The sequence below is a fragment of the Ensifer sp. Root558 genome (assembly GCF_001427045.1).
GTDB classification, from domain to species: domain Bacteria; phylum Pseudomonadota; class Alphaproteobacteria; order Rhizobiales; family Rhizobiaceae; genus Ensifer; species Ensifer adhaerens.
On record NZ_LMGC01000010.1, the window covers coordinates 57,672 to 111,099 of the forward strand.

The 53,428-nt window shown below is 59.0% G+C and carries 48 protein-coding genes and 4 pseudogenes (1 of these 52 running past the window's edge); 31 read left to right on the plus strand and 21 right to left on the minus strand.

What is annotated here, in order from left to right:
• On the plus strand, window positions 1-330 hold the final stretch of the coding sequence (locus ASD63_RS12620; protein ID WP_060643782.1) for a glycosyltransferase family 4 protein. 774 nt of this gene lie to the left of the window's left edge; the window shows 330 of its 1,104 coding nt (coding positions 775-1,104); its start codon lies off the left edge, out of view; its stop codon occupies window positions 328-330.
• A 38-nt stretch (window positions 331-368) separates the two neighbouring features.
• Here the strand turns inward: ASD63_RS12620 and ASD63_RS12625 are convergent, their stop codons facing one another.
• Window positions 369-2,006, minus strand: coding sequence for a glycosyltransferase family 39 protein (locus tag ASD63_RS12625; protein WP_060529416.1), 1,638 nt, complete (start codon window positions 2,004-2,006; stop codon window positions 369-371).
• A gap of 404 nt (window positions 2,007-2,410) precedes the next feature.
• Between ASD63_RS12625 and rfbF the strand changes: the two genes are divergently transcribed.
• The 13 genes from rfbF (at window position 2,411) to ASD63_RS12690 (ending at window position 17,929) form a co-directional block, all read left to right on the plus strand.
• Window positions 2,411-3,235, plus strand: coding sequence for a glucose-1-phosphate cytidylyltransferase (gene rfbF / locus ASD63_RS12630; protein ID WP_060529417.1), 825 nt, complete (start codon window positions 2,411-2,413; stop codon window positions 3,233-3,235).
• 3 nt (window positions 3,236-3,238) lie between these two features.
• Window positions 3,239-4,396: a CDP-glucose 4,6-dehydratase gene (gene rfbG / locus ASD63_RS12635; RefSeq protein ID WP_082572864.1), complete on the plus strand. Its 1,158-nt coding sequence runs from the start codon at window positions 3,239-3,241 to the stop codon at window positions 4,394-4,396.
• Entirely contained in the window at window positions 4,386-5,636 is a 1,251-nt protein-coding gene (locus ASD63_RS12640; protein WP_060529418.1) for an aminotransferase class I/II-fold pyridoxal phosphate-dependent enzyme, read from the plus strand. Before rfbG ends, ASD63_RS12640 begins: the two co-directional genes overlap by 11 nt.
• A 2-nt stretch (window positions 5,637-5,638) precedes the next feature.
• On the plus strand, window positions 5,639-6,862 hold the full coding sequence (locus ASD63_RS12645; protein WP_060529419.1) for a class I SAM-dependent methyltransferase: 1,224 nt from the start codon (window positions 5,639-5,641) through the stop codon (window positions 6,860-6,862).
• 84 nt (window positions 6,863-6,946) lie between these two features.
• On the plus strand, window positions 6,947-7,945 hold the full coding sequence (locus ASD63_RS12650; RefSeq protein WP_060529420.1) for an NAD(P)-dependent oxidoreductase: 999 nt from the start codon (window positions 6,947-6,949) through the stop codon (window positions 7,943-7,945).
• A complete protein-coding gene (locus ASD63_RS12655) occupies window positions 7,942-8,955 on the plus strand; it encodes a glycosyltransferase family 2 protein (RefSeq protein ID WP_060529421.1) in 1,014 nt (337 codons plus the stop codon). The genes ASD63_RS12650 and ASD63_RS12655 overlap by 4 nt, the downstream gene beginning before the upstream one ends.
• Window positions 8,927-9,349: a GtrA family protein gene (locus tag ASD63_RS12660; RefSeq protein ID WP_060529422.1), complete on the plus strand. Its 423-nt coding sequence runs from the start codon at window positions 8,927-8,929 to the stop codon at window positions 9,347-9,349. The genes ASD63_RS12655 and ASD63_RS12660 overlap by 29 nt, the downstream gene beginning before the upstream one ends.
• A gap of 277 nt (window positions 9,350-9,626) precedes the next feature.
• The gene (gene cysD, locus ASD63_RS12665) at window positions 9,627-10,526 is read left to right on the plus strand and encodes a sulfate adenylyltransferase subunit CysD (protein WP_060529423.1); all 900 of its coding nucleotides are present in this window, start codon (window positions 9,627-9,629) and stop codon (window positions 10,524-10,526) included.
• Window positions 10,526-12,424 (plus strand): sulfate adenylyltransferase subunit CysN, encoded by a 1,899-nt coding sequence (cysN, locus tag ASD63_RS12670; protein WP_060529424.1) that lies wholly within the window; start codon window positions 10,526-10,528, stop codon window positions 12,422-12,424. The genes cysD and cysN overlap by 1 nt, the downstream gene beginning before the upstream one ends.
• A gap of 55 nt (window positions 12,425-12,479) precedes the next feature.
• Complete coding sequence (gene cysQ / locus ASD63_RS12675; protein ID WP_082572865.1) at window positions 12,480-13,319, plus strand: 3'(2'),5'-bisphosphate nucleotidase CysQ; 840 nt, start codon at window positions 12,480-12,482, stop codon at window positions 13,317-13,319.
• A gap of 66 nt (window positions 13,320-13,385) precedes the next feature.
• Window positions 13,386-14,333, plus strand: a complete 948-nt coding sequence (locus tag ASD63_RS12680) for a sulfotransferase (protein ID WP_060529425.1) — start codon at window positions 13,386-13,388, stop codon at window positions 14,331-14,333.
• 149 nt (window positions 14,334-14,482) lie between these two features.
• Window positions 14,483-15,847, plus strand: coding sequence for an O-antigen ligase family protein (locus tag ASD63_RS12685; RefSeq protein WP_060529426.1), 1,365 nt, complete (start codon window positions 14,483-14,485; stop codon window positions 15,845-15,847).
• Window positions 15,848-15,946: 99 nt separating this feature from the next.
• Window positions 15,947-17,929, plus strand: a complete 1,983-nt coding sequence (locus ASD63_RS12690) for a tyrosine-protein kinase domain-containing protein (protein ID WP_060529427.1) — start codon at window positions 15,947-15,949, stop codon at window positions 17,927-17,929.
• 576 nt (window positions 17,930-18,505) lie between these two features.
• Here the strand turns inward: ASD63_RS12690 and ASD63_RS12695 are convergent.
• The 7 genes from ASD63_RS12695 to ASD63_RS12725 all read right to left on the minus strand — a co-directional run bounded on the left by ASD63_RS12695 (window position 18,506) and on the right by ASD63_RS12725 (window position 26,479).
• Window positions 18,506-19,960 (minus strand): hypothetical protein, encoded by a 1,455-nt coding sequence (locus tag ASD63_RS12695; RefSeq protein WP_060529428.1) that lies wholly within the window; start codon window positions 19,958-19,960, stop codon window positions 18,506-18,508.
• 96 nt (window positions 19,961-20,056) lie between these two features.
• Window positions 20,057-20,980 carry a sulfotransferase gene (locus ASD63_RS12700; protein WP_060529429.1) on the minus strand — a complete coding sequence of 308 codons (924 nt, stop codon included), beginning with the start codon at window positions 20,978-20,980 and terminating at the stop codon, window positions 20,057-20,059.
• A gap of 83 nt (window positions 20,981-21,063) precedes the next feature.
• Window positions 21,064-22,278 (minus strand): glycosyltransferase family 4 protein, encoded by a 1,215-nt coding sequence (locus ASD63_RS12705; RefSeq protein ID WP_156623628.1) that lies wholly within the window; start codon window positions 22,276-22,278, stop codon window positions 21,064-21,066.
• Between the two features lie 195 nt (window positions 22,279-22,473).
• On the minus strand, window positions 22,474-23,103 hold the full coding sequence (locus ASD63_RS12710) for a sugar transferase (protein ID WP_200953486.1): 630 nt from the start codon (window positions 23,101-23,103) through the stop codon (window positions 22,474-22,476).
• Window positions 23,104-23,142: 39 nt separating this feature from the next.
• Window positions 23,143-24,351, minus strand: a complete 1,209-nt coding sequence (locus ASD63_RS12715; protein ID WP_060529431.1) for a DegT/DnrJ/EryC1/StrS aminotransferase family protein — start codon at window positions 24,349-24,351, stop codon at window positions 23,143-23,145.
• Between the two features lie 37 nt (window positions 24,352-24,388).
• Entirely contained in the window at window positions 24,389-25,072 is a 684-nt protein-coding gene (locus tag ASD63_RS12720) for a PIG-L deacetylase family protein (RefSeq protein WP_060529432.1), read from the minus strand.
• Window positions 25,073-25,231: 159 nt separating this feature from the next.
• On the minus strand, window positions 25,232-26,479 hold the full coding sequence (locus ASD63_RS12725; RefSeq protein ID WP_082572867.1) for a polysaccharide biosynthesis/export family protein: 1,248 nt from the start codon (window positions 26,477-26,479) through the stop codon (window positions 25,232-25,234).
• A gap of 311 nt (window positions 26,480-26,790) precedes the next feature.
• Between ASD63_RS12725 and ASD63_RS12730 the strand changes: the two genes are divergently transcribed.
• Complete coding sequence (locus ASD63_RS12730) at window positions 26,791-28,131, plus strand: oligosaccharide flippase family protein (protein WP_244495211.1); 1,341 nt, start codon at window positions 26,791-26,793, stop codon at window positions 28,129-28,131.
• Between the two features lie 284 nt (window positions 28,132-28,415).
• On the opposite strand, the gene ASD63_RS36120 is transcribed toward ASD63_RS12730, so the two are convergent.
• The 4 genes from ASD63_RS36120 to ASD63_RS12745 form a co-directional block, all read right to left on the minus strand.
• The gene (locus tag ASD63_RS36120; protein ID WP_244495212.1) at window positions 28,416-28,625 is read right to left on the minus strand and encodes a group II intron maturase-specific domain-containing protein; all 210 of its coding nucleotides are present in this window, start codon (window positions 28,623-28,625) and stop codon (window positions 28,416-28,418) included.
• On the minus strand, window positions 28,588-28,794 hold the full coding sequence (locus tag ASD63_RS36125) for a hypothetical protein (protein ID WP_244495213.1): 207 nt from the start codon (window positions 28,792-28,794) through the stop codon (window positions 28,588-28,590). Before ASD63_RS36125 ends, ASD63_RS36120 begins: the two co-directional genes overlap by 38 nt.
• A 687-nt stretch (window positions 28,795-29,481) precedes the next feature.
• Window positions 29,482-29,694 (minus strand): hypothetical protein, encoded by a 213-nt coding sequence (locus ASD63_RS35455; RefSeq protein WP_060529435.1) that lies wholly within the window; start codon window positions 29,692-29,694, stop codon window positions 29,482-29,484.
• Between the two features lie 616 nt (window positions 29,695-30,310).
• Window positions 30,311-30,760 (minus strand): helix-turn-helix domain-containing protein, encoded by a 450-nt coding sequence (locus ASD63_RS12745; RefSeq protein ID WP_060529436.1) that lies wholly within the window; start codon window positions 30,758-30,760, stop codon window positions 30,311-30,313.
• 95 nt (window positions 30,761-30,855) lie between these two features.
• Here ASD63_RS12745 and ASD63_RS12750 point away from each other — a divergent pair, with 95 nt between their 5' ends.
• The 5 genes and pseudogenes from ASD63_RS12750 to ASD63_RS34155 form a co-directional block, all read left to right on the plus strand.
• The gene (locus tag ASD63_RS12750; protein ID WP_082572869.1) at window positions 30,856-32,121 is read left to right on the plus strand and encodes an MFS transporter; all 1,266 of its coding nucleotides are present in this window, start codon (window positions 30,856-30,858) and stop codon (window positions 32,119-32,121) included.
• 178 nt (window positions 32,122-32,299) lie between these two features.
• Entirely contained in the window at window positions 32,300-36,007 is a 3,708-nt protein-coding gene (locus ASD63_RS12755) for a response regulator (RefSeq protein WP_162253347.1), read from the plus strand.
• Window positions 36,008-36,162: 155 nt separating this feature from the next.
• Entirely contained in the window at window positions 36,163-38,208 is a 2,046-nt protein-coding gene (locus ASD63_RS34145; protein ID WP_162250957.1) for a PAS domain S-box protein, read from the plus strand.
• Complete coding sequence (locus tag ASD63_RS35030; RefSeq protein ID WP_156553069.1) at window positions 38,205-38,348, plus strand: hypothetical protein; 144 nt, start codon at window positions 38,205-38,207, stop codon at window positions 38,346-38,348. The genes ASD63_RS34145 and ASD63_RS35030 overlap by 4 nt, the downstream gene beginning before the upstream one ends.
• Window positions 38,349-39,216: 868 nt before the next feature.
• Window positions 39,217-39,450: pseudogene (locus ASD63_RS34155) on the plus strand (ATP-binding protein); the annotation flags it as partial.
• Here ASD63_RS34155 and ASD63_RS36620 read toward each other — a convergent pair.
• From ASD63_RS36620 to ASD63_RS12775, 3 genes are read right to left on the minus strand one after another with little or no spacing between them, the layout of a single operon-like run.
• Window positions 39,422-39,547: a hypothetical protein gene (locus ASD63_RS36620; RefSeq protein ID WP_257785209.1), complete on the minus strand. Its 126-nt coding sequence runs from the start codon at window positions 39,545-39,547 to the stop codon at window positions 39,422-39,424. The pseudogene ASD63_RS34155 and the gene ASD63_RS36620 sit on opposite strands and share 29 nt — an antisense overlap.
• 21 nt (window positions 39,548-39,568) lie before the next feature.
• Window positions 39,569-40,072, minus strand: coding sequence for a GNAT family N-acetyltransferase (locus ASD63_RS12770; protein ID WP_034798314.1), 504 nt, complete (start codon window positions 40,070-40,072; stop codon window positions 39,569-39,571).
• Window positions 40,073-40,075: 3 nt separating this feature from the next.
• Window positions 40,076-40,375, minus strand: coding sequence for a DUF1778 domain-containing protein (locus tag ASD63_RS12775; protein ID WP_034798315.1), 300 nt, complete (start codon window positions 40,373-40,375; stop codon window positions 40,076-40,078).
• 158 nt (window positions 40,376-40,533) lie between these two features.
• Here ASD63_RS12775 and ASD63_RS34160 point away from each other — a divergent pair.
• Window positions 40,534-40,716: pseudogene (locus ASD63_RS34160) on the plus strand (transposase family protein); the annotation flags it as partial.
• Window positions 40,717-40,781: 65 nt separating this feature from the next.
• Here the strand turns inward: ASD63_RS34160 and ASD63_RS12780 are convergent.
• Window positions 40,782-41,015 carry a DUF6429 family protein gene (locus ASD63_RS12780; RefSeq protein ID WP_034798317.1) on the minus strand — a complete coding sequence of 78 codons (234 nt, stop codon included), beginning with the start codon at window positions 41,013-41,015 and terminating at the stop codon, window positions 40,782-40,784.
• Between the two features lie 232 nt (window positions 41,016-41,247).
• Here ASD63_RS12780 and ASD63_RS12785 point away from each other — a divergent pair, with 232 nt between their 5' ends.
• Entirely contained in the window at window positions 41,248-41,508 is a 261-nt protein-coding gene (locus tag ASD63_RS12785; RefSeq protein ID WP_051659426.1) for a hypothetical protein, read from the plus strand.
• Window positions 41,509-41,553: 45 nt separating this feature from the next.
• Complete coding sequence (locus tag ASD63_RS12790; RefSeq protein ID WP_034798318.1) at window positions 41,554-41,925, plus strand: hypothetical protein; 372 nt, start codon at window positions 41,554-41,556, stop codon at window positions 41,923-41,925.
• 238 nt (window positions 41,926-42,163) lie between these two features.
• Here the strand turns inward: ASD63_RS12790 and ASD63_RS12795 are convergent, their stop codons facing one another.
• From ASD63_RS12795 to ASD63_RS12815, 5 genes and pseudogenes are all read right to left on the minus strand, one after another.
• Entirely contained in the window at window positions 42,164-42,376 is a 213-nt protein-coding gene (locus tag ASD63_RS12795; protein ID WP_034798320.1) for a hypothetical protein, read from the minus strand.
• Window positions 42,373-43,527 (minus strand): DUF2092 domain-containing protein, encoded by a 1,155-nt coding sequence (locus ASD63_RS12800; RefSeq protein ID WP_034798322.1) that lies wholly within the window; start codon window positions 43,525-43,527, stop codon window positions 42,373-42,375. The genes ASD63_RS12795 and ASD63_RS12800 overlap by 4 nt, the downstream gene beginning before the upstream one ends.
• A 304-nt stretch (window positions 43,528-43,831) precedes the next feature.
• Window positions 43,832-44,254 carry a hypothetical protein gene (locus ASD63_RS12805; RefSeq protein WP_034798324.1) on the minus strand — a complete coding sequence of 141 codons (423 nt, stop codon included), beginning with the start codon at window positions 44,252-44,254 and terminating at the stop codon, window positions 43,832-43,834.
• A 219-nt stretch (window positions 44,255-44,473) separates the two neighbouring features.
• A pseudogene (locus ASD63_RS12810) lies at window positions 44,474-45,280 on the minus strand (aspartate-alanine antiporter); the annotation flags it as partial.
• A gap of 445 nt (window positions 45,281-45,725) precedes the next feature.
• Window positions 45,726-47,356 (minus strand): annotated as a pseudogene (locus ASD63_RS12815) (SulP family inorganic anion transporter).
• 519 nt (window positions 47,357-47,875) lie between these two features.
• Between ASD63_RS12815 and ASD63_RS34165 the strand changes: the two are divergent.
• The 8 genes from ASD63_RS34165 to ASD63_RS12855 all read left to right on the plus strand — a co-directional run.
• Window positions 47,876-48,936, plus strand: a protein-coding gene (locus ASD63_RS34165; protein WP_181529624.1) for an IS630 family transposase whose coding sequence is annotated in 2 segments (ribosomal slippage) — window positions 47,876-48,368 and window positions 48,368-48,936 — 1,062 coding nt in all. Because the reading frame shifts where the segments join, the coding sequence is not laid out codon by codon here.
• A 157-nt stretch (window positions 48,937-49,093) separates the two neighbouring features.
• Window positions 49,094-49,624, plus strand: coding sequence for a carbonic anhydrase (locus ASD63_RS12830; RefSeq protein ID WP_051659427.1), 531 nt, complete (start codon window positions 49,094-49,096; stop codon window positions 49,622-49,624).
• Window positions 49,612-50,022, plus strand: a complete 411-nt coding sequence (locus tag ASD63_RS12835; RefSeq protein WP_060529438.1) for a hypothetical protein — start codon at window positions 49,612-49,614, stop codon at window positions 50,020-50,022. Before ASD63_RS12830 ends, ASD63_RS12835 begins: the two co-directional genes overlap by 13 nt.
• A gap of 322 nt (window positions 50,023-50,344) precedes the next feature.
• The gene (locus tag ASD63_RS12840) at window positions 50,345-51,463 is read left to right on the plus strand and encodes an IS110 family transposase (RefSeq protein WP_034805409.1); all 1,119 of its coding nucleotides are present in this window, start codon (window positions 50,345-50,347) and stop codon (window positions 51,461-51,463) included.
• Between the two features lie 313 nt (window positions 51,464-51,776).
• On the plus strand, window positions 51,777-51,919 hold a 143-nt coding region (locus ASD63_RS35875), incomplete at its 3' end, for a transposase (RefSeq protein WP_156624140.1).
• 25 nt (window positions 51,920-51,944) lie between these two features.
• Window positions 51,945-52,169: transposase (locus ASD63_RS35880; protein WP_280138297.1), on the plus strand; the 225-nt coding region annotated here is incomplete at its 3' end.
• A gap of 242 nt (window positions 52,170-52,411) precedes the next feature.
• On the plus strand, window positions 52,412-52,759 hold the full coding sequence (tnpB, locus tag ASD63_RS12850) for an IS66 family insertion sequence element accessory protein TnpB (protein ID WP_060529439.1): 348 nt from the start codon (window positions 52,412-52,414) through the stop codon (window positions 52,757-52,759).
• A gap of 45 nt (window positions 52,760-52,804) precedes the next feature.
• Window positions 52,805-53,428: IS66 family transposase zinc-finger binding domain-containing protein (locus ASD63_RS12855; RefSeq protein WP_200953488.1), on the plus strand; the 624-nt coding region annotated here is incomplete at its 3' end.

Below are 53,428 nucleotides of genomic sequence, written 5' to 3' on the forward strand. Positions count from 1 at the left end.
TCGCGCTTCGAAGGCTTCCCAAATGTGCTGCTGGAGGCGATGTCCGCGGGCCTTGCCAGCATTGCGTTTGATTGTCCCTGGGGGCCGTCGGAAATCATCGACACGCCGGCGGTTGGCATGCTCGTTCCGAAGGAAGACACTCGCCGGCTGGCAGACGCGATAGCCCGCCTGGCGGCCGACGCGATACTCCGGCACCAGATCGGCGCCATGGGCGCACGCGCGGTTGCCGCGCGCTACGCCATCCAGTCGGTCCTTCAGCAATGGGACAATGTCATTGCAGCGCCTGAAGAGACCCAGACGCTTTACCCGGCAGCGCGCGTCTCGACCTGATACGGCACCGCCTTAAGAAGGCGAGGCCGGATCCCCGATCACGATCCGGGCGTCGTTGCTGGCTTCAGATAGAGGGTCGGAACCCCATATCTGTCCTTAAAGCCGAGAGAGGCGGACTGCACGTAGCCGTGGCTTTCCGCAAAGGCACGCATCGGCTTTTCCAGTTCTTCTTCAAAGCCAAGTAGAAACGCTGCCGGCGGGTCTTTCTCGAACAGAGCTTCAATCGTCGATGGCGATGTCATCTTATAGTACTTCGCCAGCTCGGGGCTCGTCATGTCGGCGGTGCGATAGGCAAACGGCCCAGTCGCCAACTCGGCATAGACATCGAGGCCGCCTTCCATCGGATAGATAGGCGCGAGCGTCGCAACCTTGCCGGTGACGCCGGCAGCCTGCATCCTCTCAGCAATCGTCACTCCTGCCTCATGCACGCGCATTGTCGTCCACTGCTGCGGATGGGTCGCGTTGCCGAGGTATTGACCAAGGCGCGGCGCGTTGACCGCAAGGACGACAAGTACGGCCGAGAGCAGGATTGGCCGCACCATGGGGAGCGCGCGCGGCCCGAGTGCCTCGAGCAAGAGACCGAATGCCAGCGGAAGGCAGACGAGCGGTGGTGCAAAATACTGCGGGAACCCGGGCGTTGGAACGAAGCTCAGCACAAAGCTGCAGAAGAGCACGCCCGCAAGCACCAGCAACTCCCCCATGCGCAGCTTTGGTTCGGCTGCCACATTGTCGGGGCGCCGGGCAAGAACGATGAACGCGATGGCGACGAGCGCCGCAAGCGCCACGGCCACGGCCGGCGCAAGCCATATATCCTGCGCCATGACCAGCTTCTGGGCGAGCGACATCGCACCGCCCTCCCCGTCGCCGCTCATCAGCCGCCAATACTGCGGATGCGGACCGGTATGGTAGCGCACCACATGAGCCAGGAAGAGCTGGGGATCCCTGACGAGATAGAAAAGGATCGGCGCCCCGCCGACAAGTCCGCCGACCAAAAGCGGCGTCGCGACCTTTACGATACGATCCTTCAGCGCCAGCGATCGCGGCAAAAGGAATGCGGTCACGGCCACAGCCGGGATGAAGGCGATGGCGCTCAGCTTGAAACACACGGCCAAAGCCAGCAGAAACCCGGCCAGCGCCACCAACAACGAACGGCGCTGTTCATTACGCAGGGCGAAAAGAAAAAGACTGAGGCCGAGAAAGGCCAGCGGCCACGGCAGAAAATTGTTGGTGGCGGTAACGCCCGTCTGCGTCAGGAACAACTCGTTCACCAGCGACAGGATGCCGACACAGACAGTTGCCCAAGCCGAGCGCGTCAACACGTACACCACGCCACCGACAGCAACAGTCAGGAGGACCCAGGCTAGGAAAACACCGAGGCGACCGCTTAAGAGCAGGTCGCTCGACCCGGTCAGCTTGCTGATGCCGTAGAAGTACCACGCGGAGGCCGGCGGATGATTGTAGAAGAAGTCGGCGTAGAGCGCATTTTCGCTCAAGAGCCTGGCCGGCGGGACATAGAGCTGCTCGTCTCGCCGTAAGTCGAAATTCATGATCCGAAGAAACAGAAAATAGAAAACGAACAGGAAGAACAGGGCCACGGCAACTTGATAGAAAATACCGACTGATTTTCCTTCCACCGAGTCCTGCTTTTCGGAAGAAACACTTACTGGATAGGTCATTCAAAAACTCCGAACAAACTTAGACGAAGTATAAAACACAGGCTCGCGACGGGAACGATGCAGTCGCACATGGCTTCAAATGCATCACACAGGATCGTAATGCGCAGCGACGCATGGCCTAGCGGGACAACCCCGACAAGCGTGCAAGGATAAACCTGACACATAAAAAGGCTTGCGGCCAAGCAGAATATAAGGTATTTCTTGTATATTAGTTACTTAACATAACGGAAACCCTGGGACTTATCCAGACATATTCCGTAGCCCGCAGGTAACCTCCTGCCTTTATTGTCGTGCATTTTTATCAGTTATTGAAAACACTCAAGTCGCGCATTGCATCGCGATTGCTCATGAATAAAACCTGAGACGTCAAACACTATCCCAAACATATATTCTTGGAGACCGCTATGAAAGTCGTTCTCTTTGCGGGAGGGCTTGGCTCGCGCCTGGCCGAGGAAACCACGCGTATTCCCAAGCCAATGGTCGAGGTTGGTGGCAAGCCCATCATTCTTCACGTCATGGATATTTACAGCCACTGGGGGCACCGCGACTTCGTCGTTGCCGGCGGCTATAAATGCATGTCTATCAAAAGCTTCTTCCATAACTTCCATCTGTCGACCGCGGACTTTACCGTCGCGCTGGGAAGCGGCTCAATGGTGCTGCACCCCAATCATCCGCTCGACTGGAATGTCTCTGTGGTGGACACGGGCCTGTCGACGATGACCGGAGGGCGGCTCCTTCGACTGCGCGAATGGCTCGACAACGAGCCCTTCATGGTGACCTATTCGGACGGCGTGGGAAACATCGACATCGAGGCGCTACTGGCGTTTCACCGCTCGCACGGGCGCCTTGCAACGGTCACCGCCGTGCAGCCGCCGGCCCGCTTCGGCAACCTCGAGATCGAGGGCGACCAGGTCGTCGAGTTCACCGAGAAGGTGCAGAAGAAGGAAACCTGGATCAACGGCGGCTTCTTCGTCTTTGAACCCGGCGTCCTCGACTACATTCCGAGCCTTTCCGAACCGCTCGAAATGTCGCCGCTGACCAATCTCGCCAGGGACGGTCAACTGTTCGCCTACAAGCATCACGGCTTCTGGCATCCGATGGACACGATCCGCGATCGCGATTACCTGAACGGGCTGTGCGAAAGCGAAGATCCGCCGTGGCTGCACTTTGAACGCGATCACCTGGCCGCGGCGACAGCCGCACCCTCCACCCATCACGTACGGATGTAGGACATGGCTTTGATCACCAGTGAGGTCGACCTTGCCGCGGCGTTCCGTGGTCGAAAGATCCTGATCACGGGACACACCGGTTTCAAGGGAGGCTGGCTCTCGCTCTGGCTAAGGCGACTGGGTGCATCGGTGGTCGGCCTCTCGCTGCCACCGTCGATACCGTCCTTCTACCTGGCGAGCGGCCTCGGCGACGTCATCGACGGCCATGAGGGCGACATCCGGTCTGCCGCCGACGTGGCGGGGGCAATCGACGGACAGGATTTCGATCTCGTCATTCACATGGCCGCGCAGGCCGTGGTGCGAGCCTCCTTTGAGAATCCGGTCGAGACCTATGCGACCAATGTCGTCGGCACCGCCATCGTGCTCGATGCGGCAAGGCGCATGAAATCCCTGAAGGGCGTGATCGTCGTCACCAGCGACAAGTGCTACGAGAACCGCGAATGGGTCTGGGGCTATCGGGAAAACGACCCGATGGGCGGGCGCGATCCCTACAGCTCGTCGAAAGGCTGCGCCGAACTTGTCGCAGCGGCCTATCGATCCTCGTTCTTCAATGACCCCAACGGGCCGCAGCTCGTCAGCGTGCGCGCCGGCAACGTCATCGGCGGCGGCGACTGGGGTGCCGACAGGCTCGTGCCCGATCTGGTCCGGTCGGTGGAAGGCGGCAACCCCGCGCGGCTGCGCAATCCGTCGAGCGTCCGGCCATGGCAGCATGTCTTCGAGCCGCTCCGCGGCTACATGATGCTGGCGGCGCACTTGCTTCAAGGCAGAACGCGCTTTGCCGGCGGCTGGAATTTCGGCCCGGACCAGGAAGCGACCGTCAATGTCGGAACGCTTGCCGACATGGTCGTTGCCCAATGGGGTGACGCGCCACCGAAATACATCGTCGAACCGCAGGTAAACGCGCAGGTGGAATCGACCATCCTGCGCCTCGACAGCACCAAGGCCCGCACGGAACTCGGCTGGAAGCCGGTGCTGCGCCTGCGCGACACCGTGGCCATGACTGTCGCCTGGTACCGCAAGTATCGGGAGGATCCGAGGAACATCCGGTCGTTCTCGGAGCATCAGATCGAGCAATACGCCGCCGCCTGGAAACAGGAAGTCGAACACGAAGCAAGACCATTGCCATTGCGCGACATCGGAGATTGGAAAGATGCGAGTTAATTACGGACAGTCCGTTTACGGTCAGGAAGAGATTGATGCCGTCGTGGCAGTCCTGCGCTCATCGACACAGATGGGCACGGCCGTCAGGACGATGCAGGAACGTGTCGCGATGCTCTTTGCGAAACGGCATGGCATCATGGTGAATTCCGGTTCGTCCGCGAACCATCTCGCCATCGAAATCGCCGACCTTCCGAAGGGATCGGAGGTCATCACGCCCGCATTGACCTTTGCGACGACCGTCGCCCCGATCGTGCGCGCCGGTCTTATCCCGGCTTTCGTCGACGTTGTCGAAGGCACCTACAATATCGATGTCGATGCGATCGAGCGGATGATTACCAGGAAGACGAAGGCGGTGATGATCCCTTCGCTGATCGGGAACCTGCCCGACTGGGATCGCATTCGCGCCATCGCCGACGCGCACAAACTGCTGGTGATCGAAGACAGCGCCGACACCCTCGGCGCGACGATCAGGGATACAAGCACCGGCGCGCGGTCCGATATCAGCACGACCAGCTTCTATGGCTCGCATGTCATCACCGCGGCGGGCAACGGCGGCATGGTTTGCGTCAACGACGACGAACTGGCGCGAAAGGCAATGCTCTATCGCTCCTGGGGCCGCACGTCCTCGCTCTTTGTCGAGTCCGAGACCATCGAGAACCGGTTCAACATCGATCTAGACGGCTTCGACTACGACGCCAAGTTCGTGTTCGAAGTGCTGGGCTTCAACATCGAACCGTCCGAAATGGGCGCGGCGTTCGGGCTTGTCCAGCTCGATCGGCTGCAGCAAAACATCGATGCGCGCGAGCGCAACTTCGCCAAGCAGCGCGCTTTCTTCGAGACCTACGAGGACTGGTTCGTTCTGCCGGAGCAATTGCCGCTTTCGCGAACCGGATGGCTGGCGTTCCCGATGACTGTGCGTGCCGATGCGCCGTTCACCCGCCGGGAGATGCAGATCTTCCTGGAACAGCGCGACATCCAGACCCGACCGGTGTTTACCGGAAACATCCTGCGCCAACCGGCGATGCGGGGGGTTCATAGCAAGGTCGAGCCGCGCGGTTATCCGGTCGCCGACGACGTGATGCGCGGCGGCATTTTGCTTGCCTGCCACCACGGCCTGACACAGGCGCACCTGGACCATATCCACCAGTCGTTCCGCGATTTCGCCACGCAGTTCACGAACTCCGGCGCCAGCAAGCGTCGCCAGCAGCAAGCAGCCTCCTTTGAGCAACCTGGAGCTTGAAAATGACACGCCTTATGAGATGCCGCGCCTGCCTTGCAGCCGACCCGCTGACGTTTCTCTGCATGGGCGATCACCCGCCGGCAAACAGCTTTGTGCGCCCGGAAGATGTGCCCGAGAAACAGCCCATGTATCCGCTAGACTCGCAGGCCTGCCTGACCTGCGGACTGATCCAGGTTTCCGACCAGGTTCCCGACGGATTCTTTGAGCACTATCTCTACGTCCCATCGAGCGCCACATCCATGCATGACCATTTTGCAGGGCTGGCCGGGATCTTGAAGAAGGCCGCCGGCGATGGGCTGATCGTCGACATCGGCTGCAATGACGGCCTCCTGCTTTCGGCGTGCAATAAGGCGGGCGGAAAGACGCTCGGCGTCGACCCGGCGGCAAACCTGGCCGAGATCGCCCGCTCGCGCGGTGTCAACGTCGACGTCGGCTACTTTACCCACAGCGGAACGGCCCGACTGATCAGTGAGTACGGTTCGGCAAAAGCGATCGTCACCACGAACACGTTCAATCATATCGGCGATCTTCATGACTTCATGGCTGGCGTCAAGGGCTGGCTGGCCGACGATGGTGTCTTCGTCATCGAAGTGCCCTGGGCGAAAAATCTTCTCGAAAACAACGAGTTCGACACGATCTATCATGAGCATGTATCCGAATTCAGCCTCCTCTCGCTCGTCAAGCTCGGCGAGTACTTCGATCTCGACGTCGTCGATGTTCATCGTCTCGGCGTGCATGGAGGCTCGATGCGGGTTTTCCTCAAACACGCTGCCACGGCCACGCCCCCGACGGCGATCGTCAGCGAGATGCTTGCGGAAGAGCTCGATGCAGGGATGCTCGAGGCGGATACCTATCTTGCCTTTGCCGAGCGCATCCGAAGGATCGGCGTCGATCTCATCGCCATGCTGGACCAGCTTAAGAAAGACGGCGTCACCGTCGCAGGCTACGGCGCCCCGGCCAAGGGAAACACCTTGCTCAACTATTTCGGCATCGGTCCGGATAGACTCGATTATCTCGTCGACCGCAACACACTGAAGCAGGGCCTATATTCGCCGGGCATGAAGATCCCAATCCGCTCTCCCGAGATATTGAAGGAGAACGCGCCGGACGTGTTGCTGGTGCTCGCCTGGAATTTCTTCGACGAGATCCGGTTGCAGCAGACGGACTTCGCCGCCCATGGCGGCCGGTTCCTCGTGCCGCTGCCCTATCCGACTATAGTCAACTAAACGTTCGCAACCGGTGTGCCCGTGCCGTCGGGCGCGGGCACACCGATCGCTCCAATCCGATCAGGCGCAGATAGGAAAAGGCGCATGTCGAGAGTACTGATCACCGGCGCGGCTGGTTTCATCGGCTCGCATATGGCGCGGGGCTCGCGGGATGCCGGCCACGAAGTTCACGTCGTGGTGCGGCCGGGTTCGGACGACAGCCGACTCGATGGCCTCGAAGCTTCGATCATCCGGCACGACTTCGACCTTCAGTCCGAAGACGCGATGAAGCGCTGCCTCTCGGAGGTGACGCCGGACATGGTCTTCCATCTCGCCGCCAAACCGAGGCGGCGCGAGGAAGCGGAACTCGCCGATGTAAAGGCCGGGACCAGCGAACATCTCAGCGCCCTGTTGAACTTGCTTGGCGCTGCAAGCAGCGTCGCTCGTCCGCCACAGAAGATCATCAGGACCGGATCCATCGCCGAGTATGGTATCGCAGCCACGCCCTATGACGAAGATGTCAGGGAAATGCCGGTCACGGCCTATGGCGCAGAGCTTGCCGCTGCGACCCATCTGGTCGGCGGGCTGCAGCGGCGCCTGCCCTTCCCCGTCATCACCGCCCGTTTGGCACTGGTCTACGGTCCTACGCAATCGACCGAATTCATGGTCCCCCTGTTCATCGAGCGCTGCCTCGCCGGTCAGCCTTGCATCGTTCACCAACCGGACGACCGCCGTGACCTGCTGCATGTTGGCGACGTCGTCGACGCCCTGCTGCGCATTGCCGACGCTCCGATCAGCACGCGTATCGTCAACATTGCAAGCGGCATCGCTCCGACCATGCGCGAGGTCGCAGCGCTGATCGTCGAGCGGACCGGCGCCGATCCCAACCTCATCGAACTCCGGGAGGGAAGGCCGTCGACGGGCAGGCGGGAATTGCGGGCTTCGGTCGCGCGCGCCAAGGACCTCTTCGGCTGGAGCGCGCGCATCCCGCTGCCGCAGGGGATTTCCCGTACCGTCGAATGGCAGAGGCAAGCGGTCGCGCCGCCCAGCGCAAGCAGTGCCGCGACAGCAAAAGACGGCCTAAAGGTGGTGGCCTCGCAATGAACAAGAGACCGAAAATCTCGATCCTGGTGCCTGCCTTCAACGAAGAGGCCAATGTCCGACGCGCTCATGAGGCAATCGTCGACGTGTTCCAAAGGTTGCCGGGATACGACCGCGAGGTGATCTTCACCGACAACCACTCCACCGACCGGACCTTCGATATTCTTTCGGAGATCTCGCGCGAGGACCCGACGGTCAAGGTCATCCGCTTCAGCCGCAACGTTGGCTATCAGAGGTCGCTGCTGGTCGCATATAAGAATGCGACAGGGGATTGCTCTGTTCAGATCGACTGCGATCTCCAGGACCCTCCGGACCTCATTCCGGGCATGGTCGACCTGTGGCTTCAGGGACATCAGGTGGTCTATGGCATCCGCCGGACCTTGAAGGACGGGTGGTTGACGACGCGCATTCGTCGCGCATTCTACTGGTGCATCAATGCGCTCAGCGAAGACGACCTGCCGCTCAATGCCGGCGAATTCCGGCTCGTCGATCGGCGCATTCTCGACGAGTTGCGCAAGGTCGACGATACGTCTCCTTATCTGCGCGGACTGATCAGCGCGATGGGATTTAAGCAGGTCGGCTTCGAATACGACCGCCAGGCCCGTGTTGCCGGCGAGAGCAAGTTTCCCTTCCGTGCCATGCTGTCGCTCGCGGTCGACGGCATACTAAATCATTCGCTGACACCGTTGAGGCTCGCCTCAGTGGCGAGCCTCGTCATGGGCACGGCCACGCTGCTGATGCTTCTCGGCTATCTCATCGGCAAGCTTCTCTTCGGCCAGGATTGGCCGGCGGGCTTTGCGACGACGACGATCCTGCTGCTGATTTCGATCACCCTGAATGCGATCTTCCTCGGCATCATGGGCGAATATGTGGGTCGCATCTTCATGCAGTCGAAACATCGCCCCACACCGATCATCGAGGCCTCGTTGAACGCTGAAATACATCGTCAGCCGCCGACGGCCGTACCGGAATGGAGGCGCGCGAATGTCGCGACCGACAGCCAACGGCAGTGAGAGGGGCCCTCGCGCTCACGCAACGCTGGCACGCTTCGCAGCCGTCGGGGCCGTGACGACGCTGCTCGATCTGGCGTTGTTCAACACCCTCTTTTTCCTGGGTGCACCGCCTTCGCCCTCCAACCTGCTATCCTATTCCTGCGGCATTGCGCTCAGCTACGTCCTTAACCGCACGTTTACCTTCCGTGCTGCCCATAACTACGTGCAGGCGGTAAAATTCGTTGTCGCGACGCTGGCCGGCCTTGCAATCTCGACAGTATTTGTCGCCAGCCTGGCAATGCTCATTCCTGCCCCCATAGCCAAGTTTGTCAGTATCCCCGTCGTCTTCTTGTGGAACTACCTGACGGCGCGGCTGTGGGTATTTCGTCATGCATCGGGGGAAGTCGCACCCTAGCCCGGCATGAACCGATTGTCGTCAAATAAAGCCACGGCGATATTTACTATATACGAAATTTAGAATATAAAGAGTGCTGGTAGTAAACAAGCTTTTCTGCGGTGCAGCGAAAAGATAGTCTGCAAACGAAATATAAATATAATTACAATTTTGCGATTTTTTATTTCACAAATACAATCTTTATAATCTTCCGCATGCATGAACTTGGAAATACTAATAAGGGTAAAATAGTTAAATCGTAGAAGTTTTCGTAAATAAATTTCGGAGTAACAATTTCATGTCGCTAACTCATTTGCAGCGCCTTGAAGCAGAGGCGATTCACATAATCCGTGAAGTCGCGGCGACTTTCAGCAAGCCGGTCATGCTCTATTCGATCGGCAAGGATTCCTCTGTAATGCTGCATCTGGCGATGAAGGCATTCTATCCTGCAAAGCCGCCCTTTCCCTTCCTGCACGTCGATACGACCTGGAAGTTTCGCGAAATGATCGCGTTCCGCGATTGGATTGCAGCGGAGCTCGGCATCGACCTCATCGTTCACATCAATCGCGACGGCGTGGAGCGTGGCATTGGTCCTTTCAGCCATGGCTCAAACGTGCATACGCACGTGATGAAGACGCTGGCACTTCGTCAGGCACTCGACAAGTATGGCTTTGACGCCGCCTTCGGCGGAGCCCGGAGGGACGAAGAGAAAAGCCGCGCGAAAGAGCGCATCTTCTCCTTCCGCAACAGCCAACACGCGTGGGATCCCAAGAACCAGCGGCCGGAAATGTGGAGGAGCTATAACACCCGCATCGGACCGAACGAGTCTATCCGGGTCTTTCCCCTGTCGAACTGGACCGAGCTCGACATCTGGCAATACATCCTCAGGGAAAAGATCCCGATCGTTCCGCTTTATTTTGCGGCGCGGCGCCCGGTTGTCGAACGCGACGGAGCGCTCATCATGGTCGACGACGACCGCATGCCGCTGGGCGAGGGCGAGAAGATCGAACGGCGAACGGTTCGTTTCCGCACACTCGGTTGTTACCCGCTCACGGCAGCAATCGAATCGACCGCCGCAACCCTTGAGGACATCGTCGGCGAAATGTTGACCGCCCGGACATCGGAGCGGCAGGGCCGGCTGATCGATTCTGACGAAACAGCGTCGATGGAACGCAAAAAGCGGGAAGGATACTTCTGATGACAGCCTTCAGCGCACGCGCAACCCCCAACAATGTCGCCGAGTATCTGGCCAAGCAGGAGAAGAAGTCGCTCTTGCGTTTTATGACCTGCGGCTCGGTGGACGATGGCAAGTCGACGCTCATCGGGCGGCTGCTCTACGACAGCAAGTTGCTCTTCGACGATCAGCTCGCCGCACTCAAGCGTGATGCCCATGGCCGCGTCGCCAGCCGCATCGACATCGACTTTGCCTCTTTGATCGACGGGCTCGAGGCCGAGCAGGAGCAAGGCATCACCATCGACGTCGCCTATCGGTTCTTCGCCACGGCGCGGCGCAAATTCATCGTCGCCGATGCTCCCGGACATGAGGAATACACGCGCAACATGGTCACGGCCGCCTCGACGGCAACGTTGGCCGTCGTGCTCGTAGACAGCCGAAAGGGTATCCTACGCCAGACGCGCCGTCATTCTTTCATCGCCTCATTGCTCGGCGTCCGGCACATCGTGCTTGCCGTTAACAAGATGGACCTCATGGGCCACGATCAGCGGGTGTTCGAAACGATCGTGGCTGACTACACGGCATTCGCGCAAAATCTCGGCTTTGCGACAGTGACGGCCATCCCGATCTCGGCCCGCTTTGGCGACAACATGACGAGCCTGTCACCGAACATGCCCTGGTACAACGGCGTCACTCTGCTCAATCATCTCGAAACGGTTGCGATAGATGACGACGAGGGAGAAGAAGAAACGCCGTTTCGCTTTCCCGTACAGCTCGTTATGCGCCCCAATCTCGACTTCCGCGGCTTTGCCGGCCAGGTCGCATCAGGCAGCATCGATGTCGGCGATCCCATCGTGGTGGCGAAATCCGGCCAGTGCTCGAAGATAAAGGAGATCGTAACATATGACGGCAAGCTCGGGCGCGCCGTCGAAGGCCAATCCGTAACGCTCGTGCTGGAGGACGAACTAGAGGTCTCACGCGGCAACATGCTGGTGCGACCCGAGGAACGTCCCCACGTTGCCGATCAGTTTATGGCCCATGTCATTTGGCTACATCCGGACCCGATGCTTCCCGGGCGCAGCTACGTCCTGCGGACCGAAGTGGACAGCGTCAGTACGACAGTCACCAGCCTGAAGCACCAGATCGACGTCAACACGTTCGCCGAAGAAGCTGCGAAGTCGCTCGGCATGAACGAGATCGGCGTGTGCAATCTGTCAACCCAGACGCCGATCGTCTTCGACAGCTACCGGTCCAACAGGACCACGGGCAATTTCGTGCTGATCGATCGTTTCACCAATGCAACCGTCGGCGCCGGAATGATCGACTTTCCGCTTCGCCGTGCGCTAAACGTGCATTGGCAGGCACTGGATATCAACAAGCGCGCGCGTGCAGCCCTCAACGAACAGCAACCGCGCGTTCTCTGGTTCACGGGCTTTTCAGGCTCCGGCAAATCGACGATCGCCAACATCGTGGAAAAGATGCTGCACGCCAAGGGACAGCACACCTTCCTTCTCGACGGGGACAACGTGCGGCATGGCCTCAACCGCGACTTGGGCTTTACCGAAGAGGACCGCGTCGAGAACATTCGTCGCGTCGCCGAGGTCGCTAAGCTGATGACGGAAGCGGGCCTGATCGTGCTCGTCTCGTTCATTTCGCCCTTCCGCTCGGAACGGCGCATGGCGCGGGAGCTGTTCGAGCCCGGTGAATTCATCGAGATCTTTGTCGACACCCCCATCGAGGAATGTGCTCGACGCGACCCCAAGGGGCTCTACAAGAAGGCTCTCGCTGGCGAAATCAAGAATTTCACCGGCATCAGTTCGCCTTATGAGCGGCCGGAGGCACCGGAGATCCACCTTCAGACCCTCGGTCAAGACGTCGAGATACTGGCGGGAGAGATCGAGGTCTATCTGCAGCAACAATAACGTCGCCTCTCATGGCGCCGGGCGCGTGGCGAGAGAGAACAGTGGGAGGGCGGGAATGATCGATACGCTGACAGCAGCCGCCATTGAGGCGGGCAAGGCCATTCTCGACGTCTATAGTCGCGATTTTGATGTCGATGAAAAAGCCGATAGCTCTCCGGTTACCGAAGCCGATCGACGTGCCGAGGAGATCATCCTTGCCATACTGGGGCGTGCCTTTCCCGAAATTCCGGTCATCGCCGAAGAGTCCGTGGCCGCTGGCGAAGTGCCCGATATTGGCGGGCAGTTCTTTCTGGTCGATCCGCTTGATGGCACAAAGGAGTTCATCAATCGAAGGAGCGATTTTACCGTCAACATCGCACTGATCCGCGAAGGCGAGCCCGTGAGTGGAATCGTCTTCGCTCCGGCGCGCAAGGTCGGGTATACCGCCGAAGGCGGCAAGGCGACCAAATTCCATGTGGCCGATGACTTCGTCGTCACGGAGATCAAGGAGATCCGCTGCCGGGAAAGACCTGAAACTCTGACGGCTGTTGCAAGCCGTTCCCACGCCTGCAGCCAAACAACCGATTTCCTCAAGAAGAACGCGATCATCGACTGCACGTCTGTCGGGTCATCGTTGAAATTCTGCCTCGTCGCCGAAGGGCTGGCCGACGTATATCCGCGATTTGGCCGCACGATGGAGTGGGATACGGCGGCAGGTGACGCAGTATTGCGAGCGGCCGGCGGCCGCGTAACCACAATCGACGGTCAACCATTTCTTTACGGAAAGAGACGCCAGCCCAACGATTGCGACTTTGCAAACCCCGGCTTCATCGTTTGGGGACATGATTGCCGTCCGTTCTTCGCGGAAGCAGATCGCCCCCCTCTGGGTGAAGGCCTGGCGGCAGTCGGATCCTAGAGGCGACCGCCGCAAACATGTTATCTGCTGCATTCATAACGTATCGGTTGAAGGAGACTGCCAGCCATGAGTGCGACCATTGATCTGTCGGTTTCGGACAGCACACCGAAAGATCCTGCCTCCGTCCGGCCGACTGACGCCGGCGGATCGGTCAAGGCCCGTAGCGTTGACTTTTCGTACATCGACTTTCTGATCATTGGCGCCACCAAGAGTGCGACCACCTGGCTCCAGCGATCGTTGCAGCAGGATCCCAGCGTCTACATGCCGGATCCTGAACTGCACTATTTCAGCCGAAACTACGACCGCGGTGACGATTGGTATCTGTCAAATTTCAATGGGCAAGGTCATAGGCAGTTGCGCGGCGAGAAGTCCAACTCGTATCTGGACGTGCCGCAGGCGGCGGAGCGCATAAGGGAAAAGATGCCACACGCTCGTCTGATCGCGCAATTGCGCAACCCGGTGGATCGCGCCTATTCTGACTATTGCATGCTCTATCGTCGCGCCGAAGTGGACCGCGATATCGCGAAGTACCTGGACCCAAGACAGGCGGCCGGTGGACGCTTCCTCAATGGCGGTCTCTATTTCGGGCAATTGCAAAACTATCTGGAAAGATATTCCAAGGAGAAGCTTCTTGTACTCTTTTACGAAGATCTGAAGACCGATGCTGGCGCGCAACTCAGTCGGGTCCGCAACTTCCTCAACCTTTCGAACGAACTGCCACCTTACCCGCTGACGCGGAAAGTCAAGGACAAGTCGGAGCCGGTCGTCAGCCCGCGCCTGCGCCGCATGTTGAACTCGTTGAAACCAATCGTCGCTCCGTTGCGGCAAACCAGGGGCTTTAAGAAGTTGCGCTCATTCATAGCGGGCGAAGTCCAGTATACGCCGCTGAGTGACGATTTACGCGAAAGAATGACTGAGTACTACGCCAGAGAGACGGAAAACCTAAGCGCGCTCGTGGGACGAGATTTGACAGGGTGGCTGAGAGGCGAAGCGATCAAACGTGACCACAGGTAACCGAACAACGCCGACGGTGACTGGTTGCGTTATGCGCCGTTTGCATTGGCGAAAAAAGAAGGATGCTGAGAGGATGGAACACTCGCAGAACGCATACAACTGCGTTGTCAATTGCATAGCTTCGCTGCATTTTCGCGAGTGAGGCGAGAATGACAGAATCCAATCATTGCACGGCGCCTCATCCCTGTTTCCCTAGACGCGCTCGTACCTTGGACATCCACCTGTCCGCGATCGAGCGCGGCGTCGTGTACTTGGCCGTCTTTCTTGCGCCTTATGCAACCTTACGGATTTCCGATCTCTTTTTTACTGTCAGCGACCTTTTGTTCTGCGTAAGCTTATTTTTGCTCATCATTCTGCGTCAGATCAGCAAAAGACCCCTCGACAATTTGACGGGTCCTTGGATTTTCGCGTTCATGCTTCTATTGATTGGGATGATGGTCGGCAGCTTGGTCCACGGTCGGCCCGATCGTGGAATAGTCGTTATGGCGCAGTATTTCTTCGCCTATCTTATCTTAATGCTCGTCCTCATCCGAAGTGACACTCGAGAAACCTACCGCCTAGCTGCAATCTTTCTTTTCAGCGTGCTGCTGATCGATCTTCATGGAATAATCACGTTCTACACCGTGGGTTACGTTCCCAGCGATGGAAAGGGAGTGGTAACTGGAGGAAAGCGCCTCGCGACCATGCTTCGAAATCCCAATCTTGCAGCTGCGATAAATGCGTTGACGCTTCCAATTCTTCTTTATTTCTGGTCTTCCGGACGCCTGAGGTATTGGATTGCCGTCCCGGCCGTTGTGCTCGTAGTCGGAACCGTTGTTTTGACAAGCTCCAACAGCGGTCTATTCGTAACTGCAATATCGATAATTGTCTTTGTCGCGCTGATCTCGACTCGTCGGCTGGTTATGCGATTGTCGCTAACAACGGTCCTGGTCGTTGCGGCGCTAGCAATCTTCGGCAGTAAAGATATGTTGCCGCAAACATTTCAGAAGCGTGTGTTGGGCGCTCTTTCCTCAGGTGACATCGCCGAAGCGGGAACCTTCGCCTCAAGAGCTGAGCTTATGCAAGAAGCGCTTCAAATCGTTTCCGACGACAAGATCTGGTTGGTTGGCATTGGGGCGGATCAGTTCCGTGAGAGAAGCGTGCAGGATGCTCCTGTCCATAATCTTTACCTCCTTCTTTGGGCTGAGGGTGGTCTGGTTGCGCTCTTCGGCTGGTTGATGTTTGCCGCGGTAGGCTTCCTCCTATGGCTGGCAGTGAAGCGCGGGGGCGGAGATAAGTATGCCGCCGCCGCCGTGCTGACCACCATCGCTGCGCTGCTCACGATCGCTCTGTCCAACCCGCACATGTATGCAAGATATTGGACTATCCCGGTATTTTTAACATTTGGTCTGGCATTGGTGCGCCTTAAGCGCACCCATCCCCGGCCCGACAGGAGTATTTGGATGGCGACGGGCGAGACTGCTTTGACAAGCCCCGGCAGACAGCCTCAAGGTAAAGGGCTTCTTAATCCCTAACTCTTTCAAATACTTCTTTACCAAGATGCATGTTAGGATCAAGGATTTCGTAGCCATACTTTTATCCATTAAATTGAGTTCATAAACGGAGTTGGGCCAATGACAACGTTCGTTCTTGATGACAGCGGAACTGGTCGCGCCCGCTATCGCGAAAGTGTGGAGTCTGCCATCCATCGAGACGGCCAAACTATGGGCATCTCTGATGCGCGGGCCCTGCTAAAACGACGCCGCTGGCTCATTGCCTCCGTCATAATCGGTTGCACGATGCTGGCAGCGATTGCGTCCTTTACTCTGCCGAAGAGTTACACGGCGAGCTCGCAGGTTGTCTTGGAGCGAAAGGATGTACGGCCATACGCGACAGATGCGGCCTTGACATCGATCGACCGTGACCGCTCGGCGGCGGAAACCGAAATGGACGTTCTACAATCGCGCCAGTTCGCTGGACGCATCGTTGATCGATTGAATCTCGTCAAGGACCCGAAATTCAATGCCTATGCCCTTTACAAGGAAAAGCCGCCGAGCACGAGCGAGCGGTTTCTCAGATCCCTCGAGAGCGCCACGGGCCTCGTTCTGCTTCCAACGGATGGCGCCAAGGTTGTTCCCGGTCCTAAAGAACAGCGCGATCGTGCTATATCTGCGCTGCTTTCTCAGTTCAATGTGAGCCGCACTGGGGAAAGCCTCGCCGTGCGCATTACGGTGGTCAATCCGGATCCAAAGCAGGCTGAAGAAATTGCAAACACCATCGCGTCTCTTTATGTGCAAACCTCGCTCGAATTTAAGCAGAACGAACGCATAGCAGATACGCAACGGGCCCTTAACACCGGAGGCGCTGTAGCATTCCTCCGCCAAAGCATGACGCAACCGCTTTTGATTACGCTGCGCAACGAAGAGGCCCGTTTGCAGCAAGAAAGGGCCGAACTTGCATCTAAGCTGGGAAAGAGCCATCCGCAAATGGTGGATGCGGACGCACGAATTGCGGGTGTCCGCACGATGATCGAAGACGAAGTCCAGCGGATTCTGTCGGACCTTGAAGCAGAATCGCTAAAGCCTAGTGCACGAATCGTGTCGATGGCTGAAACACCAAACTCACCGTCATTTCCTCGACCGGGCGTGATCATTCCAGCTGCACTAGTTGGCTCCACCCTTCTAAGCCTTTTGCTGGCGCTCTTGGTCGAAATCACGGATACCCGGATCCGCAGCGGACGACGCGTTGCGGAGCTCCTTGGGGCCCCCAACCTCGGCTATGTTCCAAAAGGATCGAAGCAACTATCGCAGGGTGTTCAGCGGCCTTCCTCAATTGCGGACTGGACCAGGTTCTCATCCGCGGAAGCAGAACGGTCCGTCTACATGACCTGCCGCTTTTCGGACGCAAAACAATCTCACCGCGTCCTGATGATGACTTCGTGCCACGATAACTCAGCCAACGCCTCGACGGCTTGGGGCGTCGCAACGGCGGCCGCCGCCGACGGCCGCTCCACCGCATTCTTGAATCTGGACTCGCGGCCGGACATCGGACCTCCACAAGGTACGGAGTCCTCTCTGCGACCGATCGAACGGTACCTCAGGAACGAAGCGTTGTTGTCGGAGGTTGTCCAGACCGTCTCGACCTTGCCTGGCTTTGGGTTCATCGATTTGACACCGTCAAGGGCGGGTCCAGTCAGATCTTTGGACTCGAACAAGCTCCGCGACCTGATAGCAGATCTCAAACAGAACGGTTTTGACCTGATCATAATTCATGCCCCACCGGCGCTAACGTCTGGCGATGCCAATTGGCTCTCTCCCTTCGTCGATGGTGTCGTCTTGATGTTGAGCTGGGGCGAAACGACTGAACAGCAGCTACTGGATGCCGTGGTCCAACTGCGCTTGAATCATGCCCAATTGATCGGAACGGTTATCCATCAAGTGGATCCCCGGATTCACCTCAGCCATCAGTACGGGGGGGTGGTGCTGACATCCAACCGTGTCCCCGCTGCTCGAAACTGGAGACCAACGCCAGTACGCAAATGGACCGGAAACCCACTCCCACCGCAGGCAGCGTTCAAACCTTCTCCCGAACAGAGACAGGCCCCAATCGATGCTTGACGCTTCGGCTGAGGAATATCGAGCGCGAACAAAAATCGGAGTTGATTTCAACCCGGTGAGGGAGTGCCCATACGTTCATCACATCGCGGGATAAAACGGCATGGCCAAGATTCAACGTACTCATCCGAGGTGGGCCGCCTTGTCAGAGGTGTCGGATTTGGCACTGACTGTTATTGACGTCAATAAGGACAGTGCGAAATGGAACGGCTTGAGATTATCGATAGCGGCCGGCGGCGACGCTTCAGCGACGACGCAACATCCAGTTGCCACGCTCGTGCGAGCCGGCGCCATTCATATAACTGCGAACCTCTCGGCGACAATCTGCAGTTCGTCTCTGTGAGCTATTCGGAACGCGGCTTGTGTGCGACGACGGCGCGGCGACATGGGATATCGAGTGCCCAGTCGAAGCCCGCCCAGGCCCAACGCTCGTTATGCAGCGTCAGCCATAACAGCGCCAAAACGGCATGGTCGATCTTGTGTCCTCATCGATCTCCCTGAACCGACGTTACCACGCGCGGTGCTCAAAATCATGCGGCCCCCTCGGATGGATACGAATTCGGGAAAGTTATTCGGCAATCAATCCTTTGGAGACTCCAGATCGCCGGCTAGGTAATGAAGAAACTCCTCCAAATTTGTCCATCCGTCGCCATCGGCATCCTGTTTGCCGTCCTCGGTCACGGATGGATTTAGCTGGTTTGCAATCTCCCAGTCATCAGCGATGCCGTCCCTGTCGTTATCGTCGTAAGGCACGCCCGCTGCAAGTTCCGGCCAGCCGCCGACGTCGCTTGGGTCTGTCTCCAGCAGATGCCCCTCCCGCTTGCGGACCTGTTCAATGATACGCTGATCAACGGCGTCGCGTCGTGGTTTCGTTGCGCCGGCGTTTTCAAGAACCTCGTCATAAGCTGTCGACGATGGGGAGGCGCGAACAGGAGGCGCATTAAATGGTTTGGTTGCTACGTTCCTCCTGTGCTGCTCCGCAATTACGAGATTTTCGGGTTGTCCGGCATCTACGCGGTAAGGCTCGTCATAGTTATCCTTCAGGTAAATCGAGTGCCCAAGGCCACTTTCGTCAAAGAGATGCACCATGTGGTCATCTCTTAATTTTCTTCCGCCGATCTTGTAGTTGCCGACAACATTGGCCCGTGTTCGAGCCCACTCGTCGCCAAAACTCACGACATACTGCCATTCTGGCGAATAAAACACGTTGTTCACCACATCCGCCACAGCACCGGGAATTTTCATCTTTATCTGCGGATTCCTGAATTTGCCAAAGGCGAAAAGAGTGTGATGTACGGTGACATTGCCCCCCTTGGTGAACAGCATATTCCGAGCCCGGTTCTCTTTCTGCGGGCCTCCTTGCAACAGTGGTTCGCTCGCAATTCCCCACTGCCACGTGAAGTTGGTGGCGTCTTCTGAATCGACTATCTCATCCGAACCCCAACTTACCGAGATATGGTCGAGCATAATGTTCTTTGCCCCCTCTGAATACATTCCGAGCGCTCCTGAGCAGCAGGAATAGACCGCGTGGGGACCGGGTCGTAGTCGAAGGTGCCTGATGATCACATCATTCGTCAGAATTTCAATCGAGGGCCGGATTTGTTTCTCGCCGTTGCGCACGGCAATCCCGCCTCCTGGCGCCGTCTCTCCAGCGATTGTCAGGAAGGGGTTGCGAACGACCAGCGATTTCCGCCGCAGGGTGATCGTCCCACCGGTTCGAAAAATGCAGGTGCGCGGACCGACGGCATCTATACACTCCCGCAGAGAGCCCGGCCCCGCCTCCTCGGTGTTCGTTACGAATATCGCCCGGCCGCCTCGTCCTCCAACGGCGCCCGCACCGAAACCTTCAGCCGTTGGAAAGGCGCGCTGGCGACTATCTGACAGCTTGGGCGGCAATGGCTCACGCATCGCGCTACTTTCCTGGGCCATTGCCGCTGGTGGCAGACCCCACGATGCGACAAAGATGCCAACATACAAGAGCCACTCAGTGAACCTAAAACGAAACTCGCCAAAATCGCCTGCCAGCCTTTTCATCAAAAAATATCCATGGACCGTTACAACATAGAATCTGATGCCGGCAGGCCCTCTACGTCGACGAATCGCTGGACCTCGGGCACCCGTAGACCTTGCTTAAAGATATCCGTACCGCTTCAGCATCCACCCACCCAAACGTTGAAACGAGAGCTGTTGACCGACAGGCATCCGTGTTCTCCAAGACTCATCTTTTTGCAAAGTAATGCCTGCATTCATCCGCAATCGATTCCCGGCAACCTGATGCTCCGGATCCAAAGGCTCTCCGGCTCCAAGGGATAATCCAATCTGGTGCAAATCCAGGTCGAGAAATGATCCAATTTGCTGCATCACGGCAGCAGGGTTTGATGCAAAGTCCTCATATCTCACGCGCAGAATTCGCTCGGTACCAAGCTTGCGGGACAAATACTCGACCGCCAGGTTGACCACGCTCCATCGCAGCGCCGTCCTGAGAACCGATTTGGCACGGATTTCCTTCTGAAACCCGGACTTTGCATCTCGACCGTAGCTTCTCGACAATGACCAAGCGACACCACGCCCATCACGCACAAGGTGAATAACGCGCATGTCAATCCCAGGTATTTGCGCGAGCGCCATCGCTCTACCCGGCAGCTTCGAAGAATCTACGATCAATTTCTGGCTGGAACACGACGCCATTATTTCAAACAAGCGCTTAGTTCGAACCGAATATTGCTCGAATGATCTGCCCAGGCCGATGTTGCAGACTAGTTTTATCAGAACCGAAAGCCCCTCGAACTTTTTCTGAAGGGCGCGGTATTCGGCCAACATCCTGGTATCGTCATCGTCCGACCATTCCTGGCAGACCGCGCTCCAGAAAGAGCAATCGCAAATGGGATTTCCGCAAGCACAATACTCGTTGTGAGCCCAAACATGCCGTGTCAGTGCCGATATTTCGCCCGCACCGACAATATCCTCATGTTGTCCAAGCGCTATATCGAGTATTGTTGATCCGCTGCGGCCATAGCCGGCAATATAAACAACGCGAATTGGTTGAGTTCCCATAGATGGAAGCCTTCCTTTAACGAGGCTCTCACTTTATCGTCGTGAGCTGGACCAGATACGTTGCATAGCCACGTGTACCACAATTAATGATTATGCAGTAGTGTGCAATACAATTGACTTATGCCATCTATGTGAGTTTTCTTGCTATATTTGTTCAAAGAAGATGTTCTTGCTTTGGCGCTGATCTCGCGCCAATGCTCTTTGTCCAGCAACAGGCGTTCCATCGGCACAACGAACGCCTTGGGATTTTCCGGCTCTACCAGATAACCGGTGAAGCCATCTTCAATCGCCTCCGGATTTCCTCCATGATCAGTCGCGATTACGGGGGTTTCCAGCAGCATGGCTTCGATCAGTGTCCGCCCGAAAGGCTCGTTCACAGCCGGCACCAGCAGCGCGTCCAAGGCGCTCATACAGGGCGCGACCGGGGTCCTAAAACCCATCAAATGGATTCGGTCAGAGATACCAAGCGCGTGCGCGCGTTGACGAACCCTCTCGTCCATATCAGGGTGTTCGGGTAAAGCGCCTCCGAAAAGCAGGCCGGCAAGCGGGAAGTCTGGATGACGCTCTAGGAAGGCATGCACTGCTTCCACGAAACGAACGGGCCGTTTGCGATCCACCAACCCACCGACATATCCGACGAAGCGGGTCTCCGGAGCGAGGTGGAGTTCGTCGATGAAACCCTTCCGGCAGACCTCTCTATCCGGTAAGGTCGGAGGGTGCTCAAACGGACTGTGCAGCACGGTAAACTTGTGCGCGACGGGAAGTAGCGGTTTCGCAGGCTGAACAAACCTTGAGACGCCCACGATATGATTGGCCAGAAGTGGCGCGACGGTCCTGACGCCCTGGGCCTTCGGATCTCCGCGGTGATGCCACACGAGTTTGCTGCCGGAAAGCCTTGTTGCCAGCGCCCAGGTCGCGTGCATCTGGCCGTCATTGGTGTGCACGATGTCTATCGAGTTGGCACGCAAGAACCGAACAAGAAGCGCGGTGGTGCGAACTAGCGCCCTCGCGCCCGCCAAACCGGCCGCCAGGCCCCCGCCTCTTGCGGTCGGCAAAAGACTGACATCTGGCGCCAAGATCGGCGAAAGCCCGCACTTCCTCAAGTATTCCTCAAGAACGAGACCGCTTCGGTGAACCACGACAATCGGCTCGAATTTCTCCCTGTCGAGCCCAGCGATTAGACCTACAGCAGAAATATGGCTCCCCCCCAATTTGTCACCGCCAAAAGGAAAAGCGATTATAATCTTGCGGGAGGAATTATTGGAACTTTGCGCTGACACCTTCATTTGGACACGCACGACGCCCTCCCCTCAACAAATAATAAACTAAATATCTTATAAAATATACTACAGATATTATGACACTTATCGTCAATCAGCAAATGAATTAAACAGGTTCTCATCCGAATACATTCTCTGAACCATCGCCCGGCGTTAACTTGCAAAACGGCGACCTTCTGCTTGCCTCAACAACGTCTTCCGCATCGAATGCCGCTACACTTTAGGTGTACTCTGTCGTGCGGCCCACAATCGTCGCTCGCTGATCCGATCGCCCAAAACCATTACCAGAACCGTTTCAACAGTGATCTTGAGGTCAAGCCAGAAGGATCGGTTGGCAATGTACCAGAGATCGAGATCGAGCTTGTCGTCGTTCGAAAGAATGGCATTGCCGCTGATCTGGGCCCAGCCGGTGAGCCCCGGACGGACGCTGCAGCGACGAACCCCGCGCTCACCCAGCGCATCGATCGTCTCCGGAAGAATCGGCCGCGGGCCGATGAGACTCATATCGCCGATCAGGATGTTCCAGAACTCGGGCAACTCGTCCAGACGCGTCCGGCGAAGCAGAAGCCCGAACCGCCCTGTGCGCTCGGCGTCGCTGAGGAGACGCCCTTCGGCGTCCCGTGCATCCGACATCGACCGAAACTTCATCATGCGAAACGGGCGCCGGTCGAGCCCCGCCCGGGTCTGGTAAAACAACACGGGCCGCCCGAGCCAGATGGCGACCGCAATCCCGACCACCAGCATGATCGGCAGGCTCAATAGGCCCGCGATCAACGCAAAGACGATGTCAAAGCACCGCTTCATCTGCAACTCCCATGCACGGGTCGGCACATGGCCGGGCAACCGCGTCCCGGCTACTCGACCTTTTCCGAAATCGCGGCTTTATGCCCGCGCTTCCATTTTAATCACCAGCGCGCGTTGACCTAGAGCGGGAAGAGACGCTTCGGTGACGACGGCATGCAAAATGCGGGCGGCCTTAGTCATCGCCTCTTCGCTCTGCGCCGGATCAACGAGAAGCGCGATACTGGTTTCGCCCAGCCGGCGTGCGACCGGGAGCCGCTCGGAGGGCGAAAGCCCAAGATCGGTAAAGCACTTCTCCCGGTAGACCTCCGAGCAGCTTCCGGAAAAACACGGCACGCCCGCCGTATTCATCGCCGCGACGATCCAGTCGCGGTCGTGTCCGGGCTTCAATGCCTCCGGGCGAACGAAAGCGTAGTAGCGGTAATAGGCGTGGTGATATCCCTTCGGCAACGTCGGCACGCGCAACGCTACAAGCTCTAGGGCCACCTCGTCGAGGATCGCAGCGTTGCGAGACCTTGTCGCGTGCCATCCCGGAAGGCGCACCAATTGCCTCGAGCCGAGAACGGCCGAAAGCGATGTCATCCGCCAGTTCGTGCCGATCGTTTCATGCAGCCAGCGGAAACCCGGCGGGTGCTCTCTGAGGAATGCTGCGTCATAGGATTTGCCGTGGTCCTTACGGCTCCAGGCCTTCTTCCATAGTGCCTCGTCGTCAAGAGCGATGAGGCCACCCTCGCCGCCGGTCGTGATGATCTTGTCCTGGCAAAAGGAGAATGCGGCGATATCGCCGAAACTTCCGACCGGCTTGCCGTCAATCTCCGCTCCGTGGGCCTGCGCGCAATCCTCGATCACCCATAGTCCCGCCTGTCTGGCAAGGGCCATGATTTCCGGCATGTCGCAGGGAAACCCGGCCAGGTGGACCGCGATGATGCCCTTTGTCCGGCTGGTGATCTTCGGTGCGATCGTTGCGGCGCTGATGTTCTGGCTATTCTCGTCGACATCGGCAAAGACGGGAACGCCGCCGCAAAACGAAACACACGACGCTGAGGCGACGAAGCTGCGCGGTGTCACGATCACCTCGTCGCCGGATTCGAGACCGAGCGCGAAAAGCGCCAGCTCCAGCGCAAGTGTACCGTTTGCAAGCGCGATGGCGTGCTTGCGCCCAAGTGCACGGGCATAGGCTTCCTCGAAGGCTGCGACGTGCGGCCCGGTCCAGGCATTCACCTTGCCCGACCTCAGGACCGCGGCAACATCCGCAATCTGTTCCTCGTCATATACCGGCCACGTCGCCACAGCTTGCTCCCTCGCTCGACTGAAAACTCCGGAAATATCAGATGACCTGCCGCACCATCACGAAGGCCTCGGCGGCCGATTTCAGCACGGTTGCGCCGCGCAATGTGGCGAGCGCGTTCAAGGTCTCGAGGCTGCGCTCATGCGGCGGCGCCCGAACCTGGGACTTGAACGCCTTCATCGCCGCAAGCTTTCGAGCGATATGGTCGCTGATGTCGACAAACACATTCGGTGCGAAGCCCGGCGTCACATAAGGCGCGTTCCAGTTGGTTTCCGACAGCGTCTCGTAAGCCAGGATCACCTTGGGATAACCGGGCTGATGCGGCCTTGAGGCCACCATCGACGACAGGAAGATCAATTGATGATCGACATGCATGTCACCGACAAAGGGGATGATCAGCGTCTGCGGCGCGATGGAGCGCACCAGCTCAAACAGCGCGGCGTTAAGAGCCGAATGGGAGGTTTCGGAAAGGGCTGCGGCGGGAAAGCCCAGCCAGCGCGTTTCCTTGACCCCGAGAATCCGATGCGCCTCATGGGCTTCGGCCTGAACGGCTTCCACCGAGGCGCGATCATAGGCCGGTGGTTTTCCCTCCGTGACAACAGCCACGAAGACGTCGCTTCCTTGCGCCGCCAGCCGCGCCATCGTTCCGCCGGCGCCCAGAACCTCGTCGTCGGGATGCGGTGCGATGACTAGCGTTCGTCCGAGCGTCTCCATCAGGCTCATCTTACGGCCTTGGTCGTCACAGCGCTCAGGTGTGACTTCGCCACCTTCGACTGCCTTACATTACAAGCCGAGGCGGTGTTTCCTGGCTGCCATCCGCCTTCAATTCTACGCCTCAAACTACTCTCCTGTTCACGATACGAGGTATGGCGGGCGCTGCGATTACATTCCCGCGATCGAAACGACGATCACATCGCCTGGCAACACGTCGGTGAGAGCGCTCGCCTTGATACTCGTTCGCGCCTTGACCGGACCGCGGCGGATCTCGTAGACGAATGAAATCTCATTCTGCTTTTGCGTATCGGTGTCTGCTGCGGCCAGGAGCAAATACTGCTCCTCGGTAGTCCGTCGAACGGTCTCCAACTTCTTGAGCGTCGCTTCCCTTTCTTGAAGCAACGTCAGGATTTCCTTCTCGCGGTTGGCCTGTAGAGTCGCGAGCTGCAGTTTGAGATTTCCGAGTTCGCGGTTCTGGCGACCGATTTCCGCATAGATTTCAAGCAGTCTCGACTTCTCATTGGAGGTTGCGGTCTTTACGCGAGAAAGCTGCGACTCCGTGTTCAGTTCGCGTTTTCTGAGCGTGATGGTACGTTCCACCTCCTGCTCATTAAGAGCGACCACCTCCTCCTGCTGTTCCTTGAGCTTACCCAGAATTACGAGGCTTGCCTCGGTTTGCGTCACCCCCTGCTTGAGGATTTCACTCTGGTTCATCGTCGACACCAAATCCGTCTTCAGGATTTTCTCTTCGAGCGAGATGATTGAAGCGATCGCCGCGTTGTCAATGTATTTCTTAACGCTTTGAGGCAAATCGGTGAGGTCGACCTTATCCGAGCCACGCAACTGTGCATAGAGGCGCGCTGTATAGATCCCCTCGCGCACGATCTCGACATCCGTTTCGTCAAGACTTCCGCGCAGCTTGGCTAGTGCTATGATCCGGTCCGCAGGATTTGTGGCGGCGGATTGCGCACCGCCGGCAAGGCCAACGGCCTGTTCGACTATCAGACCCGGATAGTACGGGAATGAGCCCGGGGCCCTGACCACGCCGACAACAAAAACCGGACGATAGGTTGCTACGCTTAGCGAAAGTTTCGGATTCTTAAGGACCTGACGCGCCAAGAACTCGTCGTGGAGCGTCTTGATCGCTCCAGAGATCGTTTGTCCCTCGATCTTCACGGCACCGATAAAAGGAAAAGCCGCCGCTCCATCGGCGCCAATCGTCAGCGAGACTGGCAGCTCTGCGTCGTCAAGGATGTCGAACGACAACACATCCCCGGGGGAAAGCTGATACCCCGCCGAACCCGCCTGCGCCATTGCTCCAACTGCGAAGGTCGGTATTGCCAAGGCAAATGCGGCGAGCAGGATTGAAACAAGGTGTCTCGCGAATTGAAGCATTGATTGAGCCGGAAACCTCATGATTCCCTCTGAACAATGAATGAAACGGACTGAAACAACTAACGAATTACTTGGTTCAAAACCATAAATAGTAAGACACAACGCCAAAAAAATGTCGCCACAGCCTATTTATTCTATATGGGCTCATGACGGGCATTTGCAATCGAAAGAAATAAAGCTATTAATTTCTTCTCATATTTGATTTTACGCTACAAAGAAGATTTCACTCCAACATCTGCGCAAAAAATAGAACTTTAAGCAATTGATCATTTATCATTTCATAAAATAGAATTGATTGCAACCTCAAGGCAGGGTGTAATTTTGTGAAGTTACTGAACATATTGCGAAAAAAAATAAAAAAGGTTCGTTCTGGATGGCATGCCGAATCGACGCTACGTGGGCGGTTAAAGAACATTACCCACTTGTTGACCGGCAACTTCGCGAGCGCCTTCATCGGTCTAGTCGGTTTCGCGCTTACAGCGCGCGCGCTCGGGCCCGCCGACTATGGTCTCTTAGCGCTATCGTTTGCCTATGTGCGAGGGATAGAGCGGTTCGTCAGCTTCCGTTCCTGGCAGCCACTGATAAAGTATGGCGCCCTCGCGCTGGAGACCGGCGACTCCGAGAGACTTAAGGCTCTCTTCAAGCTCGGTTTGCTCATAGATTTGGCGACAGCTTTTTTGGGATGGGGGCTTGCGGTCCTGATCGTACTGCTGGCCGGCCCGCTTTTCGGCATCTCCGACGAAATGAGCCGCTTGGTTCTCATCTACTGCGCGGTCCTGCCGCTCCAAGTGACGGGTATGCCAACTGCCGTCATGCGGCTTTATGGTCGATTTAAGATCCTCGCCTACGGGCAGGTGGCAGCGAGCAGCCTACGGACTTTGCTATGCATCGCCGGCGTGTATCTCGGATGGGGGCTATTCGAGTTCCTCGTTCTATGGATGGCCTCACAAATCTGCGGCAGCATCAACAGAAACCTCTGGGCCTTTCGCGAAATTCGGCGGCAGGGCTTACACGATGTAATGCGCGTACCGCTGGGCGACATTAGAAGCCGGTTCCCCGGCTTCTGGAGCTTTTCTTTTCAGTCCAACGTGGCGCCCATCATTCAGGCCTGCGCCTTTGAGTTCGATACGCTACTTGTCGGCTATCTCGCCGACCCGGTATCGGCGGGTCTCTATCACATTGCCAAACGTGTGGCCAAGATCGCGCAGCAGGCAGGGGAACAGGTCCAGGCGGTTCTCTACCCCGATCTAGCCCGTGCCTGGGCTACGCAAGAAATTACCGAATTCAGAAAGACAGTCAACCAAACCGGCTGGCTCCTGTTTGGTTTCGGGCTTTTTGCTTTATTTACGGCCCAGTTATCGATCGAGTGGATCCTTCGCATGACGGCCGGGTCGGAGTTCGTCGCCGCCGCACCTCTTGTCGTAACCCAGTTCGGAGCCGTCATCATGTTGTTGTGCAGCAGAACTTTGTTTTCCGCCTTGCTCGCCATGGGACATGAAAAGGCCGCTCTACAGAGCATTCTTCTGTCTGGCATCCTTTTTCTTGTCACGGCCCTCATGCTGCTTCCTAAGATTGGTGCGCTGGGTGCAAATGTGGCACATATTGTGATGTCAAGCACATGGTTCGTTCAGATGGCCATCGCGTATCGACGGCGATTGACTCGAGGGTCGTAGTCCTACTGCAATCGAGTGGAAAGTGCGCACCCAAGCTAGCACAGGTCCTCCTTGACGTGGTCAGACCTGTCCGGGAAGTATTCAAATGGTGACGATGGAAAATGCGGCGAGTGTCAGCAAACGTTGTGTGCCGCGAAGGCCCGTAGACGCTTGCCCTTTGGACCCCAACCCCTCTCGCAGGACGTGTGAACCTCTCGATTCACACCGCTCCCATCAGGGAAACGTATTCGTTCCAAATACTTGCCAGTGCACGAACAGCCTCGGATTTTCCCGCGCCAGTTTTCTTAAAAGAGGTTGGCTCGGGTCTTATGAGACTGAAAGCGCTTGAACTTTCGCATGACCCAAGCCCTGAGCTTCCGATTGACGTAGTCAACCAGCGTGGACAGTGCCGAACGACTGAACCGGCCGCAGTATGCTATCCACCCGCGAAGGAGGGGATTGAGCTGCTTGGCTATTTCAGTCAGCGTCCCCGACGTTTGCCGCGGAATGTTCAAGCTTTTGAAGGACGTCGCGCAGCGGCGGCGGAAAGTAAGTCCTAGAGGATATCCGATTCCAGATCTTGTAGAGATTTCCCGCAAGGTCTTTCTCAAACATCTCCAGGGTCTGCCCATCCACCCCGGCTGCACCATGGTTGGATTTGACCGCTTTGTAAGCTTCGTACACTCGCCGTTTCTCAATTCGAAACGGCTTGTCTGTCGCACCTATCGAAGTCATCCTGTTCCCAGTTGTTCCAAGCAATACGACCACCTGATCCGCCCCCTTTGCTCCGACCCCATTACAAGGTCCTCAACGCTCATACGGGCCGGTCCGCCCCAGTCTCCTGCATATCGGTACTCTCGCCTTGCGGTTTGCTCCGCTTGAGCTTCTCCCTTTGTATCAGGAGCCTGGTTCCTGCAGTTCCGCGTGAAAGCCTATGTCCAACTCACGCCCCTTCTACGCCGGTCGCCGCCCGCCCGGTCATCAGGCGCCCGACGGACTTGTCCCAGGATGACGAAACGGTCCTGGTTTCGACGACACTTTAGTTCATAACGACGCGTCCTCGGAGGGTTCACTTTCGTTCGTCTTTGGACATGCACCTGCTCGGATCTCGTCCGAACGTTTCATCCGACGCTCACCACCACGGCTCTTTACCGCAGCAGCTCGGACTGGTTTGGGACCCTCTCCGGAAAGCCGATCCGGGAGGGCCATCCTCCATCATTCACGCAGCTTCACGTTACGGGGTTAGTTCATACTGAACTCCTTCCGCGCCTCTGCAGCACACTCTCATCGATAAATATGATACGGGCTTTCCACAAACATGTCCTGGCTGAGCTGCCGCCGGCGCTCGGCCTGCGGCCCGACGTTCGGTATCTAGTCTTCGGCAACCCTCGCAAACCGCAGCTCGAGAATGAGCGGCACCGCCACCAGGTGGACGGCGACGACCCATAGCCAGATTGCGTCTTGCCATTGCTGCCTGACGACAAAATAGAAGCTCGAAAACACATCTGGGCCAGCGACCGATACCAGCTCACCGCCGCGCAGCCGACGCCACCACACTCTGAAATCGCCCTCCTTGGCTGTCATCCACCAGCCGGGGCGCCAGAGACTCCAGGGCCGGCGCGCCAAGTACGAAAACTGGCATGACGGCGAAGTTCATCCACTCGGTCGAGAATGCCTTGACTCTAGCCGGCGCAGTCGCAGGCGACGCCGGCCAGGATCTTCGCGCGCTCGCCGAACCATTTTACCGCAGGACGGGGAAGGAACGCTTGGCGAGTGTCTGGCGGACGCCGAAAGCGCCCAGCTATAGACCACTCCAGGACCGTTCCAATGAAAGGCGTCGCTGCCCCACAGAGCCTAGCAGGTGTAAGCCTCGGCGGTCGAGCTGAGTGTGATAAACAGGACGATGATCGGCAGCAAACCCTTTTTCGAGAAGGCCCAACCGAGCGGACGGAGAGGATTGAGCGCTGCCGGGCCGACTTCCTGGGAACGTTCGATTCCGTCAGAGCGAATATGCCGGCGGCAGATTTCAGGTGTTCGGCATCGCCGCCATGAAGGGCAGCCGCAAGCCATAGTCGCCAAGCCTAGCGCCAAGACGGGGCCGACGATTAAGCCTGTGCGCGGAAGGACGAAAAAGCTGAATATTCGTCTAAAGTTAGAACGGTTCACTGCCCCGGGGCGCGCGGGCCGGCCTGAAGCGACATCACGCCTCGGGAACCTTGATCAGCACTGTCCCTGCCGCATCGATCGGCCGGCCATCCTGCGTGCGGATATCGAGCTTAACCGGCAGGCCAGTTTCCTTCTCGACCAGCAGGGAGTGTTCCTCGCCGGACTGGAACAAGTGCCTTTCGCCGAACTGTCGCAAGGCGACCATGACCGGGAAGAGGTCGCGGCCCATCGCCGTCAACTGGTACTCGACCCTCGTTTTCGCCTCGCCTGCCGGAACCGCTTCGAGAATGCCGCGCTCGACAAGCGTTCTCAGGCGGTCCGTCAGGATGTTCTTGGCAATGCCGAGGCTCTTTTGAAAGTCGCTGAAGCGGCGGACGTCATCGAACGCATCGCGCACGATCAGCAGCGACCACCAGTCACCGATCGCATCCAGTGATCGCGCGCTGGGGCAATAGTCTTCCTTCAGCCGTCTGCGGGCCACCATGCATGATCTCCATTTGGATTTTTGGTTGCATTATGAAACCAAAATGATATCCATTCCTTGGTTTCATTATTAAACCATAACAAGGAATACGTCCAATGGATGGTAAAATTGCTGCGGCGCCGGCCGGCGCTGCGAACGATGTCCCGTGCCCGGTCGCCAGCGCCCGCCCGGCATCGCGGCTGACGCGTCCGATGATGACGCTCTTTGCCTTCGCCGCCGGCCTCGCGGTCGCCAACGCCTATTTCGCCCACCCCTTGCTCGACGTGATGGCCGCCGACCTCGATCTGTCGGAAACACGCGCCGGCCTGATCGTCGGGGCGACCCAGCTCGGCTACGCGCTCGGCCTGATCCTGCTTGTCCCCCTCGGAGACCTTTTCGATCGCCGCAAGATCATCATCTTTCAGTCGCTGCTGTCGGTCGCAGCCCTTGGCTTCGTCGCCCTTTCAGCCACCGTCGAAATGCTCATGGTCTCCATCGCCGCAGTTGGCATGCTTGCTGTCCTCACGCAGGCGCTGGTGGCCTATGCGGCCAGCCTCTCTCATCAGGCGGAACGGGGTCGGGTGGTCGGATTTGTCACCAGCGGCATCGTCATCGGCATTCTTTCGGCTCGCGCCGTCGCTGGGTTTCTGACCGATCTGGCCGGCTGGCGGGCGGTCTATATTGTATCCTCTGTGCTCACCTTTTTGATCACTCTGTTGCTTTACAAGCTGCTGCCGGATCAGCAGCGGGAAACGAGCAAGCTCAGCTATCTCCGCCTCGTCGCCTCCACCTTCACGCTAATCGCCCAGGAGCCGGTTCTGCGTGTCCGTGGCATCATCGCCATGCTGATCTTCGCCAATGTGACGACGCTGCTCACCCCGCTTGTCCTGCCGCTGAGCGTGCCGCCCTTTTCACTGTCGCATACCCAGGTCGGTCTCTTTGGGCTGGCAGGGATTGCCGGAGCACTTGCGGCCTCTCGCGCCGGACACTGGGCCGATCTCGGATTTGGTCAGCGCACGACCGGCATCTCGCTGGCGTTGATGCTCGCTGCGTGGTTGCCGATTTCGCTACTGGACCAATCGCTCCTGTGGCTCGTTGCCGGCGTCCTCGTCCTCGACTTCGGCCTTCAGGCCGTGCACGTGACGAACCAGGCACTGATCTATCGCGTCCGTCCGGAAGCCCAGAACCGGCTCACAGCCGCCTACATGCTCTTTTATTCGCTCGGCAGTGGGCTCGGATCGTCCTTTTCTACCATCGCCTATGCCTATGGCGGATGGCATGGCGTCTGCCTGATGGGCGCGGCACTCAGCCTCATAACCCTACTGTTCTGGTTGATAGCGAAACCCGCAGGTCCGCAAGGCAGCGTGATGCTGAACGGCTAGTTTCGCCACCACGCGCATTGCGCATGGCCGCCCTCGGCGGCAGGCGGTCATGCTTTTGGCCCGCCAGCCCTCCTCCGCTTCGTCAGACGTCTCGACATCATACGCGCCGACCGCACGGAACCCTTCCCCAAACCGGGCGTTTAGGTTGCTTGAGCGTCATCTATCGGGGATCAACGCAATGTCAGACGCCGAAAACACGTCCGACAGCGATGTAGTAGCCAAGGGAAATGTGTGGCCGGCATCTCACGACGAGATGCGGTCGTTGATCGACAACTTTGACTGGTCGCCGACCCCTCTCGGACCGATGGAGAATTGGTCGCCGACGCTGAAGATTATGATCCCCTTCCTCCTGCGCAACCGGTTTCCGCTCCTGCTGTGGTGGGGGCCACAGTATGTCTCGATCTACAACGAGGCCTATCGCCCTGTGCTCGGCGCCAAACACCCCTGGGCACTCGGCAAACCGGTCAGCGAATGCTGGAGCGAGATCTGGCATGTCCTGAAGCCGCTGATCGACACGCCCTTCAATGGCGGTCCCGCCACCTGGAACGATGACATCGAGCTCGAAATCAATCGGCACGGCTTCCTGGAAGAAACCCATTTCACCATCGCCTACAGCCCCGTGCCGGACGAAACCGCAGAAAACGGGATCGGCGGCGTGCTCGCCACTGTCACCGAAATTACCGAGAAGGTGATCGGCGAGCGCCGTATCGTCGTCCTTCGGGACCTTGCGTCTCGCTCGGGCGATGCACGATCGCCCGACGAGGCCTGCGCGATCGCAACGGAAACATTCAAGACGCACGAACGAGACGTGCCCTTCGCCCTTCTCTACCTCGTGGAGCCCGGCCGCAAACGAGCAAGGCTTTCCGGATTGGCAGGCCTTAAGCCGAATCACGCGCTGTGCCCGGCAGAGGTAGAGTTGGCGCTAAAGGACAGTTCTGCAGGTTGGCATTTCGGTGCCGACCTGAAACCCAGCCTTGTCGATGATCTCGGACGCCGTTTCCCGGCCTCCGCGAGCAAAAACCACCCCAACCTGCCGCATACGGCAGCCGTGCTTCCGTTGCCCGCGGCCAATGCCCGCGATGCCGCCGGTTTTCTCGTGGTCGGCATCAATCCTCGCCTGAAGCTAGACGAGCACTACCACGATTTCTTGCATCTCATGCGAGCGCAGATCGCCAGCGCCATCGCCAATGCCCAGTCCTATGAGGACGAGCGTAAACGTTCCGAGGCACTCGCGGAGATAGACCGGGCGAAAACCGTCTTCTTTTCCAATGTCAGCCATGAGTTCCGCACGCCGATCACGCTGATGCTCGGTCACATCGAGGACCTGCTGGCCCGTAGCGGAGAGCGTCCGGACGATCACGACCGTCTGCTCATTGCCCATCGCAACTCGCTGCGCCTGCTGAAGCTGGTCAACATGTTGCTTGAATTCTCGCGCATCGAAGCCGGGCGCCTCCAAGCACGCTTCGAGCCGACGAACCTTGCAACGACGACTGCAGAGCTTGCCAGCGCCTTTCGATCGGCGATGGAAATGGCCGGGCTGAACCTGACCGTCGATACGCCGCCGCTGCCAGAACTGGCCTATGTCGATCGCGAGATGTGGGAAAAAATCGTCCTTAACCTCCTCTCCAACGCCCTCAAATTCACGCTCAGGGGCGATGTCGTCGTCAAACTCGCGGACGATAGCGACAATTTCGTCCTGACGGTCCGCGATACCGGCATCGGCATTCCCGCCAACGAGATGCCCCGCCTTTTCGAGCGCTTCCATCGCGTCGAAGGCGCAAGGGGTCGCAGCCAGGAGGGCTCAGGCATCGGGCTGGCCCTCGTCCAGGAATTGGTGAAGCTTCATGGCGGAACGGTCTCGGCCGAAAGTCGCCTTGACGAAGGCACGACCATACGCGTGACAATCCCCAAAGGCAGCCGCGCTCCTGCGCAGCACCGCAACGGCAATGGCGAGGATCGCTCGTCGACGACCGTCGGCGCCGCGTCATTCGTGGAAGAGGCGCTGCGATGGCTGCCGGATCATCCGTCTGCAGAAGGGGGTCTGCCTGAGATAGACCCGGCGCCGCATTCGCCGGAAAAACGAGACGGCGGTCGCCGAACCCTGCTGGTCGTCGATGACAACGCCGACATGCGCGACTATCTGCGCCGTCTTCTCGGCGCGCAATACGATCTCAAGATTGTCGGCAATGGCGAAGAGGCACTCGCCGCCGTCGCGTCGCAAACGCCGGACCTGATCCTCACCGACATCATGATGCCAAGCTTCGATGGGATCGAGCTGCTCAGGCGCCTGCGCACGGACGCGCGTACCAACACCGTGCCGGCCATCGTTCTGTCGGCGCGAGCCGGTGAGGAGAGCCGTATCGAGGGCATGCAGGCGGGCGCCGACGACTACTTGATCAAGCCCTTCAGCGCACGCGAGCTCTTGGCCCGGATCGAGGCGCACCTGAAGATTTCGCAGTATCGCGTGGAAGCCGCGGAGACCCTGCGCGCGAGCGAAGAGCGTTTCCGGGCTTTGGTGACCGCGAGTTCGGATATCGTATACCGGATGGGCCCCGACTGGCGCGAGATGCGGTTTCTGCAAGGCAAGGACTTCGTTGCCGACACGGACGAGCCGAGCGACAGCTGGCTCGAAACCTACATACCGGCCGAAGATCAGCCGCTGATGCTCGCGTGCATCGGCGATGCCATCGACAACAAGGCCACGTTCGAAATGGAACACCGGGTCATCCGCCGCGACGGCAGCCTCGGCTGGAGCCATTCGCGCGCCATACCGATGCTCGACGGCAAAGGGGACATCGGCGAGTGGTTCGGCGCCGCGCGTGACATCACCGACCGCAAGCGAGCTGAAGAGACCCGGAAACGTCTGCTCAGCGAGCTCAGCCATCGGGTGAAGAACATGCTCGCGTCCGTCCAGGCGATCGCCCAGCATACCTTGCGTTCGGCCAAGAACCCCGCCGACTTTGCCGCAAGCTTCAGCGGACGCCTGCAGTCAATGTCGCGCATGCACTCGCTTCTGACCCGAACGGCCTGGGAAGGTGCTGACCTCGGCGACATCATTCGTGATCAGCTCTTTTGGGAGACTGCCGACGAGCACCGAGTAACGACCTCCGGACCACCTTTGCGATTCGATGCGCAAGCGGCAACGCATATGGCGATGGTCCTGCACGAACTCGGGACCAACGCGGCAAAACACGGCGCGCTTTCCTCAAGCAATGGAACGGTCGCTATCGATTGGACGGTGACCGGCAATGCGCTTCGTCTCAATTGGACGGAACGGGGCGGACCACCACTCAAGACGCCGATCAGTCCAGGCTTTGGCACGGGGCTGATCGAGAGGGTCGCGACGGGAGGCGGCGGAAGCGCCCACCTGACGACCGAGGCCGATTGTATGCGCTGGGAAGTGCGGCTTCCGCTCGAAGCCCATGTTCCGCCGAGTACCCTGTCCGACTTGGAGGAGCCTGTGAGAGAAGCGCCGGCGGCCAACGCCCCGGCCGCGTCGACGAAACTGAAGGGAAAGCGAATATTGGTGGTTGAGGATGAAGCGCTGATCGCCTTCGAAATTGCCGCGATTCTCGAGGAAGAGGATGCTGAGGTCGCCGGCCCGGCCGCGACACCCGGCGATGCGCTACGTCTGATCGACGAGATGACGCTGGATGCCGCGCTGCTCGACGCCAATTTGCGCGGCCAACCGGTTGACGCGATCGCCGCTGCGTTGGCCGACAAGAAGGTCCCCTTCGTCTTCGTATCCGGCTACGGTCGCGAGGCACTGCCCCCGGGCTTTGCCGACACCGCTCTGCTGGCAAAGCCGTTCAACCCTCGACAATTGCTCGAGGCCGCGGCCCTGCTCGTCACCGAGCCCAAGTCCACACTTCGTTTCCGGCACTGAGGGAGCGCGCTTGATCAAGTTTTCTTCCCTTCGGACACCGTTGCATTTTGGCTCGCTTGCGGTAGCTTTTCAGAGCGCCGCGCAAAGCAGCGGCGTTTCGCAACGTGTGGCCATCACCGATGCGGTTCCACTTCGGGTTCGTGGGAGCGGTCAATATGCTGGTCGACAATTGTAGCGCGAACACCTCCAAACAGCCCTATCGCGAGAGCGAGGCGCGGTTCCGCGAGATCTTCGAAAATGCCGGCGTCGCGGTGTGGGAGCAAGACTTCTCCGGAGTTTGCGATCTGCTGGATCAGCTTCGCTCGGAGGGCGTCGAGGATCTGCGCGCCCACCTGAAGGCTCACCCCAACCGCCTGAATGAAGCGATCGCGCAGGTGCGGATCGTCGACGTCAATCCTTTCACCGTTGAACTGTTCGAGGCCAAAGAGAAGGACGAGTTGCTGCGTTCGCTCTCGAACGTTTTTCTGCCGGAAACGGCGCCGATCTTCCTGGAAGAACTGATGGCGCTCTGGCAGGGCCAGAGGCGCTTCGGCAGTGAAGCCGTCGTACAAACGCTACGCGGGCGGCGGCTGGATGTGGTCTTCACCGTCACGTTTGAAGGCGCACGCTGCGAACGCACCTATGTCAGCATCCTCGATATTTCCCAGCGCAAAGCCGCCGAGCGTCGCTTGCGGGCGGTCGACCGGATAGCCAAGGCAATCGCCAGCAACCTCGATCTCGATCATATCGTTCAGACGGTGACTGATGCCGCCACTGAGCTGACGGGCGCAAAGTTCGGCGCATTCTTCTACAATTTCGCAGACCCGGACGGCGAGCGTTACACGCTTTATACCCTCTCAGGCGTACCGCGCGCGGCCTTCGAAAATTTCCAGTTGCCCCGCAACACCGCGGTATTCGAGCCTACCTTTCGCGGCCTCGGCATCGTACGCTCCGACGACATCCGAACCGACCCGCGCTACGGACAGTCCGCACCGCATTTCGGCATGCCGGAGGGGCACCTGCCAGTGGCAAGCTACCTCGCGGTTCCCGTGGTTTCACGGTCCGGTGATGTTCACGGCGGGCTCTTCTTTGGCCATGATCTCCCTGGTGTCTTTACCGCCGAGACCGAGGCGACGGTTACCTCGATCGCCGCACATGCTGCGATCGCCATCGACAACGCCCATCTGCTCAAGGCAGCGGAACATGAGCTGGCGATCCGCCGCGCGACGGAACGCGCGGCCCAGCAACTGGCGGCGATCGTCGAATCCTCGGAAGATGCGATCCTGTCGATAGATCTGGACGGCATCATCACCAGTTGGAACATCGGCGCCGAGCGCCTTTACGGCTACACGGTAGAAGAAGCGGTCGGCAGCCCGGTCACGCTGTTGATCCCGGAGGAACGCCTCGGCGAAGAACTGGAGATCCTGTCAAAGGTTCGTGCCGGCCAGCGCGTCGACCACTTCGAAACCTTCAGGCAGCGCAAGGATGGCGGGCTCATCCCGATATCGCTGCGGATCTCGCCGATCCGCGACAATGCCGGCGAGGTCATCGGCGCGTCGAAGATTGCCCGCGACATCAGCGAGCGCCGGCAGGCCGAGCAGCAGAAGGACCTGCTGATCCAGGAGATGGCGCACCGGGTGAAGAACCTGTTCATGGTTTCGAGTAGCGTCGTGTCGCTGAGTGCCAAGGCCGCCGCATCCGCCGAAGAGCTGGCGTCTGCCGTCGTCGCGCGGTTAGGGTCGCTGGCGCGCGCACACGTGCTCACCTTGCCGACGCCCGATCGTGATGGCGCAAGCGAAGGCCGAGCGAACCTGCAGGCGCTGCTTTCGACATTGCTTTCGCCCTATGACGGCGAAACGCCACAGGGACTTCGCCGGGTCACGGCGCGAGGCTGCGATTTTGGCATCTCGCGCGCTGCGATTACCGGCTTTTCGCTGGTCGTGCACGAGTTCGCCACCAACGCCGCTAAGTACGGCGCCCTCTCGACCGCCACCGGTTCCCTCGACATCGAATGCATCGATCGCGGCGAGACCCTGGAACTCAAATGGACCGAACAGGGCGGGCCTCAGGTAACCCAGACCGAGACCGAGGGCTTCGGCACCAAGCTCGCCAAGCTGACGATCGAAAGGCAGTTCGGTGGCGAAATTCTCCGCCAGTGGCACTCGGAAGGCCTGATCATACGCCTGATCGTCCCCAAGGACCGCCTGCAGCCGCCGGAGTGAGGAGCGCCTTTCAGGCGGCAAGCGCCATCGACGGCCGTGTGCACGTCATTCCGGCTTGCGGCCACTACGTTCCACTGGAGCGGCCGTCGGCGCTGAATGCCATCCTTGCGGGCGTGACCGGCTCTTTTGCCCTTGCCTGATCTGCGTTATCTTTTCCTGGCGGATTAAACGCCAAAAAGCCCGCCGGATTTCTCCAGGCGGGCTTTTTTGTGATTTGGTTGCGGGGCAGGATCTAATCTTCACTTGCTCCCGAGCAAGTGAAGCCGACGTCGATCATAACTTGCAATCGACGCCAGCAAAGATGGTGGCGGGAGGGCACAACCATCGTTACTGGCGATCGAGTGGTGGCGGACATTTGCGTGTCGACGTGGCACCACACGCGCAGGAAGCGGCACCCGAAGGATGCAGTTTTCTTTCAGGCTTATTCCGAGCAGCTGTGTAGGCATTTATGATGAGCCTCGTCGCCAAATCCAATCACGCATGGCATGAACTGATTATTGGGTCCCTCACTTCTCACAGCCAAGTGGTCGTTGTTCGACACAAGGTAGGCCAACGGGCGCATCAGCTTGAACGGGAAATGCACGGGTGGCGATTGCAGACTGGCAATTACCAACGGCCGGCCTGCGTTCCGCGTGGCTGCCTCGATTAGCCACACCGTAAGTTCGTCGTTGTCCACACTGTCGGGAGCCAGACGAAGGACACGTTTGCCCTTTTCAACCCGCTCCACGGCCCCCCAGCTTGGATGACCAAATTGGTCATTCGACACGTGCCTTCGCGCTCGCCGTAGATTTCGCTCATGCGCCGGTGGACTTCTGCTGACGTGCAATCGCTTTGAAGGGCAGATAAGCGCCCGTTCCGTTCGGCAACCTTGCCGAAGAAGGGAATAAGTGGCAACGGCCATACCTGTTGGTTTTCACGCGGAACTGAGCCGGTTAGGCGCCTAATTTCCATTGAGGATTGAGCCATGTGAACCTTCCCTCAACGCGGAGAGCCACGAGGGCAACGGAGTCCACCAACCTCAGCTTCAGCGAATGGGCCACGGTCTTCGGTGACGCCAAGATAACCGCTTTGCTCGACCGCCTGACCACCGTCGCCATATCATGGAAGCCGCAAAACGACAGCTTCCGCTTCAAGGCTAGGTCGGCCGCCGCCGCACAGAAAAGAGGAAAAAAGCTCAGTTCCGCGTGGAAACCAACCGGCTTATCCTTACCTTTCATAAGAAGACGTTCACCGGCTGGGTGATCCCAAGCTCGACCCGCGGTATGAAGCGGTGCGTGTGTTTGCTGCGGAAGTCATCTGATTGATCCTTCGCGGTGAGATATTCCTCTTCTTGATTCATCGATATTCTATTCTGCTTGGCTCACGCCTCGGCCAGCGACGCCGCGACATCGGCAATCGAGCGGAAGAGGACAAGTGGATCGTCCTTCGACGGCAAGAAGCCACGCCGTTGCCAGAAACCGGCAGCTTCATCATCCACGGCATTGACCATCAGCGCTCGCCCGCCCACCAGACCGGCCGCCTGGACGCAACGCTGCAGCGCGTGTTTGACGAGACCCGTCCCAATCCCCTGCCCCGCCCATCCGGTATCGGTGGCAAGCTGGCCAAGAAGAAGGCACGGAACCGGATTGGGCGGCTGGCCTGTGCGAATCGAGCGCGGCATGACCGACGGCACCACGGCCGTCGGCGCCAGACCATAATAGCCGACGACGCGCCCCGCCTCATGGACGACCAAAATGGCGGTGAAGCCCTTCTGCTGATTGGAAAGCGCGCGCGTCTTCAGCCAGTGATCGAGCGTCGGCTTGCCGCAAGAGAATTCAGACACATCATGCGCGGCGGTAAGCGGTTCGGGAGTGGATAACGCCACGACTTACCGCTTCGGCTCGTAGCCGGCTTCCCATGGTGCGGGCCGTTTCGCCAACTCGACCATTTCGGGAGCAGGCGCTGCCGGGGCGGCGAGAACCTCCATGAACGCATCGAAGCCTTCCGGGCTCATACGGATCAGGCTTTGCTCCATCACGACCTCCTCGGCCGCGCGCACGGCGGCATCGCGCACGAAGTCGGTGCGCGAGCGGCCGCGCAGCGACGCCGCACGATCGATCATCGCGACATCCGCTTCCGGCAGTCGCATCGAGATGGGGTGTTCCTTGCGTTCCGCTGTGGTGGCCATGAGTCGTCTCCTTTGAAGGCAAGATAGTGGATTGTATTGTAATTAGCAATACAATAGTATCATCCCCATGTTGAGCGATCACGAAACAGCGGCGTCGACACGACCGACCATCGGTTCGGGCGCGCGTAGGTTATTTCGCTATGCCCTCGCGCGCGGCTGTGATCAGTGATCATGGCACGGAGTTCACTTCGAACGCCATGCTGGCCTGGAGCGAAGAGAAAGGCGTCGCCTGGCACTTCATCGCTCCCGGCAAGCCCATGCAAACCGGCATCTGTGAAGCCTTTAATTCAAAGATGAGGGACGAACTCCTGAACGAGACACTGTTTTTCGGCCTCGATCACCGCACGGCCATCCGCACCGTCTTATTGACGTCAATAAAGACAGTCAGTGCCACCGCAAGGGACGGCTATTGCGGCGGCCGCGTAAACAACTTCCGGAACAACGCTTCTGAATGCTCCAAACCTTCATCGGTGAGGATCAAAGACTTCGACTTGTTGACCGGGTCGCCGATCATGCCCTTCTTGTGAAGCCGATCCGTTGCTGCCCAGTCGAATCCCTTCCAGGCGCACCGCTCGTTATGCAGCGTCAGCCATAACAGCGCCAAAACGGCATCGTCGATCTTGTCCTCGTCGATCTCCATGAACCCACATTACCACGCGCGCCGGCCAAAATCCTGCGGCCCTGCTCGGATGGATACGATACGCTGCCCGTCCCGCCCATTGCAGCCGCAAACGGATGAGTGGCTGGGGTCACAGCAGGACAACAGGTCGCCCCTGTGTGTGCGGATTAAACGCCAAAAGCCCGCCGGATTTCTCCATGCGGGCTTTCTTTTGATTTGGTTGCGGGGTCACCGCTTCAATCGGAGGACCAGGATGGACAAGAGTTCTCGCGCAGTAGAAGATTTGCAGGGTTTGGCGGCAGTGACACGCCGCTTTCCGTCACGATCGCTGGAAATCAGGAGGCTGCTGCTCAGGGACGAGAACTTTCGCGGGATCTGCGCCGACCTGGCGGCAGTCGAAGACGCCCTTGCGTGCGTTGACAGACTACCTCTCCATCTGCGTGACGAACGTCGAGCCGAGTTCGAAGGCATGATTGAAAGCCTGGCTTCAGAGATTGAGCAAAGCTTGCGATAGCTGCAAGGCCAAGCTGACCGGCCGACGGGAACGCGAGGACCGCAAATGACCAGCATCAGCGGCGGCATTACCGGCACCGGACCATATTGGACACAGCCCCAGCCCATCTACCAGATTGAGCTGCATCCCTCGCTGCTTCGAGAGATCGAAGGGCGCAATGATAGCGGTGCATTCAAGGGCTACCTGGTGCAAATCTTCGACGACGTATCGTCCCCGCCGTCAGGGATTCTGGAAATCGCTCTGAACCCCAACGCAAAATGCGCTTGCGCAATCTATGAGGCCAAACGCTTGAGCCGGCCGCTGTCACGCCGATCATCCAACGCAGCGACAAAGCCAATCTGGTTTGAGGCAAGGACCCCGCAGCAGGCCGCAAACATTTTCTACCAGGCGATAGTCGACCAGGCTCATGACATCTAGCTTCGCTCGGTTTGAATGAGGCCGCAGACGCGCTCCATCTCTTTGTTTCCAAGCATTTCCCGAGGGAACCCCGCTTCGCACGTCTCCTGAAAATGCGCGCTATGCTGCGCCCGCCGCCCGTGACGGCAAGACTGTCGGAGACGAGCTGGCCGACCTTGAGACTTTCCGGAACGACCGTTGTCGACGTCCGGACTGCTGCCCCAGATCGGCCAGATCTGCCGAGCGGCCATACGCCCTTCTAGCAATTATAGACACCGGTGGCACAACGTCGGGTCGTGCGCCGCGCGGCCCCGGCCACGCTGACCGGGGTGAGCGGCCGGCCGACTTTGGCAACGGCATCCGAAGTGAAGGTTGGGATCGCCAGCATTGGCGCCTCCTTCGCCAGATCGCCGACACCAAGTAAGGCTGCCCAAACAAGACAGATGATTCCTGCGCGCTTAAGGACGGTCATTTCTTGTCTCCTACCATGAAGTTCTCTGGCAATTCACCCAGGCTGTGTTTGAGGTCGTTCACATCGATCTTTTCGGCATTCGTCGCATTCTTGAAGCCGAAATCACCGGGCGCAACGGCATCCCCGGATTTCCAATCCCTGATCTGGACGCTGTACTCAGGCCCGCCCTTCACCTGCCCGGAGGTTATGACCAGCCGGCAGGGATAGGGCTGTGCACCGTGAGCGATCCAGATCTGGAAATCGACATCGTCCTTGCGGAAGGCGAGAGAATCGCACTCCGTGCCATTGATGACACCGCTTCCCAGGTCCTTGGAATCATACACCCCTTCCATCAACGCGTCATATGCGCCGGTCAACAACAGGTCGGCGGCCGGCAAGGGCAAATCATACTTGTCCTTCAGCTCGTCGATCAGATGATCGACCGTGCCTGGAATTTCGACCTGCGTGTACTTGTTGAGGTTCTTGCCCAAGAGGGTCAGCGTCTTTCCATCGAAGAGCGCCTCGCTATCGACAAAACCGCCCGAACGGGTCGTGTGCACCTTGTCGGGCCGACTGAGGGTCACCGTCCCCGAGCTTGCCAGTCCGAGTTTCTGATCGCTGTTGGTAACGACCTGGAAATTGGAATCATAGGCGAACGACAGGGCATTCTGAGACGCTAGGTAGTCGGTCATGGCCTTGAGCAGTTTCTTGGCTTCGGCCGAGTCGGTGATCCGGACGAGCTCGACGCGACGGTTGAGAGCCCGGCCGTTGGCGGTTTCATTGCTGGCGATCGGCCGGGCCTGCCCAACGCCTCCCGCCGTCAGCCTGGCGGCATCGATGCCGCGTTCGACGAGAGCCGCCTTGATGACCTCTGCACGCTCGGTGGACAGGCGCAGGTTGGTCTCCTCATTCCCGCTGGAATCGGTATGGCCGACAATTCGCAAGCCCCACTCCGGGAAGTTCTTGAGCGCCGTCGCGATGTCATCAAGAAGCCCTTCCGCTCCAGGTCGCAGTGTCGCATTCGATATGGCGAAGCGCAAACCGTGAACATCGTACTGTTCTCTTGTCTGCAGCGCCTGTTCCATCGCTTCTCTGCTGTATTGCCTGGGTGGATCCTGCATGGTCTGAGCGAAGCTGGGGGCGGCCGCCAAAAGGGCAATCGTCAGGAGCATTGGTCTGACCATCCCGCGGTGCCACGACGTGACCCCGCCGGCTGTGTGCCCGATCCCTTTGTTTCCCTTGTGTTCGTGCATCTTTGTGGATGTGCTGAGCATCGAATGAATCCTTCTCCCAAACGTGTGAATTTGACTATCGCGCACTGCTTGTTGTTTCGAACAACATCTACGTCTGACTGTAGATACCTCGTCGGACATCTTGCGCCGACGCGAGCCGAGGCTGTGACTCGCGCAGCGAGAGCGGGTCGCATCACTTTGCGAACCGCAGTTGGCAGATCTGCTTCATGCCGAAAGGAGTGGCCTACTTGCCTTTCAGCGCGTTGAATGTATCCACATAACCGCGTCCGACCGCGCGGACGCCGCGACCAATGTCGTCATAAGCATCGTCGGGAAGATTGGCGAAGGAAACGCGTACGCTCCAGTTCGGCGCATCGAAGCGGTAGGAGTGGGTGAGCAACCCGTTGGAGATGCGACGCGCAAGTTTTGCCGCCCCGCCAGCATCGTTGGTGGCGATGCGCTCCGAGAGCGCGGAAAGCAATCGTCCACCCGGATAGGCGTGGTACTCCTCCGCCGGCGCGACTGCGGCGATCGCCGCCTCCAGCGCTGCCCGTTCGCCGCGGTTGGCGGCCCAGGCGTCTGCCAGTGTCGTGATCTCGCGCCAGTCGTCCGCACGACCCGAATGGACGAGCAGAAACTGATCAACATGTGCGGTCTTGTTTGGCATCACGCGCTCCCAACTCAGTTTCGAATAGGCTGCCCGCAGCCGCCGGTCGGCGGTTCTCACTCAGTGCTACAATTCCGGTCGCAACAAGGGACTGATACAGTTCGATAGCCGGCTTCAGATATCGTCGTTCCGGACTTCAAAAGACGCGACAGCAGACGCGCCGGCAGAGCGTTTCCCATTCAAACGAGATCGCAGAAACGCACTATCTCTTTGTTTTCACGCATGGATCACGGTCGTTGCCGTCGCATCCTCGATCTTTCCCCCGCGACGAATACGCTCGATGAAGACCCGCTGCTCGGGGATCATGGATTCGGCTTCATGTGCCGTCTTGCCGACGACCGGCCCGCCCTCTCGGACCCGATAGGCGCGCAGCTCGTAGTGATGCCAAGCGGTTCCCGCTCCGCCCACTTCCTTCTTGCCGCCCTGCTCCGCCTCGTAGCGTTTGCATTCCGCTTCCAGGTCGATACCCATGAGCGCGGGACCGATCAGGGCCAGCACGATGGCCGATCCGATCGTGCCGAAAATATAGGTGACCGCATAGGCGACCGGCATCGCGTCCAGCAACCGCTTGGTCTCTTCCGGTGCCAGACCGAGACGATTGATCGCGTCCGTTCCCAATCCCATCGACGCGGAAATGGTCTGGGATCCGGCATAGAGGCCAAGCGCAGAACCGACATCGTATCCGGCGATCTTGGCGGCGATATAGGGGGCACCGAGGCAAAAGACGCAGACAACCGCTGCGAATAATGCCTGCGGAAGACCGTCCTTGGCGATGCCCCGCACGAACTGCGGCCCGACGCCATAGCCGATCGCAAACAGGAACATCAGAAAGAACGTGGCCTTGAGCGGTGGCGATATGGTGATCCCGAGCTGCCCGATGATGACGGCCGCAATCAGCGTGGCGGTCACCGCACCAAGGCCGAGGCCTTTGTACGTGAACGAACCGAAGTAATATCCAAGCGCCAGTGAGAGAAATATTGCAATTTCGGGATAAGTACGAAGCGTGCTTACGAACCAGTCAACCATAGTTCTTCCCCCATCAACTCGGAAATCGGGAACCAGATCTGACTATTATCAAGTATAGATTATAGAAACCGATAGGATTGCCCGCGGCTGACCTCTCCTGACCAGAAAACCCGATCGATCCTGCCCTCTAGGTTCCTTTCATTGAGACTTGGTACAAATTCTCATCGCTATTTTGGCGAGAATACACCCTTCCTCACTCGTTGCAATGTGTTATTTAGCATAAAATAATATTATATCTGAAGTTTAAACCAGGATCATCGAGCGCGAAAGAAAACAGAATATTCGTGTATTGTTTTCACACACTTGAAGTACAATCGATGCGCCATGTCTCCCCGGGCTGGATCGGAAGATGCACTCCCTCGTTGCAGCTGCGTTCCACGCGTTGCTGCCCGAAAACAAGAAGACCGAAAGCGCGAAAACCTGCAGTCAGGCACTCTGCGAAACGTCAGGTCGGTGCCACACCCTCTGCGGGCGGTGGCGGCGCGGCCGCGAGGCTATCCTGGTAGCGGCGGATCCCGGCGCGCGTGTTGAAAAACATGCGGTCGGGGCCAAGCTGGTTGGCAAACCCTGATGTCCTGATATAGGCGAGCACATCCGGGTTGAGGCCTGCGAGCCAGAGCTTGATGCCCACCCGCGCCAGGCTTCGTTCGCCTTCGACGATCATCTGAAGTGCCGAGTATTCGATGTCGAAAACGCGGCTGAGGTCCAGCATCAGCACGCGCGGTTTTTGTTCATTGGCCAGCGCGCGAATTCGGTCGCCGACCTGCTGGGCGTTGACGAAGAAGAGCCTCCCTTCCGGGCGCAGGATCAACAGACCTTCGAAGGTTTCGTCATCCGGATGCTCTGCCGAAAGCGGCCGCAGGACGTCTTCGCCGCGTTTCCGGCCGACGACATGGACGCGCGGGTTTGCCGCCTGGCTCGCGAGGCCAACAAGCGACAGGGTAATCGCCACGAGAATGCCCTGGAGCGTGCCGAACAAAAGCACGCCGAGGAAGGCGGCAAGCGCCCAGCGAAACTCCATCCGGCGCACCTTGCGGATCGAGGCGAACTCGGTCGGGCTGATCAGGCCAACGGAATAGACGATGACGATGGCCGCGAGCACGGCCTGCGGCAGAAGACCGAGCAACGGTGCAAGAACGAGCATTGTCGCCGCCGCGGTCGCCGCCGTGACAAGCGAGGCCTTTTGCGTGCGCCCGCCGACTGCGCGCACCACCGCCGTCTGCGATGTCCCGCCGCCGGCCGGCATCGCGCCGAAAAGCCCGCCAGCCAGATTGGCAGCGCCGGTCGCCACAAGCTCGCGGTTTGGCCGGATAGGCGGTTCACCCGCAACCGCGAAAGCCCGACCAGCAGCAATCGTCTCGGTGAAGCTCATCAGGGCAATGCCACACGCACCAGGGATGAGCTGCAGGATCATGTTGATATCAGGCAACACCAGCGAAGGCAGAGCCTGGGGAATGTGCCCAACAGTGGCGACGCCGGCAGGGCCGAGACCCGCCATCCACGAAACGGCTATGCCCGCGGCGACGATAGCGAGCGGAGCCGGGGAATGCGGCCAACGGCTTTCAAGGAGGAGCAGGAGCACCAGCGCCGTAACTCCGACCGCGAATGTGACGAGCGACGTTTCGGGCAGATGCTGGACGAGGTTCACCGGAAGAAACCTTCCTTGGTAAAATGCAGCCCGAACAGTTTCGGCACCTGGTCCAGCACGATGACCAGACCGATCCCGGCCTTGAAGCCCGTAAGCACCGGCGACGAAATGAAATTGGCTACGAAACCCAGACGCAGGGCTGAAGCGGCGATCAAAAGCAGGCCTGTCAGCGCTGTCAGCGTTGCAGCCGCAACGAGCAGCCGGTCCGGGTTCCCGTCGGGCACGACCAGCGCAAGCTCGCTCGCAGTCAGGATCGCAAGGGTGGTCGTCGAACTGACGCTGAGCACCCGCGAGGTGCCGAGCAGGGCATAAACGATCATCGGCACGAAGGCGGTGTAGAGACCGACGCTGACGGGAAGGCCGGCAACGGTCGCATAGGCCATGGCCTTCGGCAACACCACTGCCGCGGCCGTCAGGCCGGCGATCATATCCAGGCGCAGTGTGCCGGAAGATGACGGGATGGGTTGGTCGGCATGCGTTAACGACACCATGATGCTGCCCTCTCACGGATGCGTGCCTGGTCGGAGCGGCCGAACCCTGCCCAACGAGCCCAGGCTCGTATGCTCCCCATGCCGGAGATCCCCCGGCCACACAATCTGAACACCGTCTTCGCCTTGCGTCCAGCGGAATTCCGCGCTTCGATTGCCGCGGCCGGCCCGAAGATGAGGGCCGAGCGCATTTCCTCGTGTCAGCGGGCGAGCCTTGCAGCTGCCCACCGCCCGCGGCGATGCCTTGCGGTGCGCAATGCGTTGCTTGAGGATTTTGGCTTGAGCGTTACTCCGCGGGCCCATGTTGAGGACGATTTGTCGTCGGGCGCACTTGGAAGAATCATGATTTGGCCAACTACGGAATCCCGTGGATCTAATACGCCGGCTCGCTGACCTCGACTCTTTGGCCTTCCCAAAGCGCGGTGAATCTGAATCTCTGGTGCAAACCGGCGGTCTGCGATGCGATCAGGGATTTCATTACGTGACGATTTTGATGGAGAAGGTCTGCGGCGACTGGCGCGGCAGACGAAGGACGCAGCCCAGGCACGACGTCTGTTGGCACTCGCGTCGATCTACGATGGAGGCTCGCGTTCCGATGCCGCCCGCCTCGGCAACGTCACGCTCCAAATTGTCCGGGACTGGGTCATGCGGTTCAACGAACGCGGTCCCCAAGGCCTGATCAATGGCAAGGCTCCCGGCCCGCAGTCGCGCTTGAACGATCAGCAGCGTGCGGCCCTGGCGCAGACCATCGAGCGTGGGCCGACACCCTATCTCGACGGCGTTGTTCGCTGGCGTCTGTGCGACCTGGCTCAATGGCTTTGGGAAGAGTTTCGCGTTTCGGTAAGCGAGCAAACGCTGAGCCGCGAAGTACGGGCCATGGGCTATCGCAAGCTGGCTGCCCGGCCCAAACATCACGCTCAAGACCCTCAAGCCATTGAGGATTTTAAAAAAGTTTCCCCGCTGCAGTGGCACAGATTGCCGCCGGAGCAGCCCGAGGAAAACGGATAGAGATTTGGTTCGAGGATGAGGCCCGTATCGGGCAAAAGAACAAGATCACGCGCCGTTGGGCCAGGCGCGGAACACGGCCTTCAGCACCGCACGATCAGCGCACAAGGTCGGCCTACATCTTCGGCGCAATCTGCCCGAAGCTCGGCAAGGCGGCGGCGCTGGTCATGCCATGGTGCGACACCTACGCAATGACCCAGCATCTGGCCGAAATCGCCCGGCACGTCGATCGCGACGCGCACGCTATTCTCATCATGGACCAGGCAGGCTGGCACATGTCCAACAATCTCGTCGTGCCCGAAAACATCACCATCCTGCCATTGCCGCCGAAGTCGCCGGAGCTCAACCCGGTCGAAAACCTCTGGCACTTCATGCGCGACAACTGGCTCTCAAACCGCATCTTCAAATCTTACGACGACATCGTCGATCATTGCTGCGATGCCTGGCGAATGCTCGAAAGCCAGCCCTGGCGCATCATGTCTATCGGTCGCAGAGAGTGGGCCAATGAGTTTTGATCAGTGAGGGGCCGTATAATTCATCAAGCGCCGGTATTGGCCGTATGACACGCTCGGCTTGCTTTAGAGGTGCACCGACGCGTGAAAGTGTTAATGTCGAAAATCACCGATTTGCATTGCCGCCCCTGGTTCGATCATTGTCGAAGGAGACTGCAAGATGGCAAAGAAGCTGCTCGGAGGCGCCTCGAAGGAGGATCCGACCTGGTTGGCCGAAGTGACATACCGGTTCGCGTTCGATGCTGTGTATAGGCCCTTACCACCGGATGCGAACGCCGCCCGGTCGAGACTTGAGTCTGGAAACCGGGCCTTCGCTGCGCTCCTTGACCGGATGACCACATCGCCACCCGCAAAGCTGAACATCGCCGTGGACCCGCATGATGTCGGCCTTCTTCCTGGGCGTAGCGCGGCACCCAAACAACAGCCGTTTGCGGCAGTTGTCGGCTGTGCCGATGCGCGGGTTCCGGTCGAGCTGATCTTTTCCGAAGGCCCGAACGACCTGTTTGTCGTCAGGGTGGCCGGCAATGGTCTGGGTGACGACGTCACGGCCAGTCTGAGCTATGCGGTTGATCACCTCAAGGATAGCCTGCGCACGATAGTCGTCCTCGGCCACAGTGGATGCGGGGCAGTTTCGGCGGCCGTCGACGTCTATCTTGAGCTCTTGAGCCAGCAAAATACATGCAGATCATGACGCAGAAGGATCTGCGTCAGATCCTGGACAGCATACTGATCGTCATCCAGCTTGGCGCAACCTGGCTGGAGCGGGTGTATGGGACAGAGGTCGTACGCCGGCCGGGATATCGGACCACACTGATTGAGGTTGCGATCGCGCTGAACGCGGCGCTGACCGGATATGGCATGCGCTCGCGTCTTAACTTGGCCGCCGGCGGCGAAATTGAAGTCGTCTACGGCGTCTATCTCCTGGAGGAGCGGCTTGTGTGGTCGCCAAGAGGAGAGAACCCGGATTGGTTTCATTTGTCCGCCGCACCAAAAGACCCGGATGAGTTCGTCATATTGTGCGACCTCCTGATGTCGTGTCCTCGGGTAATAGATTTGCTTGATACCACTCCAAAAGCAGGGCCGCACTAGAAGTGCGTGTGCGTGTGCGCGGGTGCCTGGACTGCCGATCTGCGATTGTCTCAATCTCAACAATGGATTGAGGGATGCGATGGCGCGTCGGCGCATTGGTTAGGAATAGTTCGGCTTTGCCCTTGGCGCTGCCGGCATTCATCTTCTGAATGGTACCCCTCCGGTGATGGCCGCCTTGCTGAGTTAGGCTGAGGGCTGCAAGTCCTAGTGCAAACACTAGACCGTATGTTCGTCGCGTGAAGGCGGCTCGCCCCGATTATGCTGCGTGCGGGGATTGCTCTGGATGGGCCAGAGCGGAGCCCCAAGCTTAGCGAGGGCGAACATGAAGGAAAATAACGCAATATTCGTCGGGCTGGACGTTTCAAAACTGAAGATTTCCGTCGCGGCGGCGGAGGGAGAGCGCAGTGGCGAGGTCCGTTTTCTGGGCGACATTTCCTCAGAGCCCGCATCAGTGGCCGCGTTGGTCCGCAAGCTCTCCAAGCCCGCACGTACACTTCACTTTTGTTACGAGGCGGGTCCTACAGGTTACGGTCTCTACCGCCAGATCGTGGAATTGGGACATGAATGCGCTGTAGTGGCTCCGTCCCTTATTCCCAAGCGCCCAGGCGACAGGGTGAAGACAAATCGTCGGGATGCAATGAGCTTGGCACGGCTGCATCGTGCGGGCGAATTGACGCCGGTCTGGGTTCCTGACGAAAGCCACGAGGCTATGCGCGATCTGGTGCGTGCACGCGATGCGGCCCAAGAAGTGCTGAAGCAATTGCGCCAACAGCTCCAGTCCTTTTTACTTCGTCACGGCCGCATTTATACAGGGCGCAAGCCGTGGACACGGGCGCATGCCCGCTGGCTGGCGGACCAGGCCTTCGAACATCACGCCCATCACATTCTGCTCGCGGAATATTGCCAGGCTATTGACGACGCCACAGTGCGCCTGGATCGGTTGAACAAGCTTGTCACTGACACCGCGGCATCCTGGTCTATGGCTCCGGTGGTGGCTGCCTACCAAGCAATGCGCGGCGTGGCGTTCATGACAGCGGTCACCTTCGTGGTCGAAATCGGCGATGTACGTCGTTTCGACAACCCTCGTCAGCTAATGGCATATCTAGGCTTGGTGCCGTCAGAAAGCTCGACGGGCGAACGCATCAAACGTGGCGGGATCACCAAAGCGGGCAACATCCGGGCGCGCCGCGCACTCATAGAAGGGGCTTGGACATATCGCTACCCGGCGCGTGTGAGCCCGACGATCCAGGCTCGGCTTGTAGGCCTGCCGAAGGTGGTCCGGGACATAGCGTGGAAGGGACAGGTGCGGCTTTGCACGCGTTATCGCCGGCTAATCAGCGCCGGCAAGGCAAAGACAGTCGCGGTAACCGCTATCGCGCGGGAAATGGCGGCTTTCCTATGGGCGATTGGACAAGAGGTTGCGCCGCTCGGGAAGTTTTAGACCGGTAGTCAGCCCAAAGTAGGCGCGCCAAAACCATCTGTTTGTTGAACAAAGTTGGAGGCAGGGCCCCGGTGGGGAACCCTCGATACTCCTATGTGGCAGAGACATCCAGGCCCGACACTAGACAGAGGCAGCCCCAGACGAACATACGGAAATGCGGTATCCAGCCCGCGAATGAGAGTATGCCAGCCGTCGTCGAAGCGCCCTGTCTCCTGCTTTGTTCAATAACTCCGAGCATTTGCCTTTCGTCGCCAGACGAAAAGGGGAAGCCATGCCCGGCTGACTTGCAAATGAACATAAGAGGAGTAGTCCTATGACGAAGCATCAGATTGAGGTCATTACGTCGGTCGAGCGGCGTCGGCGCTGGTCTCGGGAACAGAAGGAGCGGCTGGTCGCGGCGACGCTTGAGCCAGGCGCAAGTGTTTCAGAGATCGCTCACTCGGCTGGCATCCATGTNGCTCTGGGAGAAGGCGATCGAGCTATTACGTCGGTCGAGCGGCGTCGGCGCTGGTCTCGGGAACAGAAGGAGCGGCTGGTCGCGGCGACGCTTGAGCCAGGCGCAAGTGTTTCAGAGATCGCTCACTCGGCTGGCATCCATGTGAGCCAGCTCTTCCGCTGGCGCAAGGAGCTCTGCCAAATCTCTGCGCCGTCCGTCCCGCGCCTCGTTCCGGTGGAGGTCGTCGAAGCGCTGCCAGCGCCGGCGATCNTCTTCCGCTGGCGCAAGGAGCTCTGCCAAATCTCTGCGCCGTCCGTCCCGCGCCTCGTTCCGGTGGAGGTCGTCGAAGCGCTGCCAGCGCCGGCGATCCCGGCCGAGCCGCCGCCGGTCTGCCGGGCGCGCAAGAAGGCAAGCATCGTCACGATCGAGCTTGGCGGTGGGCGTCGCCTCCGGGTCGAGAGCGACATCGATACCGATGCGCTCGGCCGGATTCTTGATGTGCTGGAGCGGCGATGATCCCGGTCCCGAGCGGTGTAAAGGTCTGGCTGGCGACGGGCTATACCGACATGCGCAGAGGCTTTCCCGGCCTGTCGCTGATGGTGCAGGAAACGTTGAAGCGCGATCCGATGAGCGGCCATCTCTTCGTCTTCCGGGGCCGGAGCGGCGGCCTGATCAAGGTGATCTGGCACGACGGCCAGGGTGCCTGCCTCTTTACGAAGAAGCTCGAGCGCGGGCGGTTCATATGGCCGTCAGCGGCCGACGGCACGGTGGTGATTACGCCGGCGCAGCTCGGTTACTTGCTCGAAGGCATCGACTGGCGAATGCCGCAAAAAACCTGGCGTCCGAGCTCGGCGGGATGAGCAAAACCGCTGGTCTGGCGGGAGCGAATATGATTCCATCCCGCCATGACCGATGCGGCCGATCAGCTTCCCGACGACCTTGCCAGTGCGCACGCGATGATCCTCGCCGAGCGTGCGGCTCGCCGTGAGGCGGAAGCGCTTGCCGCCCGCGCCCAGGCGGTGAACTCGCACTCGGATGCGCTGATCGCCCGGCTCCGGCTCGAGATCGAGAAGCTGAAGCGCGACATCCATGGCAGCCGCTCGGAGCGCAAGGCCCGGCTCCTCGAGCAGATGGAATTGCAGCTCGAGGAGCTGGAGGCCAACGCCAGCGAAGACGAACTGGCGGCCGAGATGGCGGCACGGTCCTCGGCGGTCAGGGCCTTCGAGCGCAAGCGTCCGTCCAGGAAGCCGTTTCCCGAGCATCTGCCGCGCGAGCGCGTCGTCATCGCCGCGTCGGCGAGCTGCCCGTGCTGCGGTTCTGGCAAGCTGGCAAAGCTTGGCGAGGACATCACCGAGACGCTGGAGGTGATTCCGCGTCAGTGGAAGGTGATCCAGACGGTGCGCGAGAAGTTCTCCTGCCGCGAATGCGAGAAGATCACCCAGCCGCCCGCGCCCTTCCATGTGACGCCGCGCGGCTTCGCCGGGCCGAATCTCTTGGCGATGATCCTGTTCGAGAAGTTCGCCCAGCAC

Bases quoted from the DNA above. Each gene is read 5' to 3' on its own strand.
- rfbF (WP_060529417.1), top strand. From the start codon at position 2,411: ATGAAAGTCGTTCTCTTTGCGGGAGGGCTTGGCTCGCGCCTGGCCGAG.
- ASD63_RS12750 (WP_082572869.1), top strand. From the start codon at position 30,856: ATGGATGGTAAAATTGCTGCGGCGCCGGCCGGCGCTGCGAACGATGTC.
- ASD63_RS12795 (WP_034798320.1), bottom strand. From the start codon at position 42,376: ATGACCGTCCTTAAGCGCGCAGGAATCATCTGTCTTGTTTGGGCAGCC.
- ASD63_RS12775 (WP_034798315.1), bottom strand. From the start codon at position 40,375: ATGGCCACCACAGCGGAACGCAAGGAACACCCCATCTCGATGCGACTG.
- ASD63_RS12625 (WP_060529416.1), bottom strand. From the start codon at position 2,006: ATGACCTATCCAGTAAGTGTTTCTTCCGAAAAGCAGGACTCGGTGGAA.
- ASD63_RS34145 (WP_162250957.1), top strand. From the start codon at position 36,163: ATGCTGGTCGACAATTGTAGCGCGAACACCTCCAAACAGCCCTATCGC.
- ASD63_RS12835 (WP_060529438.1), top strand. From the start codon at position 49,612: ATGCAGATCATGACGCAGAAGGATCTGCGTCAGATCCTGGACAGCATA.
- ASD63_RS12830 (WP_051659427.1), top strand. From the start codon at position 49,094: ATGGCAAAGAAGCTGCTCGGAGGCGCCTCGAAGGAGGATCCGACCTGG.
- ASD63_RS12685 (WP_060529426.1), top strand. From the start codon at position 14,483: ATGACAGAATCCAATCATTGCACGGCGCCTCATCCCTGTTTCCCTAGA.
- ASD63_RS12800 (WP_034798322.1), bottom strand. From the start codon at position 43,527: ATGCTCCTGACGATTGCCCTTTTGGCGGCCGCCCCCAGCTTCGCTCAG.
- ASD63_RS12780 (WP_034798317.1), bottom strand. From the start codon at position 41,015: ATGGAGATCGACGAGGACAAGATCGACGATGCCGTTTTGGCGCTGTTA.
- ASD63_RS12690 (WP_060529427.1), top strand. From the start codon at position 15,947: ATGACAACGTTCGTTCTTGATGACAGCGGAACTGGTCGCGCCCGCTAT.
- ASD63_RS12640 (WP_060529418.1), top strand. From the start codon at position 4,386: ATGCGAGTTAATTACGGACAGTCCGTTTACGGTCAGGAAGAGATTGAT.
- ASD63_RS12720 (WP_060529432.1), bottom strand. From the start codon at position 25,072: ATGAGCCTGATGGAGACGCTCGGACGAACGCTAGTCATCGCACCGCAT.
- cysN (WP_060529424.1), top strand. From the start codon at position 10,526: ATGACAGCCTTCAGCGCACGCGCAACCCCCAACAATGTCGCCGAGTAT.
- ASD63_RS12805 (WP_034798324.1), bottom strand. From the start codon at position 44,254: ATGCCAAACAAGACCGCACATGTTGATCAGTTTCTGCTCGTCCATTCG.
- ASD63_RS12755 (WP_162253347.1), top strand. From the start codon at position 32,300: ATGTCAGACGCCGAAAACACGTCCGACAGCGATGTAGTAGCCAAGGGA.
- ASD63_RS12785 (WP_051659426.1), top strand. From the start codon at position 41,248: ATGGACAAGAGTTCTCGCGCAGTAGAAGATTTGCAGGGTTTGGCGGCA.
- ASD63_RS12840 (WP_034805409.1), top strand. From the start codon at position 50,345: ATGAAGGAAAATAACGCAATATTCGTCGGGCTGGACGTTTCAAAACTG.
- cysQ (WP_082572865.1), top strand. From the start codon at position 12,480: ATGATCGATACGCTGACAGCAGCCGCCATTGAGGCGGGCAAGGCCATT.
- ASD63_RS12745 (WP_060529436.1), bottom strand. From the start codon at position 30,760: ATGGTGGCCCGCAGACGGCTGAAGGAAGACTATTGCCCCAGCGCGCGA.
- ASD63_RS12700 (WP_060529429.1), bottom strand. From the start codon at position 20,980: ATGGGAACTCAACCAATTCGCGTTGTTTATATTGCCGGCTATGGCCGC.
- ASD63_RS12645 (WP_060529419.1), top strand. From the start codon at position 5,639: ATGACACGCCTTATGAGATGCCGCGCCTGCCTTGCAGCCGACCCGCTG.
- ASD63_RS12695 (WP_060529428.1), bottom strand. From the start codon at position 19,960: ATGAAAAGGCTGGCAGGCGATTTTGGCGAGTTTCGTTTTAGGTTCACT.
- ASD63_RS12655 (WP_060529421.1), top strand. From the start codon at position 7,942: ATGAACAAGAGACCGAAAATCTCGATCCTGGTGCCTGCCTTCAACGAA.
- rfbG (WP_082572864.1), top strand. From the start codon at position 3,239: ATGGCTTTGATCACCAGTGAGGTCGACCTTGCCGCGGCGTTCCGTGGT.
- ASD63_RS12650 (WP_060529420.1), top strand. From the start codon at position 6,947: ATGTCGAGAGTACTGATCACCGGCGCGGCTGGTTTCATCGGCTCGCAT.
- ASD63_RS12790 (WP_034798318.1), top strand. From the start codon at position 41,554: ATGACCAGCATCAGCGGCGGCATTACCGGCACCGGACCATATTGGACA.
- ASD63_RS12660 (WP_060529422.1), top strand. From the start codon at position 8,927: ATGTCGCGACCGACAGCCAACGGCAGTGAGAGGGGCCCTCGCGCTCAC.
- ASD63_RS35455 (WP_060529435.1), bottom strand. From the start codon at position 29,694: ATGACAGCCAAGGAGGGCGATTTCAGAGTGTGGTGGCGTCGGCTGCGC.
- ASD63_RS12680 (WP_060529425.1), top strand. From the start codon at position 13,386: ATGAGTGCGACCATTGATCTGTCGGTTTCGGACAGCACACCGAAAGAT.
- ASD63_RS12725 (WP_082572867.1), bottom strand. From the start codon at position 26,479: ATGAGGTTTCCGGCTCAATCAATGCTTCAATTCGCGAGACACCTTGTT.
- ASD63_RS36620 (WP_257785209.1), bottom strand. From the start codon at position 39,547: ATGAATCAAGAAGAGGAATATCTCACCGCGAAGGATCAATCAGATGAC.
- tnpB (WP_060529439.1), top strand. From the start codon at position 52,412: ATGATCCCGGTCCCGAGCGGTGTAAAGGTCTGGCTGGCGACGGGCTAT.
- cysD (WP_060529423.1), top strand. From the start codon at position 9,627: ATGTCGCTAACTCATTTGCAGCGCCTTGAAGCAGAGGCGATTCACATA.